The sequence below is a fragment of the Streptomyces sp. NPDC002935 genome (assembly GCF_040611295.1).
In the GTDB taxonomy this organism is placed as follows: domain Bacteria; phylum Actinomycetota; class Actinomycetes; order Streptomycetales; family Streptomycetaceae; genus Streptomyces.
Genome location: NZ_JBEXNW010000054.1, coordinates 1 through 53070 on the forward strand (window position 1 = coordinate 1; position 53070 = coordinate 53070).

General features: G+C 71.9%; 52 protein-coding genes. 22 read left to right on the forward strand and 30 right to left on the reverse strand.

The annotated features are described in order from the left end of the window. Positions 1-494: 494 nt before the first annotated feature. Complete coding sequence (serB, locus tag ABZX90_RS40875; RefSeq protein ID WP_351127942.1) at positions 495-1712, forward strand: phosphoserine phosphatase SerB; 1218 nt, start codon at positions 495-497, stop codon at positions 1710-1712. Between the two features lie 71 nt (positions 1713-1783). Here the strand turns inward: serB and ABZX90_RS40880 are convergent, their stop codons facing one another. The 4 genes from ABZX90_RS40880 to ABZX90_RS40895 form a co-directional block, all read right to left on the reverse strand. Beyond that, positions 1784-2302: a histidine phosphatase family protein gene (locus tag ABZX90_RS40880; protein WP_351127944.1), complete on the reverse strand. Its 519-nt coding sequence runs from the start codon at positions 2300-2302 to the stop codon at positions 1784-1786. Positions 2303-2627: 325 nt separating this feature from the next. Continuing rightward, a complete protein-coding gene (locus tag ABZX90_RS40885) occupies positions 2628-2843 on the reverse strand; it encodes a hypothetical protein (RefSeq protein WP_355213385.1) in 216 nt (71 codons plus the stop codon). A gap of 266 nt (positions 2844-3109) precedes the next feature. Further along, positions 3110-3229: an SGM_5486 family transporter-associated protein gene (locus ABZX90_RS40890; protein WP_351127948.1), complete on the reverse strand. Its 120-nt coding sequence runs from the start codon at positions 3227-3229 to the stop codon at positions 3110-3112. A 68-nt stretch (positions 3230-3297) separates the two neighbouring features. After that, positions 3298-4605, reverse strand: coding sequence for a CynX/NimT family MFS transporter (locus ABZX90_RS40895; RefSeq protein WP_355213386.1), 1308 nt, complete (start codon positions 4603-4605; stop codon positions 3298-3300). Positions 4606-4705: 100 nt separating this feature from the next. On the opposite strand from ABZX90_RS40895, the gene ABZX90_RS40900 reads away from it, so the two are divergent. Further along, on the forward strand, positions 4706-5422 hold the full coding sequence (locus tag ABZX90_RS40900; RefSeq protein WP_355213387.1) for a FadR/GntR family transcriptional regulator: 717 nt from the start codon (positions 4706-4708) through the stop codon (positions 5420-5422). A 242-nt stretch (positions 5423-5664) separates the two neighbouring features. Here the strand turns inward: ABZX90_RS40900 and ABZX90_RS40905 are convergent, their stop codons facing one another. From ABZX90_RS40905 to fabG, 3 genes are all read right to left on the reverse strand, one after another. Then, complete coding sequence (locus ABZX90_RS40905) at positions 5665-6030, reverse strand: hypothetical protein (protein WP_351127954.1); 366 nt, start codon at positions 6028-6030, stop codon at positions 5665-5667. 154 nt (positions 6031-6184) lie between these two features. After that, a complete protein-coding gene (gene fabI, locus ABZX90_RS40910) occupies positions 6185-6952 on the reverse strand; it encodes an enoyl-ACP reductase FabI (RefSeq protein WP_351127956.1) in 768 nt (255 codons plus the stop codon). Between the two features lie 5 nt (positions 6953-6957). Further along, entirely contained in the window at positions 6958-7662 is a 705-nt protein-coding gene (gene fabG / locus ABZX90_RS40915; protein ID WP_351127958.1) for a 3-oxoacyl-[acyl-carrier-protein] reductase, read from the reverse strand. Positions 7663-7932: 270 nt separating this feature from the next. Here fabG and ABZX90_RS40920 point away from each other — a divergent pair, with 270 nt between their 5' ends. From ABZX90_RS40920 to tyrS, 3 genes are read left to right on the forward strand one after another with little or no spacing between them, the layout of a single operon-like run. After that, the gene (locus ABZX90_RS40920; protein ID WP_355213388.1) at positions 7933-9456 is read left to right on the forward strand and encodes a TldD/PmbA family protein; all 1524 of its coding nucleotides are present in this window, start codon (positions 7933-7935) and stop codon (positions 9454-9456) included. Beyond that, positions 9453-10856, forward strand: a complete 1404-nt coding sequence (locus ABZX90_RS40925; RefSeq protein ID WP_355213389.1) for a metallopeptidase TldD-related protein — start codon at positions 9453-9455, stop codon at positions 10854-10856. Before ABZX90_RS40920 ends, ABZX90_RS40925 begins: the two co-directional genes overlap by 4 nt. Positions 10857-10900: 44 nt before the next feature. Next, positions 10901-12169: a tyrosine--tRNA ligase gene (gene tyrS / locus ABZX90_RS40930; protein WP_351127964.1), complete on the forward strand. Its 1269-nt coding sequence runs from the start codon at positions 10901-10903 to the stop codon at positions 12167-12169. Between the two features lie 100 nt (positions 12170-12269). Here the strand turns inward: tyrS and ABZX90_RS40935 are convergent, their stop codons facing one another. Next, positions 12270-12545: a GlsB/YeaQ/YmgE family stress response membrane protein gene (locus ABZX90_RS40935; RefSeq protein WP_351127966.1), complete on the reverse strand. Its 276-nt coding sequence runs from the start codon at positions 12543-12545 to the stop codon at positions 12270-12272. Positions 12546-12786: 241 nt separating this feature from the next. Here ABZX90_RS40935 and ABZX90_RS40940 point away from each other — a divergent pair, with 241 nt between their 5' ends. Together ABZX90_RS40940 and ABZX90_RS40945 are read left to right on the forward strand one after the other, a co-directional pair. Continuing rightward, a complete protein-coding gene (locus tag ABZX90_RS40940; protein WP_351127968.1) occupies positions 12787-13176 on the forward strand; it encodes a DUF3099 domain-containing protein in 390 nt (129 codons plus the stop codon). Between the two features lie 345 nt (positions 13177-13521). Beyond that, on the forward strand, positions 13522-13794 hold the full coding sequence (locus ABZX90_RS40945) for a hypothetical protein (RefSeq protein WP_351127969.1): 273 nt from the start codon (positions 13522-13524) through the stop codon (positions 13792-13794). Positions 13795-13807: 13 nt separating this feature from the next. Here ABZX90_RS40945 and moaA read toward each other — a convergent pair whose 3' ends face one another. The 3 genes from moaA to ABZX90_RS40960 all read right to left on the reverse strand — a co-directional run bounded on the left by moaA (position 13808) and on the right by ABZX90_RS40960 (position 16959). Beyond that, on the reverse strand, positions 13808-14797 hold the full coding sequence (moaA, locus tag ABZX90_RS40950; RefSeq protein ID WP_355213390.1) for a GTP 3',8-cyclase MoaA: 990 nt from the start codon (positions 14795-14797) through the stop codon (positions 13808-13810). Between the two features lie 171 nt (positions 14798-14968). Then, on the reverse strand, positions 14969-16606 hold the full coding sequence (locus tag ABZX90_RS40955; protein ID WP_351127973.1) for a cation acetate symporter: 1638 nt from the start codon (positions 16604-16606) through the stop codon (positions 14969-14971). After that, entirely contained in the window at positions 16603-16959 is a 357-nt protein-coding gene (locus ABZX90_RS40960) for a DUF485 domain-containing protein (protein ID WP_355213391.1), read from the reverse strand. Before ABZX90_RS40960 ends, ABZX90_RS40955 begins: the two co-directional genes overlap by 4 nt. 375 nt (positions 16960-17334) lie before the next feature. Here ABZX90_RS40960 and ABZX90_RS40965 point away from each other — a divergent pair, with 375 nt between their 5' ends. The 3 genes from ABZX90_RS40965 (at position 17335) to ABZX90_RS40975 (ending at position 21709) form a co-directional block, all read left to right on the forward strand. After that, on the forward strand, positions 17335-18861 hold the full coding sequence (locus tag ABZX90_RS40965) for a S8 family serine peptidase (protein WP_351127977.1): 1527 nt from the start codon (positions 17335-17337) through the stop codon (positions 18859-18861). A 105-nt stretch (positions 18862-18966) separates the two neighbouring features. Then, a complete protein-coding gene (locus ABZX90_RS40970; RefSeq protein WP_355213392.1) occupies positions 18967-20367 on the forward strand; it encodes a CoA transferase in 1401 nt (466 codons plus the stop codon). A gap of 133 nt (positions 20368-20500) precedes the next feature. Beyond that, positions 20501-21709 (forward strand): CopD family protein, encoded by a 1209-nt coding sequence (locus ABZX90_RS40975; protein ID WP_355213409.1) that lies wholly within the window; start codon positions 20501-20503, stop codon positions 21707-21709. A 96-nt stretch (positions 21710-21805) separates the two neighbouring features. On the opposite strand, the gene ABZX90_RS40980 is transcribed toward ABZX90_RS40975, so the two are convergent. The 8 genes from ABZX90_RS40980 to ABZX90_RS41015 all read right to left on the reverse strand — a co-directional run bounded on the left by ABZX90_RS40980 (position 21806) and on the right by ABZX90_RS41015 (position 29587). Continuing rightward, a complete protein-coding gene (locus ABZX90_RS40980) occupies positions 21806-22849 on the reverse strand; it encodes a zinc-dependent alcohol dehydrogenase family protein (protein ID WP_355213393.1) in 1044 nt (347 codons plus the stop codon). A gap of 40 nt (positions 22850-22889) precedes the next feature. Continuing rightward, on the reverse strand, positions 22890-23570 hold the full coding sequence (locus ABZX90_RS40985; RefSeq protein ID WP_351127984.1) for a lysoplasmalogenase: 681 nt from the start codon (positions 23568-23570) through the stop codon (positions 22890-22892). Then, on the reverse strand, positions 23567-24445 hold the full coding sequence (locus tag ABZX90_RS40990) for a sterol desaturase family protein (RefSeq protein ID WP_351127986.1): 879 nt from the start codon (positions 24443-24445) through the stop codon (positions 23567-23569). The genes ABZX90_RS40985 and ABZX90_RS40990 overlap by 4 nt, the downstream gene beginning before the upstream one ends. Positions 24446-24567: 122 nt before the next feature. Beyond that, positions 24568-25278 (reverse strand): VIT family protein, encoded by a 711-nt coding sequence (locus tag ABZX90_RS40995; RefSeq protein ID WP_355213394.1) that lies wholly within the window; start codon positions 25276-25278, stop codon positions 24568-24570. Between the two features lie 102 nt (positions 25279-25380). Beyond that, positions 25381-26616 carry an amidohydrolase family protein gene (locus tag ABZX90_RS41000; protein WP_355213395.1) on the reverse strand — a complete coding sequence of 412 codons (1236 nt, stop codon included), beginning with the start codon at positions 26614-26616 and terminating at the stop codon, positions 25381-25383. Then, a complete protein-coding gene (locus ABZX90_RS41005) occupies positions 26613-27896 on the reverse strand; it encodes an amidohydrolase family protein (protein WP_355213396.1) in 1284 nt (427 codons plus the stop codon). The genes ABZX90_RS41000 and ABZX90_RS41005 overlap by 4 nt, the downstream gene beginning before the upstream one ends. A gap of 9 nt (positions 27897-27905) precedes the next feature. Continuing rightward, the gene (locus ABZX90_RS41010; protein WP_355213397.1) at positions 27906-28790 is read right to left on the reverse strand and encodes an SDR family NAD(P)-dependent oxidoreductase; all 885 of its coding nucleotides are present in this window, start codon (positions 28788-28790) and stop codon (positions 27906-27908) included. Beyond that, positions 28790-29587: an acetoacetate decarboxylase family protein gene (locus tag ABZX90_RS41015; protein WP_355213398.1), complete on the reverse strand. Its 798-nt coding sequence runs from the start codon at positions 29585-29587 to the stop codon at positions 28790-28792. Before ABZX90_RS41015 ends, ABZX90_RS41010 begins: the two co-directional genes overlap by 1 nt. A 300-nt stretch (positions 29588-29887) precedes the next feature. Here ABZX90_RS41015 and ABZX90_RS41020 point away from each other — a divergent pair, with 300 nt between their 5' ends. The 6 genes from ABZX90_RS41020 (at position 29888) to ABZX90_RS41045 (ending at position 37495) form a co-directional block, all read left to right on the forward strand. Next, complete coding sequence (locus ABZX90_RS41020; protein ID WP_355213399.1) at positions 29888-32467, forward strand: MXAN_6230/SCO0854 family RING domain-containing protein; 2580 nt, start codon at positions 29888-29890, stop codon at positions 32465-32467. Positions 32468-32600: 133 nt separating this feature from the next. Further along, on the forward strand, positions 32601-33599 hold the full coding sequence (locus ABZX90_RS41025) for a DEDDh family exonuclease (RefSeq protein WP_351128000.1): 999 nt from the start codon (positions 32601-32603) through the stop codon (positions 33597-33599). Positions 33600-33677: 78 nt separating this feature from the next. Further along, positions 33678-33911 (forward strand): hypothetical protein, encoded by a 234-nt coding sequence (locus ABZX90_RS41030; RefSeq protein ID WP_351128002.1) that lies wholly within the window; start codon positions 33678-33680, stop codon positions 33909-33911. A gap of 85 nt (positions 33912-33996) precedes the next feature. Next, positions 33997-34788, forward strand: coding sequence for an SURF1 family protein (locus ABZX90_RS41035; RefSeq protein ID WP_355213400.1), 792 nt, complete (start codon positions 33997-33999; stop codon positions 34786-34788). 121 nt (positions 34789-34909) lie between these two features. Beyond that, positions 34910-36724, forward strand: a complete 1815-nt coding sequence (locus ABZX90_RS41040; protein WP_351128006.1) for a glycoside hydrolase family 15 protein — start codon at positions 34910-34912, stop codon at positions 36722-36724. A 15-nt stretch (positions 36725-36739) separates the two neighbouring features. Beyond that, positions 36740-37495: an SDR family oxidoreductase gene (locus ABZX90_RS41045; protein ID WP_351128010.1), complete on the forward strand. Its 756-nt coding sequence runs from the start codon at positions 36740-36742 to the stop codon at positions 37493-37495. 93 nt (positions 37496-37588) lie between these two features. Here the strand turns inward: ABZX90_RS41045 and amaP are convergent, their stop codons facing one another. From amaP to ABZX90_RS41070, 5 genes are all read right to left on the reverse strand, one after another. Continuing rightward, positions 37589-38167, reverse strand: coding sequence for an alkaline shock response membrane anchor protein AmaP (gene amaP / locus ABZX90_RS41050; RefSeq protein ID WP_351128012.1), 579 nt, complete (start codon positions 38165-38167; stop codon positions 37589-37591). Positions 38168-38172: 5 nt separating this feature from the next. Beyond that, on the reverse strand, positions 38173-38868 hold the full coding sequence (locus ABZX90_RS41055) for a DUF6286 domain-containing protein (protein ID WP_355213401.1): 696 nt from the start codon (positions 38866-38868) through the stop codon (positions 38173-38175). Next, the gene (locus tag ABZX90_RS41060; protein WP_351128016.1) at positions 38865-39284 is read right to left on the reverse strand and encodes an Asp23/Gls24 family envelope stress response protein; all 420 of its coding nucleotides are present in this window, start codon (positions 39282-39284) and stop codon (positions 38865-38867) included. The genes ABZX90_RS41055 and ABZX90_RS41060 overlap by 4 nt, the downstream gene beginning before the upstream one ends. 3 nt (positions 39285-39287) lie before the next feature. Beyond that, entirely contained in the window at positions 39288-39473 is a 186-nt protein-coding gene (locus ABZX90_RS41065; protein ID WP_266757222.1) for a hypothetical protein, read from the reverse strand. Positions 39474-39548: 75 nt separating this feature from the next. Next, positions 39549-40031, reverse strand: a complete 483-nt coding sequence (locus ABZX90_RS41070; protein WP_351128019.1) for an Asp23/Gls24 family envelope stress response protein — start codon at positions 40029-40031, stop codon at positions 39549-39551. An 87-nt stretch (positions 40032-40118) separates the two neighbouring features. On the opposite strand from ABZX90_RS41070, the gene ABZX90_RS41075 reads away from it, so the two are divergent. Continuing rightward, complete coding sequence (locus ABZX90_RS41075; protein WP_355213402.1) at positions 40119-40901, forward strand: nucleopolyhedrovirus P10 family protein; 783 nt, start codon at positions 40119-40121, stop codon at positions 40899-40901. Positions 40902-41048: 147 nt separating this feature from the next. Here ABZX90_RS41075 and ABZX90_RS41080 read toward each other — a convergent pair whose 3' ends face one another. From ABZX90_RS41080 to ABZX90_RS41090, 3 genes are all read right to left on the reverse strand, one after another. Further along, positions 41049-41852 carry an enoyl-CoA hydratase/isomerase family protein gene (locus tag ABZX90_RS41080; protein ID WP_351128023.1) on the reverse strand — a complete coding sequence of 268 codons (804 nt, stop codon included), beginning with the start codon at positions 41850-41852 and terminating at the stop codon, positions 41049-41051. A 145-nt stretch (positions 41853-41997) separates the two neighbouring features. Then, positions 41998-42219, reverse strand: coding sequence for a helix-turn-helix domain-containing protein (locus tag ABZX90_RS41085; RefSeq protein WP_006123601.1), 222 nt, complete (start codon positions 42217-42219; stop codon positions 41998-42000). Positions 42220-42592: 373 nt separating this feature from the next. Next, positions 42593-44191, reverse strand: coding sequence for an ABC-F family ATP-binding cassette domain-containing protein (locus ABZX90_RS41090; protein ID WP_351128026.1), 1599 nt, complete (start codon positions 44189-44191; stop codon positions 42593-42595). A 440-nt stretch (positions 44192-44631) separates the two neighbouring features. On the opposite strand from ABZX90_RS41090, the gene ABZX90_RS41095 reads away from it, so the two are divergent. Together ABZX90_RS41095 and ABZX90_RS41100 are read left to right on the forward strand one after the other, a co-directional pair. Continuing rightward, positions 44632-45522 (forward strand): neutral zinc metallopeptidase, encoded by an 891-nt coding sequence (locus ABZX90_RS41095; RefSeq protein WP_355213403.1) that lies wholly within the window; start codon positions 44632-44634, stop codon positions 45520-45522. A gap of 161 nt (positions 45523-45683) precedes the next feature. After that, positions 45684-46097, forward strand: coding sequence for a VOC family protein (locus tag ABZX90_RS41100; RefSeq protein WP_351128030.1), 414 nt, complete (start codon positions 45684-45686; stop codon positions 46095-46097). 128 nt (positions 46098-46225) lie between these two features. On the opposite strand, the gene ABZX90_RS41105 is transcribed toward ABZX90_RS41100, so the two are convergent. The 3 genes from ABZX90_RS41105 to ABZX90_RS41115 form a co-directional block, all read right to left on the reverse strand. After that, positions 46226-47629 carry a hypothetical protein gene (locus tag ABZX90_RS41105; RefSeq protein ID WP_355213404.1) on the reverse strand — a complete coding sequence of 468 codons (1404 nt, stop codon included), beginning with the start codon at positions 47627-47629 and terminating at the stop codon, positions 46226-46228. A 551-nt stretch (positions 47630-48180) separates the two neighbouring features. Beyond that, complete coding sequence (locus ABZX90_RS41110) at positions 48181-49308, reverse strand: alpha/beta fold hydrolase (RefSeq protein WP_355213405.1); 1128 nt, start codon at positions 49306-49308, stop codon at positions 48181-48183. 239 nt (positions 49309-49547) lie between these two features. Then, a complete protein-coding gene (locus ABZX90_RS41115) occupies positions 49548-50300 on the reverse strand; it encodes a class II aldolase/adducin family protein (RefSeq protein ID WP_355213406.1) in 753 nt (250 codons plus the stop codon). Between the two features lie 197 nt (positions 50301-50497). On the opposite strand from ABZX90_RS41115, the gene ABZX90_RS41120 reads away from it, so the two are divergent. The 3 genes from ABZX90_RS41120 (at position 50498) to ABZX90_RS41130 (ending at position 52902) form a co-directional block, all read left to right on the forward strand. Beyond that, on the forward strand, positions 50498-51244 hold the full coding sequence (locus tag ABZX90_RS41120) for a lysozyme (protein ID WP_355213407.1): 747 nt from the start codon (positions 50498-50500) through the stop codon (positions 51242-51244). A gap of 177 nt (positions 51245-51421) precedes the next feature. Next, on the forward strand, positions 51422-52663 hold the full coding sequence (locus ABZX90_RS41125) for an inorganic phosphate transporter (protein ID WP_351128040.1): 1242 nt from the start codon (positions 51422-51424) through the stop codon (positions 52661-52663). 20 nt (positions 52664-52683) lie between these two features. Further along, on the forward strand, positions 52684-52902 hold the full coding sequence (locus ABZX90_RS41130) for a hypothetical protein (protein ID WP_355213408.1): 219 nt from the start codon (positions 52684-52686) through the stop codon (positions 52900-52902). The last annotated feature ends 168 nt before the right edge of the window (positions 52903-53070 follow it).

Here is a 53070-nt window from a genome sequence, read left to right on the forward strand (position 1 = left end):
GGGGCCGGCGTCCGGGTGCGTTGTGGGTCGGGGCCGTGCCGGTACATCCGCCCGTCGCCGTTGGATCAGACGTGGGTTTCCGAGGGAGCCGCTGCTCGATCCGGACGTGAGCGACGGGCAGGTGATGTACCGGCACGGCCCCTTCCGCCGGATGACGGCCGCGGGTGCGTCGTGGTGGGGGCTCCGTCCCTCCCCGCGCGATTTCGGCTCCGGGGAAAGATTCAGCCCCTCCGGCGTTTGAGGAGCGGGGTCTGGGGCGGAGCCCCAGGTACGGGAAGGGTAGGGGCGGAGGGGGCGAAAGAAGGAGGTTGTGGGGTCGGTAGGACCCGGGGTGGGGCAGCCAGCTGGGCGGTTGTGGGGTTGATGCCACGCCCCCGCGAGGGGGAGCGGCAAGTTGTCACCGGTGTGCCGTTTGGGTGTTACCCAGTGTTCTGTGTCCGCTAGGCGGACCGGGCGGGCGGGAGGCACTGGGTGCCGGATACGGTGGGAGCACCATGAGCGCTTCGCAGACCTTTGATGTGCCCACTCTTCTTGTCAAGATCTTCGGCAAGGACCGGCCGGGCATCACCGCCGGACTCTTCGACACCCTCGCCGCCTACTCCGTCGACGTGGTCGACATCGAGCAGGTCGTCACCCGCGGCCGGATCGTGCTGTGCGCGCTCGTGACCGAGCCGCCCGCCGGCCTCGAAGGTGATCTGCGGGCCACCGTCCACAGCTGGGCGGAGTCGATGAAGATGCAGGCGGAGATCATCTCCGGCCTCGGTGACAACCGTCCGCGTGGTTCCGGACGTTCGCTGGTCACGGTGCTGGGGCATCCCCTCACCGCGGAGTCGACGGCCGCCATCGCCGCGCGGATCACGAAGACCGGCGGCAACATCGACCGCATCTTCCGGCTGGCCAAGTACCCGGTGACGGCGGTCGAGTTCGCCGTGTCCGGTACGGAGACCGAGGCGCTGCGCACCGCGCTGGTGACCGAGGCCTCGGCGCTCGGTGTGGACATCGCGGTCATGGCCGCGGGCCTGCACCGCCGGGCCCAGCGTCTTGTCGTGATGGATGTGGACTCCACGCTCATCCAGGACGAGGTGATCGAGCTCTTCGCCGCGCACGCCGGGTGCGAGGACGAGGTCGCCGAGGTCACCGCGGCCGCGATGCGTGGTGAGCTGGACTTCGAGCAGTCCCTGCACGCGCGCGTGGCTCTCCTCGAAGGGCTGGACGAGTCGGTGGTGCAGAAGGTGCGCGAGGAAGTGCGGCTGACGCCGGGCGCGCGCACGCTGATTCGTACGTTGAAGCGACTCGGCTTCCAAGTCGGCGTCGTCTCCGGCGGGTTCACGCAGGTGACCGATGATCTGAAGGAGCGGCTCGGGCTCGACTTCGCCCAGGCCAACACGCTGGAGATCATCGACGGGAAGCTGACCGGCCGGGTCACCGGGGAGATCGTGGACCGGGCGGGCAAGGCGCGGCTGCTGCGCCGGTTCGCCGCCGAGGCCGGGGTGCCGCTGGCCCAGACCGTGGCGGTCGGCGACGGCGCCAACGATCTCGACATGCTCAACGCCGCCGGGCTCGGGGTCGCGTTCAACGCGAAGCCGGTGGTGCGGCAGGCCGCGCACACCGCGGTGAACTTCCCGTTCCTCGACACGGTCCTGTATCTGCTGGGCGTCACCCGTGAAGAGGTCGAGGCCGCCGACATGCATGAGGACGACATCGCTCACTGAGTGACGTCCTACGACGGACGGGGGCCCGGCACCGTGGCGGTGCCGGGCCCCCGTCCGTCGTAGGGGTGGGCTCACTCCGTCGGGGCCCAGTAGTCGGTCAGGGCGGCCGATCCGGGTTCCAGGGATTTCCAGGGGCCGTCGAAGGAGAGCACCGCGAAAGCGGCGGTGTGGAAGCCCTGGGCGTTCATCCGGGTGCGGGTGTCACCCTCGGCCCGGCCCGCCAGGATCTCGGCGAGGCCGTGTACGCCGGGGTTGTGACCGATCAGGATCACGTTCTCCGCGTCGTCCGGAGTCTCGTTGAGCACGGCGATCAGCTCGCCGGGCGAGGCTTCGTAGAGCCGCTCCTCATAGACCGTTTTCGGCCGATGCGGGAGCTCCTGGACAGCGTGCTTCCACGTCTCGCGGGTCCGGATCGCGGTGGAGCAGAGGGCCAGGTCGAAGGGGATGCCGGTGTCGGCCAGCCTGCGTCCGGCGATGGCCGCGTCCATGCGGCCCCGGTCGGAGAGCGGCCGCTCATGGTCGGACATCTGCGGCCAGTCGGCTTTCGCATGCCGGAAGAGGACAATCCTGCGGGGTTCTGCGACGCTCATGCGTCCCAGCTTCGCACGAAACATTTCATGGGGCGCAGGGAGTTGATGCGGTCCCTCGGCGGGGGTGACGCCCTGCCCCGTCAGGGGTGATGGCGTACCCCTCGGGGGGTGAAGCGGTGTCTCGGGAGGCGCGGTGGCGTCCGTCCTTGCGCGATGGCGCGGTGGCATCGGCGCGGTCTGCCCTGGTGGCACGGGTTGCCGTGGTGAGGCCTGTGCGGGTGAGCGGTGGGGCAAAGGAGTGCCTGGGTGCGTGACCGGGGCGGGACAGGCCCGGTGGCTCAGGGGTACCTGGGGGTGCGGCTGAGGGCCGGACCCGCGCGGAGGCTCACGAGGTGGTGTGCTGCAGCGTTTGCTGGACGCGCTCGAACAGGTGGGTGATCGCCGGGTCACTGCCCGCGGCGTGCGCGTCCGCCGGGTTGAGGATCATGAGCAGCAGGGTGATGAAGGCGAGCGTGGGCAGGGCGAGGGCCCACCAGGGCAGTCGGATGTCCACGCGGCCCGTGGTCACCGGGTGGGGCCGGGTGTGCGTATGGGCCGACATGCCGCCTCCGTGAGTCTTCGAGTGGTCCCTGGACCGCGTCTCGCGGTCACAACTCGAAGCTACGGACTCCGCGGCCCTCAACCCATCCGGTGATCCACCCACTTGACCCTGACACTCACCCCCTAGGGGACGGGGGGTTAGCCCTACCCTCGGGCCCGGAGGCGGGTCGCCGTCGGGGGCGGCGCGTCCTGGAGGGGTGAGCGGGGCTCCGCGGCACGGGTGCGGCGGCGATCGGCAGCACGCCCACGGCCGCGGTGATCAGCCGTTCACCCTGGTGACGCGATGGACGCGATGATGCCGATGATCACCGTGATGGCCAGCATCGCGCCGAGCACGAGCAGCAGCTTCTTCTGGCCGTTCTGGGGGTTCGGGTCGAGCACAGGCATGCGGCCAGTGTCGCACCCGTCGTCCGCCGCGCCGCCGCCGGGGCAGGTCTCCCCGCCCGGCGGCGGGGTCAGCCGGCCGCCTCGTCCTCCACCGTGCGGTTGCGGCCCGCCAGGATGCCGACGCCGATCTGCGGGACCATCAGCCCGGCCATCATCGCGAGCGGCAGGCCCCAGCCGCCGCTGTGCTGGTAGAGCACACCCACCAGCAGCGGGCCCGGGATGGAGAGCAGATAGCCGGTGCTCTGGGCGAACGCCGACAGCTTGGCGACACCGGCGCCCGTGCGGGCCCGCATGCCGACCATGGTGAGGGCCAGCGGAAAGGCGCAGTTGGAGACGCCGAGCAGCAGGGCCCAGGCCCACGCACCCGCCGCCGGGGCCAAGTAGAGGCCCGCGTATCCGGCGAGTCCGCAGAGGCCGAGGGCGACCACGATGGGCCCCTGGTGGGGCAGGCGGGTGGCGAGGCGCGGGATGACGAAGGCCAGCGGCACGCCCATCACCATGGTGACGGCGAGGAGCAGTCCGGAGGTGCCGGCTGCGACACCCGCGTCGCGGAAGATCTGCGCCATCCAGCCCATCGTGATGTAGGCGGCGGTGGCCTGGAGGCCGAAGAAGACGGCGAGCGCCCAGGCCGTACGGCTGCGGGTGATGCGCAGTCCGTCGGGCTCGTGCCGGGCCGTGTCGGCCGGGGTGGGTTCACGGTCACCGGTGGAGGAGGCGGCGCCCCGCGCGCGTACCAGCAGAATCCACGGGAGGACGGCCGCCGCGGCGAGTCCCGCCCACACCACGAGCCCGGACCGCCAGTTGCCGCCCAGGGCGCCGGTCATGGGGACGGTCACCGCGGCCGCGGCCGAGGTGCCGAGCGCGAGGGCCATCGAGTACAGCCCCGTCATGGAGCCGACCTTGTCGGGGAACCAGCGCTTGACGATCACGGGCATCAGGACGTTGCTCACGGCGATGCCCATGAGCGCGAGCGCGCTGGCGGCCAGGAAGCCGGCAGTGCCCCCGATGTACGGGCGCAGGGCCAGGCCCGTGGTGATGGCGACCATGCCCGCGCAGACGACGACGGCGGGCCCGAAGCGGCGGGCCAGCCGGGGGGCCATCACACCGAAGACGGCGAAGCAGAGGGGCGGTACGGAGGTGAGCAGCCCGGCGACGCTGCCGCTCATGCCGAGCCCGTCGCGCACCTCTTCGAGGAGGGCGCCGAGGCTGGTGATGGCCGGGCGCAGGTTGAGCGCGGTGAGGACGATGCCGACGACCACGAGGCGCGTCGTCCACGCGTGCGTGGCGGGCGTTCGGGGTGCCGCGCTCTGGGTGGAGCGGTGTATCGCTGGGGACGTCGTCGTCCGGGATTCCTCGGGGGCCATGCTGCCCATCATAGAATCATGGGATGATTGGGTGTCCAATCCCGCTGCGTTAATCTCCGGAGCCTCCGGCCCCGCGCGAACGATCACACCCGGGCCCGTACGAAGGACCGTCATGCCGCTGAGCCATCCCCGCCGTTCGGCCCTGTCCGAGCAGGTCATCGCCGAGCTGCGGAACCAGATCACCTCGGGCGAGTGGCCGGTGGGCTCGCGTATCCCCACCGAGCCGGAGCTCGTCGACCAGCTCGGCGTCGCCCGCAACACGGTGCGCGAGGCCGTCCGGGCGCTCGCCCACAACGGGCTGCTGGACATCCGGCAGGGCTCCGGCACGTATGTCGTGGCGACCAGCGAGCTGGCCGGCGTGATGCACCGCAGGTTCGCGGACGCCGACCCCCGGCACATCGCCGAACTGCGTTCCACGCTGGAGTCGAGCGCCGCCAGGCTGGCCGCCGAGCGGCGCACCGAGCGCGATCTCAAGCAGTTGGACGCCCTCCTCGTACGCCGGGAGGAGGCCTGGGAGTCGGGCGACGCGGAGGCCTTCGTGGCCGCCGACGCGACCTTCCACATGGCGGTGGTGGCCGCGTCCCGCAACGACGTCATGACGGCGATGTACGCGGATCTGGGCGAGGTGCTGCGCGACTGGCTGCGCGAGGACGTCGGCAAGGAGCTGACGCCGGAGACGTACATGGACCACGCCCGGCTCGTCGACGCGATCCGGACGGGTGACGCGGAGGCCGCGGCCACGGAGGCCGCGAGCTATCCGTTCCAGTGCCGGCCCGGACGGCCGGGCGGTCAGGGACAGGGAGAGGGACAGGGGCAGGGGCAGGCGTAGGGGGTCGGGGCGGGGTGCGGCGTCGGGGGATCGGCGCCGGCTGCCGATCCGCGGCCGCAGGGGGCCGCGTCGGGGGATCGGCTCCGGCTGCAGACCGCGGCAGCCGGGTGACCGCCGCCGTCGGTCGCCGACCGGACCCCGGGGCCGCCGCGTGCCTTCTCCGGACCCCGCGGCGGCCGGGCGCCTTGTCCGGCCGCCGGTCCGCGCGGGTGGCACCGGCTGCCGCCCGCGGCCGTACGCCATCACTCCCCGTGGGTGATCCAGACCGCGCGGATCTCCTTCCAGCAGCGGCCGGTCAGCCGGACCGTCGTCGCGGGCCCGACGTCGACCGGGGCGCTGTCCGTGTCGATGTCCCACCAGCGGGCGCACTCGATGTGCAGACGGACGCGGTCGGTGGCCACATAGGGGTTGTGGCAGTACGCGACGACATGCGAACCGGTGACGACGGTGCGGCACGCGGCGCCGAACGGCTGGGGTGCGGCGGGTCTCCGTGTCCCCGCGTTCACGTTCGCGCCCCCCACGCGCGGATGGGGCATCGCGTCGTACGGCACGGCCATCACCAGGGCGACAGCGGCGAACACCGGGGCAAAGCGGCGGGACAGGCGCACAAGGGGACCTCCTCGGCCGTACGGCTGCGGGGCGGTGCGTTCTCCCAGCCTGCGGGCCACGGGGTCCGGGCCGCCCGGCCGACTGGGCCGAACGGGCGACGCCCCGCTCCCCGCGCACTGCGGGAAACGGGGCGTCGGAACCGGGCGTAAGCGTTTACGCGCCGATGGCGTGCAGACCGCCGTCCACGTGGATGATCTCGCCCGTGGTCTTCGGGAACCAGTCGCTCAGCAGAGCGACGACGCCCTTGCCGGCCGGCTCCGGGTCCTTGAGGTCCCACTCCAGGGGCGCGCGGGTGTCCCACACCGAGGCGAGCTCGCCGAAGCCCGGGATGGACTTGGCGGCCATGGAGCCGATCGGGCCCGCCGAGATGAGGTTGCAGCGGATGTTCTGCTTGCCCAGGTCGCGCGCCATGTAGCGGCTGGTGGCCTCCAGGGCGGCCTTGGCCGGGCCCATCCAGTCGTACTGCGGCCACGCGTACTGCGCGTCGAAGGTGAGGCCGACGACGGAGCCGCCGCTCTGCATCAGCGGCAGGCAGGCCATGGTCAGCGACTTCAGGGAGAAGGCGGAGACGTGCATGGCCGTGGCGACCGACTCGAACGGCGTGTTGAGGAAGTTGCCGCCGAGGGCGTCCTGCGGCGCGAAGCCGATGGAGTGCACGACGCCGTCGAGGCCGCCCAGCTCCTCGCCGACGATGTCGGCGAGGCGGCCGAGGTGCTCGTCGTTGGTGACGTCGAGCTCGATGACCTTGGTGGGCTTCGGGAGCTTCCTGGCGATGCGCTCGGTCAGCGTGGGCCGCGGGAACGCGGTCAGGATGATCTCGGCGCCCTGCTCCTGGGCCAGCTTGGCGGTGTGGAAGGCGATGGAGGACTCCATCAGCACACCGGTGATCAGGACGCGCTTGCCCTCGAGAATTCCGCTCATGGTGATCAGTGACCCATTCCCAGTCCGCCGTCAACCGGGATGACGGCTCCAGTGATGTACGAGGCGTCGTCCGAGGCGAGGAACCGCACCGTCGCGGCGATCTCCTCGGGCTGCGCGTAACGGCCCAGCGGCACCTGCGACACGATGTTCGCGCGCTGCTCGTCGGTGAGCGCCTGCGTCATGTCGGTGTCGACGAAGCCGGGCGCGACGACGTTGAAGGTGAGGTTGCGCGAGCCGAGCTCCCGGGCGAGCGAGCGCGCGAAGCCGACCAGGGCGGCCTTGGACGCGGCGTAGTTCGCCTGGCCCGCCGAGCCGAGCAGCCCGACGACCGACGAGATCAGGACTACGCGGCCCTTCTTGGCCCGCAGCATGCCACGGTTGGCGCGCTTGACGACGCGGAAGGCGCCGGTGAGGTTCGTGTCGATGACCGAGGTGAAGTCCTCCTCGGACATACGCATCAGGAGCTGGTCCTTGGTGACGCCGGCGTTGGCGACCAGGACCTCGACCGGGCCGTGCTCGGCCTCGATCTCCTTGTAGGCCTGCTCCACCTGCTCGGTGTCGGTGATGTCGCACTTGACCGCCAGGAAGCCGGCCGGCGGCTCACCGGACCGGTACGTGATCGCGACCTTGTCGCCTGCGTCGGCGAATGCGCGGGCGATGGCGAGGCCGATGCCCCGGTTGCCTCCGGTGACGAGAACCGAGCGGCTCAACGGATCACCCTTTCGTTAGCGGACTGAAACCCCTGCAATACAGGCGCCTTCCTCGAAAACCTATCGGTCCGCTCGGCCTCTCAGAGAATCGGGCACCGACAGTGGGTTCGGGTGCCTGCTGTCGGATCCCTACAGAAAGCCGAGGCTGTACGGCCGGAAAGCCGAGGCGGCACGGCCGAAAGACGCGCCGGCTACGGCAAAGGCGTGGCCGCCGGGCCCGCCCGCGCGACATGATCGGACCCGACGGGCCACAACAGCAGGGAGACCTCGGTGCCTCATTCCATCGACGAAGCGTTCACGGCGCTACCGCTGCGCGCACTCGCCGACGCCGCGCTCGCGCGGGCGCGGGCGCTGGGCGCCGATCACGCGGACTTCCGGTTCGAACGGGTGCGCAGCGCGTCCTGGCGGCTGCGCGACGCCAAACCGGCCGGGTCGTCGGACACCACGGACCTGGGGTACGCGGTGCGGGTGGTGCACGGCGGGACCTGGGGGTTCGCGTCGGGTGTGGATCTGACGATGGACGCGGCCGCGAAGGTCGCCTCGCAGGCCGTGGCGATGGCGAAGCTGTCGGCCCAGGTGATCAAGGCGGCGGGTTCCGACGAGCGGGTGGAGCTGGCTCAGGAGCCGGTGCACGCCGAGAAGACGTGGATCTCCTCGTACGAGATCGATCCCTTCTCCGTGCCGGCCGAGGAGAAGGCGGAGCTGCTGGCGGACTGGAGCGCCCGGCTGCTGGCGGCCGACGGCGTCAACCATGTCGACGCCTCGCTGCTGACCGTGCACGAGAACAAGTTCTACGCCGACACCGCCGGGACCGTGACCACGCAGCAGCGGGTGCGGCTGCACCCGCAGCTCACCGCGGTCGCCGTCGACGAGTCCAGCGGCGAGTTCGACTCGATGCGGACGATCGCGCCGCCGGTCGGGCGCGGCTGGGAGTACCTGCGGGGCACCGGCTGGGACTGGGACTCCGAGCTGGAGCAGATTCCGGTGCTGCTCGCGGAGAAGATGCGGGCGCCGAGCGTCGAGGCGGGGCTGTACGACCTCGTCGTCGACCCGTCCAACCTGTGGCTGACCATCCACGAGTCCATCGGGCACGCCACCGAACTGGACCGCGCTCTGGGCTACGAGGCCGCGTACGCCGGGACGTCCTTCGCCACCTTCGACCAGCTCGGCAAGCTCCGGTACGGCTCCGAGCTGATGAACGTGACCGGTGACCGCACCGCCGAGCACGGCCTCGCCACCATCGGGTACGACGACGAGGGTGTCGCGGGCCAGTCCTGGGACCTCGTGAAGGACGGCACGCTCGTCGGCTACCAGCTGGACCGGCGGATCGCGAGGCTGACCGGCTTCGACCGTTCCAACGGATGCGCCTACGCCGACTCCCCCGGTCATGTGCCCGTGCAGCGCATGGCCAACGTGTCCCTCCAGCCGGACCCCGGCGGGCTGGCCACCGAGGATCTGATCGGGGGCGTCGACCGCGGCATCTACGTCGTCGGCGACCGGTCCTGGTCCATCGACATGCAGCGCTACAACTTCCAGTTCACCGGTCAGCGCTTCTTCAAGATCGAGAACGGCCGGATCACGGGTCAGCTGCGCGATGTCGCGTACCAGGCCACGACCACCGACTTCTGGGGTTCGATGGCCGCGGTGGGCGGCCCGCAGACGTATGTCCTCGGCGGTGCCTTCAACTGCGGCAAGGCTCAGCCGGGCCAGGTCGCCGCGGTGTCGCACGGCTGCCCGTCCGCCCTCTTCAAGGGTGTCAACATCCTCAACACCACGCAGGAGGCCGGTCGATGAGCGCTCGCTCCAGCCAGCAGAACAAGCCCCACGAGGTCGTCGAGCGCGCCCTCGAACTGTCCCGCGCCGACGGCTGTGTGGTGATCGCCGACGAGGAGTCCACCGCCAACCTGCGCTGGGCGGGCAACGCGCTCACGACGAACGGGGTCACGCGCGGGCGCACGCTCACCGTGATCGCCACCGTCGACGGCCGGGAGGGCACGGCGTCCGGTGTGGTCTCGCGCTCGGCCGTGACCGCCGACGAGCTGGAGCCCCTGGTGCGGGCGGCCGAGGCCGCGGCGCGGGGTGCCGGTCCGGCCGAGGACGGCCGGCCGCTGGTCACGGGCGTGCCGGAGTCCCCCGACTTCACGGACGCGCCCGCCGAGACCTCGTCCTCCGTCTTCGCCGACTTCGCTCCGGCGCTCGGCGAGTCGTTCGCACGCGCGCGTGCCGGTGGCCGCGAGCTGTACGGCTTCGCCAATCACGAGCTCGTCTCCAGCTATCTCGGTACGTCGACGGGGCTGCGGCTGCGGCACGACCAGCCGAACGGCACGCTGGAGCTCAACGCCAAGTCCCCGGACCGTACGCGTTCGGCGTGGGCGGGACGCTCGACGCGGGACTTCAAGGACGTCGACCCGGCGGCGCTGGACGCGGAACTGGCCGTACGGCTGGGCTGGGCGGAGCGGCGCATCGCCCTGCCCGCCGGGCGCTACGAGACGCTGCTGCCGCCGACCGCCGTCGCGGACCTGCTGATCTACCAGATGTGGTCGGCCGCCGCCCGGGACGCGGCCGAGGGCCGGACCGTCTTCAGCAAGCCCGGGGGCGGCACCCGGATCGGCGAGCGGCTCACCGAGCTGCCGCTGACACTCCGCAGCGATCCGAACGAGCCGGGCCTGGAGTCCGCTCCCTTCGTCCTCACGCACTCCTCGGGCGACGACGCCTCCGTGTTCGACAACGGGTTGCCGCTGAAGGCCACCGACTGGATCCACGAGGGCGAGCTGCGGCATCTGTCCACCACCCGGCACAGCGCCGAGCTGACCGGGCTGCCGGTCACGCCGACGATCGGGAACCTCGTCCTCGACGGCGGCGAGGACCGCTCGCTGGAGGAGATGGTCGCCGCCACCGAGCGCGGTCTGCTGCTGACCTGCCTCTGGTACATCCGCGAGGTCGACCCGGCGACGCTGCTGCTGACCGGGCTCACCCGGGACGGCGTGTACCTCGTCGAGAACGGCCAGGTCGTGGGCGAGGTGAACAACTTCCGGTTCAACGAGTCGCCGGTGGGCCTGCTGGGACGGGCCGTGGAGGCGGGGCGGACGGAGAAGACGCTGCCCAGGGAGTGGAGCGACTGGTTCACCAGGGCCGCGATGCCCGCGCTGCGGGTGCCGGACTTCAATATGAGCTCTGTCAGCCAGGGCGTATAACCTCATACCTGATTCACGAGACCACTCAAGGAGATACGAGAACCGTGACGGACATCGTCGACGAGCTGAAGTGGCGGGGACTGTTCTCCCTGTCCACTGACGAAGATGCTTTGCGCAAGGCGCTCGCGGACGGTCCCGTTACGTTCTATTGCGGCTTCGACCCGACCGCGGCCAGCCTCCACGTCGGTCACCTGGTGCAGGTGCTCACCATGCGTCGCCTCCAGCAGGCGGGGCTGCGGCCGCTGGCCCTGGTCGGCGGGGCGACGGGCCAGATCGGTGACCCGCGCCCGACGGCCGAGCGCACGCTGAACGACCCGGAGACGGTCGCGAACTGGGTGACGCGGCTGCGCTCGCAGATCGAGCCGTTCCTGTCCTTCGAGGGCGAGAACGCCGCGGTCATGGTGAACAACCTCGACTGGACGGCCGGTCTTTCGGCCATCGAGTTCCTGCGGGACATCGGCAAGCACTTCCGCGTCAACAAGATGCTGACGAAGGACTCGGTGGCCCGGCGTCTGGAGTCCGAGGAGGGCATCAGCTACACGGAGTTCAGCTACCAGCTGCTGCAGGGCATGGACTTCCTGGAGCTGTACCGACGCTACGGCTGTTCGTTGCAGCAGGGCGGCAGCGACCAGTGGGGCAACCTCACGGCGGGCCTGGATCTGATCCACCGTCTGGAGCCCGGGGCTCATGTGCACGCGCTGGCGACGCCGCTGATGGTCAAGGCGGACGGCACCAAGTTCGGCAAGACCGAGGGCGGCGCCATCTGGCTCGACCCCGAGATGACGACGCCGTACGCCTTCTACCAGTTCTGGCTGAACGTGGACGACCGTGACGTCTCGACGTACATGCGGATCCTGTCCTTCAGGTCTCCCGGGGAGCTGGAGGAGCTGGAGAGGCAGACCGAGGAGCGCCCCCAGGCCCGCGCCGCCCAGCGCGCGCTGGCCGAGGAGCTGACGACGCTGGTGCACGGCGCCGACCAGACGGCCGCCGTGATCGACGCGTCCAAGGCCCTCTTCGGGCAGGGCGAGCTGACCGGGCTCGACGAGCGGACGCTGAGCGCGGCCCTGTCCGAGGTGCCGCACATCCAGGTCGCCGAGGCGGGTCTCGTCGTGGACCTCTTCGCGGAGGTCGGCCTGGTGGCCAGCAAGTCCGCCGCGCGCCGCACGGTCAAGGAGGGCGGGGCGTACGTGAACAACGTGAAGGTGTCCGCCGAGGACGCGGTCCCCGCCGAGGAGGACCTGTTGCACGGCCGCTGGCTGGTGCTGCGCCGGGGCAAGAAGAGCCTGGCCGCGGTCGAGGTCACGGGCGCCTGAGGCTTCCGCGCATACGGAGGGGGCGGCTCCCTGACGGGGCCGCCCCCTTCGTCGTACCGCCGTGCGTCCTGTCGGCTCCCAGGGCGGCCGGGCGGTGGTCTCAGGCCTTCGCCTTGTCGCCCCGTATGGCCATGTAGAGCATGTCGCCGAGGAAGACGAGGACGATCGCGGCGGCCAGCTGCAGCGCGTGCCGGCCCCAGTCGATGCCTTTGGTCTCGGCGATTCCTATGCCCCGGGCGATCGCGTTGCCCACGATCGCTCCGAGGATGCCGAAGATGGTGGTCAGCCAGAGTGGGCTGTGCTGCTTGCCAGGAATGATCGCCTTGGCGATCAGGCCCAGCACGAACCCGACGATGATCGCCCACAACCAGCCCATGTCTGCCTCCTAGTACCCGCTCCCCGTGAGCAGTACCGTCAGTTTCTTGCTGTCCGCCATACGGCGCATGTCGGGCGGAGCCATACGCGCTACGACGCACCATGTCCACCCCGTCAGGACATGCCCCGGTCTCGAATGCGACGCAGGCGCGGCGTACCGTGGAGGAGTCCGGGCCCGCTTCCTCGACGGGTTCGTACCGGGTACGGACCGGGGAGCGTCCGGCGCAGGCGGGTGGTGGAGCGTGATCAGGAAGCACAGCGACGTCCAGGTCTTCCGGATCACCGGAGCCAGGCAGAGTCTGGACGACGACGTCCGCGGCCGGCAGCGCCGCTATGTCATCTCCATGTCCGTCCGTACGGTGTCCGTGATCCTGGCGGCCACTCTGTGGAACGTCGAACGCCATGTTGCGATCGTCGCTCTGGTCCTCGGGCTTGTCCTGCCGTACATCGCCGTGGTCATCGCCAACGCGGGCCGCGAGAACACGCCTTCGCTCCCCTCGACGTTCGTCAACGCGCCATCGCGTCCGATGATCACGCCGCCTCGGACGGACGACTCCGGGGAGTCGGTTCCCCAGGACGCCACGGCCGATCCCGGGGCTCCGCCGCGGTCCGAGCCGCACGACCAGAGCTGAGCCGGACCGGGGTCGGGCGGCCCCCGAACGCGCTCCGGGCGATGGCCGAATCAGTCCCGAACCGATGTCGGAGGATTCTCCGAAAACGGAATATCGCCGTGCACCAAGCTCAAGAAAAGCTCAGATCAATCATGTTGTTCCGGTGCCGGGCGGCGGGTTACCCGTGACATACTTCGTACGCGCTCCGCATCCCCCGTCGGAGCGACGGACCGACGCCGGGCAGCTCCCCCCGTGGCTGCTCGGCGTCGCCTTTATGTGCTGTCGGGGTGCGCTTGGAGCCTCGTCCACGACCACCGGCCGACCGCGTCGAACGCGTGATGTGAGGCCTCGGCTAGGGTCGGCAGAGTGAACCTGAACGCCCCCGGCTCCGATCCCGCCTCCCCCGTCTGCTCGGCCAAGGCCTGCCGTGCGGATGCCGTGTGGGTGCTCGCCTGGAACAACCCGAAGCTGCACACGCCCGAGCGCCGGAAGACCTGGCTCGCGTGCGAGGAGCATCGCGAGCACCTGTCGAACTTCCTCGGCATGCGCGGGTTCCTCAAGGACGTCGTGAGGCTCGACGAGTGGGAGGCCGCCGGGCCGGTGGACCCTTCCCGGCCTGTGGAGCGCGGAGAGGGATAGCCGGCGGACCTCGTCAGCCGCCGATCGCCGACATCGGGCGGTCGGGCTGGACGAACGACGGGTCGTCCAGGCCCGCCCCCGCCTTCTTGCCCCACATCGCGACGCGCCATATGCGGGCGATCTCCTCGTCCGGCGCGCCCGAGCGCAGTGCGGCCCGCAGATCGGTCTCCTCGGTCGCGAAGAGGCAGGTGCGCACCTGGCCGTCGGCGGTGAGGCGGGTGCGGTCGCAGGCCGAGCAGAACGGGCGGGTTACCGAGGCGATCACGCCGACGCGCTGCGGGCCGCCGTCGACGATCCAGCGCTCGGCGGGTGCGGAACCCCGCTCGTCGGCGCCTTCCTCGGTGAGCTCGAAGCGGGTGCGCAGCGAGGCCAGGATGTCTCCGGCGGTGACCATGCCGTCGCGCTTCCAGCCGTGCTGGGCGTCCAGGGGCATCTGCTCGATGAAGCGGAGTTCGTAGTCGTGCCGCACGGCCCAGGCCAGCAGGTCCGGGGCTTCGTCGGCGTTCAGGCCCGGCATCAGGACCGAGTTGACCTTGACGGGGGTCAGGCCGGCGTCACGGGCGGCTTCGAGACCTTCGATGACGTCCTTGTGGCGGTCACGGCGGGTGAGGGTCTTGAAGACGTCGGGGCGCAGGGTGTCCAGCGAGACGTTCACCCGGTCCAGGCCCGCGGCCTTCAGGGCGGCCGCGGTGCGCTTGAGGCCGATGCCGTTGGTCGTGAGGGACATCTGGGGGCGGGGGGCGAGAGCCGCGACGCGCTCGACGATGCCGACGAGGCCGGGGCGCAGCAGGGGCTCACCGCCGGTGAAGCGGACCTCCTCGACGCCGAGGCGGGTGACCGCGATCTCTATCAGGCGGACGATCTCGTCGTCCGTGAGCAGGTCGGGCTTGGCCAGCCACTGCAGGCCCTCCTCGGGCATGCAGTACGTGCAGCGGAGGTTGCACCGATCCGTCAGCGAGACGCGCAGGTCGGTGGCGATTCGACCGTAGGTGTCGATGAGCACGTGGGCCCCCTCCCTCGTTGCCGATCATATTTTCCGGACACCTGTGAGCCTACGTGACGGGACTGACGACGACAGCTGCCTGATCCCACGAGACGCGGCGCGGGCCCGTCGTAGGGACCTACCAGTGGTGATCCACCGGTGCCTGCGACGGGCCCGCGCTGTGCCGGTGCCTCAGTGTGCTCCGGTGCCCGTGAGGGAGCGGACCTCCAGCTCGGCGTACTTGCCGGCGTCCGGCTCCTCCTTGGACAGGAAGGTGCCCAGCCAGCCCAGCAGGAAGCCGACCGGGATGGAGATGAGGCCCGGGTTCTCCAGCGGGAACCAGTGGAAGTCGACGTCGGGGAACATCGAGGTGGGCTTGCCCGAGACCACCGGGGAGAACAGGACCAGGCCGACCGCGGTGACGAGACCGCCGTAGATCGACCAGAGCGCGCCCTGGGTGGTGAATTTCTTCCAGAACAGGCTGTAGAGGATCGTCGGCAGGTTGGCGGAGGCGGCGACCGCGAAGGCGAGCGCGACGAGACCGGCGACGTTGAGGTCACGGGCGAGGGCACCGAGCAGGATCGACACGGCGCCGATGCCGACCGTCGCGTACCGGGCGGCCCTCATCTCCTGTTTCTCCGACGCCTGTCCCTTCTTGATGACGTTCGCGTAGATGTCGTGCGCGAACGACGAGGACGAGGCGAGCGTCAGTCCCGCGACGACCGCGAGGATCGTGGCGAAGGCGACGGCGGAGATGGTGGCGAGCAGGATCGCGCCCCAGCTGGAGTCGACGCCGCCGAGGTGCAGGGCGAGCAGGGGTGCCGCCGTGTTGCCCGCCTTGTTGGAGGCGATGATCTCGTCCGGCTTGATCAGCGCGGCGGCGCCGAAGCCGAGGGCGAGGGTCATCAGGTAGAAGGCGCCGATGAGGCCGATCGCCCAGTTGACGGACTTCCGCGCGGTCTTGGCCGTGGGCACGGTGTAGAAGCGGATCAGGATGTGCGGCAGGCCCGCGGTTCCGAGGACCAGCGCCATGCCGAGGGAGATGAAGTCCAGCTTGGTGGTGGAGGTGGCGCCGTACTTGAGGCCGGGTTCCAGGAAGGGGGAGCCCTTGCCGCTGTTCTCGGCCGCCTTGCCGAGCAGGTCGGAGATGTTGAAGTTGAACTTCAGCAGCACCAGGAAGGTGAGGAGCAGGGCGCCGACGATCAGCAGGACCGCCTTGACCATCTGCACCCAGGTGGTGCCCTTCATGCCGCCGATGGTGACGTACACGATCATCAGGACGCCGACGAGCGCGACGATGCCGATCTTGCCGCCGTCGCTGGTGATGCCGAGAAGCAGCGAGACGAGGACGCCCGCGCCCGCCATCTGGGCCAGCAGGTAGAAGATCGACACGACGATGGTGGAGGTGCCGGCGGCCGTCCGGACCGGGCGCTGGCGCATGCGGTAGGCGAGGACGTCGCCCATCGTGTAGCGGCCGGAGTTGCGCAGCGGCTCGGCGACCAGGAGCAGGGCCACCAGCCAGGCGACCAGGAAGCCGATGGAGTAGAGGAAGCCGTCGTAGCCGAAGAGGGCGATGGCGCCGGCGATGCCGAGGAAGGACGCGGCGGACATGTAGTCGCCGGAGACCGCGAGGCCGTTCTGGAAGCCGGTGAACTGGCGGCCGCCCGCGTAGAAGTCGGCGGCGTCCTTGGTCTGGCGGCCGGCCCAGACGGTGATGACGAGGGTCGCGGCGACGAACACCGCGAACAGGGTGATGATCAGCGGCCGGTGCTCGCTCGCCTCGCCCGCGGCCAGCAGCGTCGTGTGCGCGGTCGTCTGTACGGAGCTCATGCGCCGCCCTCCATCCGGGACTTGATGGCCGCGGCCTTGGGGTCGAGCTGGGATGCGGCGTGCCGCGAGTACCACCAGGCGATGAGGAACGTGGTGAGGAACTGGGCGAGACCGAGCACCAGGGCGACGTTGATGTTGCCGAACAGCTTGGTGCCCATGAAGTCGCCCGCGTAGTTCGAGAGCAGCACGTACAGCAGGTACCAGAGGATGAATCCGACGGTCAGCGGAAAGGCGAAGGAGCGGTGGGAGCTGCGGAGTTCACCGAATTCGGCGCTCTCCTGCATCTCGATGAACGCCTCGGTGGTGGGGAGCGGTGCTCCGGTTTTCGCGGGTGGCGGTGCGTCGGTGGCCACGGTGTCTCCTCGCGTTGCGGGTGCGGTTACGACGGTGGGCGGGGGCGAGTCGGGGCTCGCGGACGGGGGCGGTTCGGCTACGGACATGCGGTTTCGACCTCACAGTGACGTAGATCACGCAACGGAGTGCGACGGGGGAAATCCGTTGCGTGATCAGAGCAGGGGGCTCGATCGTCCACGGGCTCCCTGCTCAAGGTCACGGCGCCACGCGTGGGCCGGTTCAACTCCCCGGACTTCTTTCGGAAGTCGTCGCCACAAGCCATTGCTGGCCCGGTCGGCGGGAGGATAGCTTCGGCCTGCACGAATCCGTCATGTACCTGCCCGAGCACCATCCGTGTTCGGGCAGCTCCGTTTTCCGGATGATGTGGAGATCCCATGGCTCATCTGCGTTCCAGACGCCGTCTCGCCCTCGCCGTGCCGGTCGTTCTGTCGCTCACCGCCTCGCTCGGCTTCCTGCCGGGTGTCGCGTCGGCCGCACCTCTCACCGCGCCCGCCGCGACGACCGCGGACGGACCGAACCTCTCGTACGTGGTCAACACGACGACGGACCACCGCACGATCGAGTCGGTGAAGAAGGCGATCGGCGCGGCCGGCGGCAGCGTCGTCATCGCGTACGAGCAGATCGGCGTGATCGTCGTCCACTCCGCGAACCCGGACTTCGGCCGGCAGATGCGGACGGTACGCGGGGTGCAGTCGGCCGGCGCCACGCGGACATCGCCGCTGGCCCCCGCGGGGACGACGGACGAGGGCGCGGCGCAGGTGCTGTCGGCCGCCGAGGCCGCCAAGGTCGCGAAGACCGCCGGCGCGGGCGAGGAGCCTCTCGAGGCCGACCAGTGGGATCTGCGCGCGATAGGCGCCGACAAGGCGGCCGCGATCAACCCGGGCAGCAAGAAGGTGACCGTCGCCGTGATCGACGTCGGCGTCGACGACACGCACCCGGACATCGCGCCGAACTTCTCCGCCTCGCAGTCCGCGAACTGTGTGGGCGGCAAGCCGGACACGACGTACGGCGCCTGGCGCCCGGTGGACGCCGACCACTACCACGGCACGCATGTCGCGGGGGAGATCGCGGCGGCCCGCAACGGCGTCGGCGTCGCGGGGGTCGCGCCCGGTGTGAAGGTGTCGGGCATCACCGTGGCCGAGCCCGACTCCACGCAGCTCTTCTTCCCGGAGAGCGTCGTGTGCGCCTTCGTGTTCGCCGCCGACCACGGCGTCGAGATCACCAACAACAGCTACTACGTGGACCCGTGGCTCTACAACTGCCTCGACGACCCCGACCAGAAGGCCATCGTCGACGCCGTCAACCGGGCCCAGCTGTACGCCCAGAAGAAGGGCACCCTCAACGTCGCCGCGGCGGGCAACTCCAACGACGACCTCGACGCGGACGCGCTGACCGACGCCTCCAGCCCCGACGACTCGACCGCCACGACGCGGACGGTCGACCCGCACAAGTGCTTCGACATTCCCACCCAGTTGCCCGGTGTCGTCACGGTCGCCTCGACCGGCGTCAAGGGAGCCAAGTCGTACTTCTCCAGCTACGGCGACGGCGTCATCGACGTCGCGGCGCCCGGCGGTGACCGGTACCAGATCCCGGACACTCCGTCGCAGAACGGCCGCATCCTCTCCACGCTGCCGAACAACCAGTACGGCTACCTCCAGGGCACCTCGATGGCGACGCCGCACGTCGCCGGCGTGGCCGCGCTGCTGAAGTCCAAGTACCCCTGGGCGACGCCGGCTCAGCTCCACGTCCTCCTCAAGGCCCAGGCGGACAACCCGGGTTGCCCGACCGCCCCGTACGACGGGAACGGCGACGGCGTCGTCGACGCGACCTGCGTGGGCGGCAAGCACGTGAACGGCTTCTACGGATTCGGCATCGTCAACGCCCTGCGGGCGGTCAAGTAACCCCGGCCGAACTCTCGTGGCCCCGGCCGTCGCTCGCGGCGGCCGGGGCCACGCCGTCGCCGGCCGCCTCGTATGTTGATCGCGTCCACGCTGCATAGTGCCGGTATGACGCATTCACCGATGGCCGCTGTGTGGGAGGAGCTGGGCGGAGACCCCGCGCTGCTCTCCGGGGTTTCGACCGTGGTGCGCGCGGGTGCGCTGGAAGCCCGGCTGCCCGTACGCGAGTTGGCGCGCGCCTGTGTGGGCGCCTGCGCGCTGGCGGCCGCGGAGTTGGCGGCCCGGCGGGCTGGGCTCGCGCGGCTGCCGCGGGTGATCGTGGACGACGGCGCCGTCGCCACGGCGTTCGTCAGCGAGCGGCATCTGCGGATCGACGGACGCGCACCTGTCTCCTTCGCACCGCTGTCCCGGTTCTGGCGGACCGCGGACGGCTGGGTGCGGACGCACGCGAACTATCCGCATCACCGGGCGCGGCTGCTGGCGGCGCTGGGGGCGGCGGACGACGCGACCGTGGAGGACGTGGCCGGTGTGCTCGCCGGGCGGTCCGCGCGGGAGGTCGAGGAGACGGTGTACGCCGCCGGTGGACTCGCCGTCGCGCTGCGCACCGCGAAGGAGTGGGCCGCGCACGAGCAGGGTCTCGCCGTGGCAGGGCGGCCGTTGATCGAGCGTGGCCGGCCGGCCACCGCGGGCGCGCGTGCCCTCGCCCCGCTCGACGGCGGCCCGCTGCTGCCCGCCGCCGGGGTGCGCGTCCTGGACCTGACCCGGGTCATCGCGGGCCCGGTCGCCACCCGCACGCTCGCCCTGCTTGGCGCCGACGTGCTGCGCGTGGACGCGCCGCGACTGCCCGAGGACCCGGACGCGCACGCGGACACGGGCTTCGGGAAGCGCTCGACGGTGCTGGACCTGGCGGCCGACCGGCACACATTCGACGAACTGCTGGCGGCCGCGGACGTCGTGGTCACCGGGTACCGGCCCGGCGCCCTGGACCGCTTCGGGCTCGCCCCCGAGGCGCTCGCCGAACGCAGCCCCGGGCTGATCGTGGCGCAGTTGTCGGCGTGGGGCGCGTACGGGCCCTGGGGCGAGCGGCGGGGCTTCGACAGCCTGGTGCAGGTGGCCACCGGGATCTCCGTGACGGAGGGATCGACGGAGCTGCCGGGTGCGCTGCCCGCGCAGGCCCTCGACCACGGCACCGGGTATCTGCTGGCGGCGGCCGTCCTGCGCGCGCTGACCGAGCGGGCGGAGCGGGGCCGCGGGAGCCTCGTACGGCTGGCGCTGGCGCGGACGGCGACATGGCTGACGGACGGGATCGAGCGGGAGGAGACGCCGGGGGCGGCGCCGGGCTCCGCGGCGGGGACCCCGTACGACCGCCCTGACGCGTGGCTGTCCGAGCGGGACAGCCGGATGGGCCGCCTCGGCCACGCCCTGCCCCCGGTCTCCTTCACGGACGGCCCCACCGACTGGTCACGCCCGCCGGGGCCTTGGGGGACGGACGCGGCGCGCTGGGTGTGATCCGAGCGCGCGGGGCGCTCTCGCACGCCGCCGTGAGGCCCCGTTTCCTCGCACGCTCGTTCTCGAACGCCGGACGGGCTACGGTGACTTGCCCGGATCTGTGACGGCTGGCGAGGATCGTGGGGTGACGTTGATACGACCGACGGCCGAGGCGGCGCACGCGAGCGCGGCGGCGCGGCGGCAGGCCACCCGCCGGGCCGTCGCCGTGCTCGCCCTGGTGACCGTCGCGGCCCTGATCCCGCTGCTCGGCCCGCGCACCGCGCTCACGGACACGGGAGAGGCCGCGGCGCCCGGCACGGGTGGCATCGCCCTGCTGCGGACGGTGCTGTTCGCGGCGCTCTGCGTCCCCGCGGGAGAACTCTTCGCCGCCCGGCTCGCGCGCCGGGTGCCCGGCGCGCCGCCGGTGGACCCGCCGCGCGGCTGGGCGACGTACGCGGCCGCCGCCGGGTTCATCGTCGCGCTGGGGCTGGCCTCCGTCGTGGCGACGGGCAATCTGCTGCCGCGTCATCTCTCCGACATGGACGTGGGCGGCCTGTACCAGAGCCGGGACGGCAGACTGGCGCTCCTGGAGGTCAACGCGTTCGCTGCGGCCTGGATCTGCGCCCGCTCGCGCCGGCCGGCCGCCCAGGTGTGGCCGCTGGCCGCGGTGGTGCTGGCGGAGGCGCTGCGCGCGCATCCCGCGACGGAGCCCGGTGCGCCGGTCGGCTCGGCTCTGACGCTCGTTCATGTGACGTGCGCGGCGCTGTGGGCGGGCGGTCTGCTGTACGTCCTGCGGCTGCTGCGCGGGTGGCGGGCCGCGGAGGGCGAACCCACCAGGGCGTGGACGGCTGTGACCACTGGGCCGGGAACCGCCGTGACCACGGGGCCGGGAACCGCCATGACCACGGGGCCGGGGGCCACCGATCCCACCGGGCCGGGGACCGCCATGACTACCGGGCCCGAGCCCGGTGAGCCCACCGGTCCAGGCACCGCCGATCCCACCGGGCCGGGAGCAGCCGGGGGTTCAGCCGCCGGTGCCGCGCTGCTCGGCCTCTACGCGCGCGTGGCGGCCGTCCTGTTCGCGGCGATCACCGCGACGGGCGTCTGGAGCGCGCTGCGCCGGATGCCGCCCGGCACGATGGTGGACCAGCTGACGTCGACGGCGTACGGGCGCACCCTGCTCGCGAAGGTCCTCCTCGTGGCCGCCGTCGCCGTCCTCGCGCTCTGGGCGCGGCTGCGGCTGCGCCGCGCGAGGGACCCGCTCAGCGCCTGCTCCCCCGCGCGCGCGGAGATCGTGGCACTGGGCGTGGTCGTCGCGATGTCGGGCCTGCTGACGGCGCTGCCGCTGCCCATCCGGTGGTGAGGCCGCCGGCCATCGGCCGGTGGGCCCGCTGGCCCTCCGGTGGCGAGCCGCCGGAGGGCCACGGCAGACGGTGAACCCGTGGGTCCCGCCCCGGCGTCAGTTGGTGACGAGGACCTTCAGCGCGGTCCGCTCGTCCATCGCCTTGTAGCCCTCCGGCACGCTCTCCAGGCCGATGGTCATGTCGAAGACCGGCGACGGGTCGATGGTCCCGTCGAGGACGTCGGGCAGCAGCTCCGGGATGTACGCGCGCACGGGGGCGACTCCGCCGCGCAGGGCGATGTTCCGGTCGAACATGACGCCCAGGTCGAGGCCCGTACCGCTGCCGTGGGGCACTCCGACGAAGCCGATGGCGCCGCCGTCGCGGGTGATGTTCACGGCCGTACGCATGGACTGCTCCGTGCCGACCGCCTCGACGACGCAGTGCGCGCCCTGGCCACCGGTCAGCTCGCGCACGGCCTCGACGGCCGCTTCGCCGCGCTCGGCGACGACGTCCGTGGCGCCGAAGCGGCGCGCGATGTCCGTGCGCACCTGGTGGCGGCCGAGCGCGATGATCCGGTCGGCGCCGAGCCGCTTGGCGGCGAGCACGGCGCACAGTCCGACGGCCCCGTCCCCGACGACGGCGACGGTCGAGCCCTTGCGGACGCCGGCGCCGAGGGCCGCGTGGTGGCCGGTGCCGAGGACGTCGGAGAGCGTCAGCAGCGCGGACAGCAGGTGGTCGTCGGACGCCGCCTCCTTGGGCAGCTGGACGAGGGTGCCGTCGGCGAAGGGAACGCGGACGGCCTCGCCCTGGCCGCCGTCGTAGCCGACGGAGCCCCAGAAGCCGCCGTGCCGGCACGACGTGGTGAGTCCGTCGCGGCAGTAGTCGCACACGCCGTCGGACCACATGAAGGGCGCGACGACCAGGTCGCCGCGCCGGAAGCCGGACACCGCGGAGCCCGTCTCCTCGACGATGCCGAGGAACTCGTGCCCGATGCGCTGCCCCGGCTGCCGGGCCGCCTCGCCACGGTAGGCCCACAGGTCGCTGCCGCAGATGCAGGAACGCAGTACCCGCACGATCGCGTCGGTCGGCAGCTGCACCATGGGCTCGGGAACGTCCTCCACGCGCATCTCGTACGGGGCGTGGATGGTGGTGGCGCGCATGGCGAGGGTCCCTCTCGTGCGGTGCGTCGGTGAGATGCGCTCAGGGGGTGGTTGAGCGCATCTCACCGTACGCCGCCACCGGCGCGCGTCGCGCGCCGAGGGGGCCCAGCACGCCTCGGACCAGCAGGAACTGGGCCGCGGCGTAGGTGAGCATGATCCAGAAGTCCGGCTTCGGCAGCTGCGGCCAGTCGGCGACGCCGGTGGCGATGAGGGTGTCCGAGAGCATGAAGAGGGCGCCGCCGAGCGCCGCGACGGGCCCGAGCCGGGTGGCCCCGTACGCCATCGCGGTCAGCAGCAGGCTGTAGCCCGCGACGGGGACGCGGAGGCCGGCCGGCAGGTCGGGCCACAGGAGGACGACGAGGGCGACGAGGGCCGTGGCGTACGCGCCGACGAGCCGTGCGCTTCGCACGCGTGCCGTTCCGCGGAAGAGCACGAGGTAGCACACGTGCCCCGCCGCGAAGGAGGCCATGCCGACGAGGAAGGCGGGGTCGGCGTCGGACATGAGCGCCAGGTCGCCGCACCAGCCGAGGAGCAGGGCCGCCACGAGCAGCCGGGGTCCGCCGCGTACACCCGTGTACGCGGCGAGCAGTGGCATCAGGAGCGGCTTGGCAATCCGGTGGCCGGTGTCGTACCCGGCGGCCAGGGAGAGGACGTCCACGGCTGTCGCGAGTACGAATGCGAAGAGCAGAACCCGCAGGACGCGTGCGAGGCGTGGGGTCACGCGACGGACTCCGTGACCGTGACCGGGGTCTGCGCGGCGGCCGGCGGCGCGGGCTGCCAGCCGGGCCCGCCGAGGACCCGTCCGGCGCGTTCGCGCCAGCTCGCCGCCGCCCGCACGTCCCTGGCGATGGCGGCGTACTCGTGGGTGGCCACGCGCAGGGGGTTGTACGTGGTGATGTTCTTGGTGAGCCCGTAGACGGGCCGGTCGGTCTCGGCGACCCACGATCCGAAGAGCCGGTCCCAGAGGATGAGGATGCCGCCGAAGTTGCGGTCCAGGTAGCCGCCCTGGGAGGCGTGGTGGACGCGGTGGTGGGAGGGCGTGTTGAGGACGAACTCGAACCAGCGGGGCATCTTGTCGATGCGCTCGGTGTGGATCCAGAACTGGTAGACGAGGTTCACCGACGAGCAGAACGCGAGCGCCGCCGGGTGCACGCCGAGGGCGATCATCGGGACGTAGAAGGGCCACGACGTCCAGCCCGTCCAGGGCTGGCGCAGCGCGGTGGTGAGGTTGAACTTCCTGCTGGAGTGGTGCACGACGTGACAGGCCCACAGGACGCGGATCACGTGGTGGCCGCGGTGGGACCAGTAGTAGAGGAAGTCCTGCGCGAGCAGCATCAGCGGGATCGTCCACCACAGGACGGGCACCCGCAGCGGTGTCAGTGCGTAGACCGCCGTGTAGACGGCGACGATCGGGCCTTTCCACAGGAAGTCGAAGAACAGGCTGCCGAGGCCCATGCCGACGCTCGTCGCGGCGTCCTTCGTCTCGTATCCCGCGGCATCGTCGTCCGGATGGATCCGGACGCTCACCATCTCGATCACGGCGAGCAGTACGAAGGCGGGTATCGACACCAGGACGACATCGGGCAGGTTCGGCATGGGTGAACCGTAGATGCGCTGGTCGGCTGCGTACAGAGGCTGTTACCGATAAGTATTACCGCCGGTACGCGCTTGCTTCTTGGTGATCTCCGCCAAGTGCCGCCCAGCGCCCGGCCCCGCACTCACACGCCCGCCGCTCCGAGCAGGGCTCCGGCCGCGTACGTCACCGCCATGGCAAGCGCTCCCCCGGCCGTGTTCCGCAGCACCGCGCGCCGCGGGTCCGCCGAGCCCAGCCGTGCGCTGCTCCAGCCGGTGAGGGCGAGCGCGGCCAGTACCGAGACCACGGTGACGCCGAGCCGCCAGTCCGCCGGCGGCAGCACGATCGCCAGCAGGGGCAGCAGCGCTCCGGCGGTGAACGCGAGGAAGCTCGCCCATGCCGCGTGCCACGGGTTGGTCAGGTCGTCGGGGTCGATCCCGAGCTCCACCGAGGCGTGGGCCCTCAGGGCGTCCCGCTCGGTGAGCTGTTCGGCCGCCTCGCGCGCCACCTCCCGCGAGAGGCCGCGCCGCTCCAGAAGCTCGGTCAGCTCCTCCAGTTCGGCCTGCGGCTGCTCCTTGAGCTCCCGCTTCTCCATGGCCAGGGCCGCCAGTTCCGAGTCCCGCTGGGTGGAGACGGACACATACTCGCCCGCCGCCATGGACATCGACCCGGCGAGCAGTCCGGCGAGGCCCGCGGTGAACAGCGCCGCGCGGTCGCTGGTGGCGCCCGCCACGCCGACGACGAGGCCCGCGGTGGAGACGATGCCGTCGTTGGCGCCCAGGACGGCGGCCCGCAGCCAGTTCAGCCGCGAGCCGAGGGTGCCGCCGTGGGCCTCGTCGTGCGTCGGTTCCGTCACACGGGGAGGATCGCACCTGGGGCACGGCCGACGACAGAGCGACCCGGCTGTCTCCCGGCCACGGGCCGCCGGGAAGCCGTGGGGTCGGCGGCCGCCCGGTGCTCACCACACGCGCACCGAGCCTCCTCTCGCGAACACCGGGCTCGTCGCGTCGGCGGGCGGGGTGTCCAGCGGTTCGGCGATCTCGGCCACCGTCGGGCCGACCTTCGCGGCGATCTCGTCGAGGTGGGCCAGGTCGAAGCCGTAGACGCGGGCCGCGTTGCCGCCGACCATGGCCGCGATCTCGGCTCGGGGCAGGCCGGCGTACGAGATGCGCAGGCCCTCGCGGGTGTAGGGGTGGGTTCCTTCGTCGTGCGGGTAGTCGCTGCCCCACATGATCTTGTCCAGGCCGATGCGGTCGCGCAGCGGTACTTCGTGGGGGCGCATGAAGCTGGCGCCGACGAAGCAGTGGTCGCGCCAGACCCGGGAGGGGCGCTCGCCCGTCGTGGCGGCCAGCCCCGCGCCGAACTTCGACTCGGCCGTCGACGTCTTCCTGCCGGCCGCCGCGACCAGGCGCCCGTGGTAGTAGTCGAGCATGTCGAGCACTCCGGGGATCCAGCCGGAGCCCTGCTCGGTCAGCACCAGTCTCAGACCGGGGTGGCGGCGGAACGCGCCGCCGAACACCAGGTGCCACAGCGCCCGGTGGGAGAACCAGGTCGTCTCCACCATGAAGACCGCGCGCGCCGCCGCTTCGTCGCCGAGCGGTGGCGAGGCCGAGCCCGCATGGTGGTTCACCGGGACACCCAGTTCGGCGCAGGCCGCCCAGATCGGGTCGTACGCCGACGAGTACAGCTCGGGCAGGCCCGAGCCGGGGGGCGTGCCGGGCAGCAGCAGGCCGCCTCGCAGGCCGGCGGCCGCCGACCGGCGGATCTCCTCGACGGCTTCGTCGACGTCGTTCAGGAGGATCTGGAAGACACCCGCGCGCCGGCCCGGCGCCGCCGCGCAGAAGTCGGCGAGCCAGCGGTTGTGGGCGCGCAGGCCCGCCCAGCGCTGCTCGAACTCCCCCGCCGTCGGGGCCGGTGCCATCAGGGAGGCCGACGGGAAGAACGGCGGGATGGTGTTCGGGAAGACCACCTCCGCGACGATGCCGTCCTCCTCCAGCTCCGCGAGGCGCCGCCCGGAGTTCCAGTTCCGGTCGGCGGTGTCGGCGAGCAGGTCCTCGTACGGGTTGACGTAGCCGGCCGCCCAGGCGTCGAAGTCCTCGTGGTGCCGGCGCTCCAAGTACGGCTTGTAGTCGAGGAGATCGGCGCCAGCGTGGCAGTCGGCGGAGATGACGGTGTAGCGGTCCTCGGCGGTCACGGGTTCACCCCCAGGACGGGGAAGTCGTGGTCCGTGAGCCAGTGGCGGCCCACCTCGCGCGAGCGGGCCCAGGACGCCTCGACCGCCGACTGGTCCTCCGGCTGGCCCAGTTCGGCCGGTGTGGGGCCGATCCGCCTGGCGAGCGGGGCCAGTTCACCGAGATCGAAGCCGAAGACCTCGGCCGCCGCGAGGCCGAGCATGCGGCGCGTCTCCGCCACCGGGATGTCGTGGAAGGTCTTCGAAAGCCATGTGCGGGTGTCGGGCCAGGTGCCCTCGGGGTGCGGGAAGTCGCTGCCCCAGAGGATGTTGTCGACGCCGATCTCGTAGCGCTGGGCGAGTTCGCGGCGCTTGGTGTTGGTCGCGCAGATGAAGAGCTGCCGGTCCAGGTACTCGTGCGGGGGCCTTTTCAGCTCGGCGAAGGGCGACAGCTTCTTGCCGCCGTGCGCGCCGAGGTAGAGCCGGTCCATGAACCACAGGAGGTTGGGCAGCCACCAGCAGCCCGACTCGGCGACGCCGAACCGGAGTCCGGGGTGCCGCTCGAAGACCCCCGACCAGAGCAGGAACCAGAGGGGGCGCGCGGGCCACCAGGTGACTTCGGAGACGTAGATGCCCAGGTGGTCGCCGTACTCGTGGCGCGGTGCCGCGCCGGAGTGTGTGACCACGGGCATCCCGCACTCGGCGGCCGCCGCCCACACGGGGTCGTAACGGCGGTCGTGGTACGGCTCCTTGTCGACCCACATGGAGGGGATCATCAGGGCGCCGAGGCCCGACTCCTTGGCGCGGTACACCTCGGCGACGACCCGCCCGGTCTCGCCGGTGACCGGCAACAGGGCGACCCCGCAGTGCCGTTCGGGGTTCTCGGAGACGAAGTCGGCGAGCCAGCGGTTGTGGGCCCGCGCGCCCGCCATGCCGAGTTCCGGGTCCTGGTCGCCGGAGAGGCCGAGGCCCACGCCGAAGGGTGCGGCGGTCCGGCTGTCCACGGCGTCCGCGTCGGGGAAGACGACCTCGGCGGCCACACCGTCGCCGTCGAGCTCCTTGAGGCGCTGTGCGGTGTCCCAACCGCCGCGCAGGCCTTCCTCGTTGTCGTGGAACCACTTGTCCGCGAACGCCTCGTTGCGGATGCCGAGGCGGGTCATCTCCTCGCGGCGCCGGGTCTGGCCCGCGAGGAATTCGTCGAAGTCCCGGTGGAAACGGGGGTCCAGATAGGGCCGGTACTCCTCGGTGGGGAGTCCGGCGTGGCAGTCGGAGGAGATGATCAGATACGGGTCCTGCTCGGTCACCGCGCCCCCTCAGTCGAGGATGAAACTCTCCAGGTACGACGGATCGGCCCGGTCGAGCATCGACTGCGACCTGGCCCGGATCTGCCGGTCGCTGTGCTCGCTCTCGGGCAGCAGCCAGAAGCGGTCGGCGCGGATGCCCTCGGCGACCAGGTCGGCGACCTGCTCGACGGGGGTGAACCGCACGTCGTGGCCCGCCTCCTTCATCGCGGCCTCCCACTGGGCGAGGCTGCGGTACGGGGTCCTGCGGGGCCGCGCCTTCGCGTACCGCGAGGGCCGGTTGCGGTGCGACTCCCACAGGCCCGTGCGGAGCATGTGCGGTCCCGGGAAGAGCACGGAGGCGCCCACGCGCGCGTGCTCCGCCTTCAGATGCGCGTACAGCGACTCGGTCATCGTCACCACGGCCGCCTTGGTGACGGCATACACGGAGGCGGTGGGCAGCGGGGCGATCCCGCCGTCGCCGGACGAGGTGTTGACGACGTGGCCGGGTTCGCCCCCGGCGATCATCCGGGGCACGAACGCCTGGATGCCGTGGAAGACGCCCCACACGTTGACGGCGAAGGCCCACTTCCAGTCGTTCGGGTCGTGCTCCCACATCCGGCCCTCGGCACCCGAGCCGACACCGGCGTTGTTGCACAGCACATGCACCGCGCCGTACGTGCTGTACACGTCCGCGGCGAGCGCGACGACCTGCGAGCGCTCCCCGACGTCCACCACGCGCGCGTGGACGTCGGCGCCGTCCTCACGCAGTTCCCCGGCGGCCTTCTCCAGGGCGCCCTCCTCGACGTCGGCGAGGACCACCTTCAGACCGTCCGCCGCGAAGCGCCGTGCCATGGCGAGCCCGATACCGCTCGCCGCGCCGGTGACGACGGCGACCTGCCCTGCGCGGAGCTCCATCAGTGGCTCCCCTCCGGCGGCCCGTCGAGGATCTGGGTCGGATCGTCGTAGCGCTGGTGGATGTACGGCAACAGGGCCCGGCCGCTGACACGTTCGGCGACCCTGCCCTTCTGGTCGGTGGTCTTCTCACCGAGGGTGATCTCCACCAGCCGGCGAACGGGCAGATCGGCGACCGGGTCGTACATCGACTCCCGCAGGACGACGTCCCCGGTGACGCGCTCCAGTTTGCGGACCTTCTCGTTGCGCACGCAGTGCACGAGGACCGGGTCGGCGTCGAAGCCCGAACCGTCCACCGCGGGAAGGAACTTGAAGTAGAAGTCGGTCTTCTGGGCGGGTTCGGGAAGCGGCAGGGGCCCGCTCACCGCGCCGCGCACCTCGACGAACGCGATGCCGTGCCGGGCGAGCACGGCCCGCACGACGAGACCGTCGCGTTCGACCGTCACCTCGCCGAGTTTCTTGGGCTCCCCGAAGACCTCACGGCCGCCGATCAGGGCACGCTCATGGGTCATCGGCATGACCAGCGGATACCAGCCCTCGACGTCGTCGTGCGCCGCGGCGACGGCGAACGAGCCCGCGCCCAGCGGGTATCCGGGCAGATCGACCTTGCTGATGTTGACCCGTACCAGAGGCGTCGCGGTGGGCTTCAGCGGCGGTGGCAGGACCGCCGCGACCGCGTCCGGGTCGCTCTCCCAGACGGCCACCACACCGGTGGACCAGATGTCGGGGAGCTTGGAGCTCGCGGTGCGCGCGGCGGCGATCTCCGCCTCGGTCCGCGCGCCGTACCTGACTCGTGCCATGTCCGTACCGCCCTTCGTAGGCGCTACCTGCTGGGGCGCGCAGCACGCTTGCACCGCGCGGGCGAAAGGTCCATAGCCATGCGTCGGCCGGACGCCCGGGAGCCGGTACCGGGCCGGACCGACCGGCGTCCCGGGCCCCAGAAATATTCGGTGGCCCCACAGTCCGGCGCCTCCCTAGACTCGGCGATCGCGGGGGCGGCTCCGCAAGCGTGCTTCCTTCTCTCTCTTTCTATGAAATCCGTAGCGCGCTCACTCTCCGCCCCCGCCTCACACACTTTCCGGATCCCGGGGGATTTCCGCTTGTCCGTACTGTCGTCCGTGCTGCTCCGCCGCCTGCGTACCGTCTACGTCGACCAGGCCGGGCCACGGCCGGGAGACCCGGCGACGACCGAGGGCCTCGTCGCTCTGGAAGCCGAGTTGCTGGACCGGGGATTCGCCCCGTCAGCACCCCTGCGCGCCGCGCTCGCCTGGCTCGGCCCCACGGGGCTCGGGGACGCCGGCAGCACTCTGATCCGGCAGATCGACGCGGAACTGGGCGCCGACCGCACCCATATGCCGCTGTTCCGCAGCTTTCCGGCCTCGGTGCCCGACGACACCTTCCAGCTCTACGTCGACCGCGTCTTCACCCTGCTGCTGCAGTGGCCCGCCCAGCCGTGCGTGCTGTGCGCCGCGGTCGGCAGCGTGCATCCCGTGTCGCCGTGCGCCCACCTGGTGTGCCGCGCCTGCTGGGACGGCGCCGACTACGCCGGTTGCCCCCTGTGTCACCGCCGGATCGACCGCGCCGACCCGTTCCTGAAGCCCGGCACTCCCCGGCTTCGGCGCGAACTGCCCATCGGACCGCTGAAGTTGCTGGCGCTCGGCACCGACCGGCGGGCGGACTGCGTGAGGGCGCTGCTCCAGTTGCTGGCCCGGCGAACGCCGCTGCCGCCGCAGGACCGGGACGACGTGAAGCTGCTGCTGGCGCACGCGCCCACCACATTGGAATGGCTGCCCGCGGACATCCCCGTCCGCGAGACGAAGGCCCTGATGCTCGGGAGCCTCCTGCTGGACCGGCGCACGCGCGACGCCGTGCGCCCGCTGCTCGCCGCGCACCTCACCACGGCGACCGACGTGCTGCGGCTGCTGCAGGTCTGGTCGGGCGGCGAGGCGGATCTCCTCGAACCGCGCCGCCTCCGTTCGCTGCCCCGCCCGCTGCGCCGCGAACTCCTCGCCGTGCTCGACGGGTTCGAGGCGTCGTCGCTGGTCGAGGATGTGCTGCGGCATCCGGTCGGGTGGAAGCGCGCCGCCGAGATCCTGCACCCGTACGAGCGGCACGACCGGCATCCGAAGGCCGCCCTCGCCTTCGCCGTGCTGCGCGCCACCGACACCTCCGCCACACCCCTCGGAGAGGCCCTGCTGCGCACCGCGGTCGCCCACCCGGAGGCGGTACGGATCGACGGCGCGCGCATCAAGCCCGACTCCTGGGGCGCGCACACCGAACAGGCCCTGCGCGAGAAGGACCTGGACCGCGCTCTCGACCTGCTCGCCCGACGGCCGGGCGAACTGCTGCGCAGGCTGGACCACTTGCTGCGCCTGCACGAGCTGGAGGCGCTGCCCGACGGATTCGCCGACACCCTGCGACGGGTCCTGCCCAAGGCCGGTCCCGGTCCGCTGCTCGCGGCGCTCGGACGGCTGCGCATCCGCCATCTCCCCGGTGAGCGGCGGGTGTTCTTCCCGCGCGGCCAGGTCACCCACTCCTTCACCCTCGACGACACCCGGGCGCCGCTGGCCGAAGCGGTCACCGACGGCGTCTGCGCGCTCCTGGAGGCCGAGGCCGTGCGCCGGCTGTCGTCCGCCCCGCGTTTCGACCTCGCCGTCCTCGACGCGGGCCTCGCGGGCCTGGCCGTCCCCTCCGTCGAGCGCACCTCCGCGAAGGCGCTGGTCTCGGTGCCGCGCGGCAGCAGCCAGCCACTCCCCGAGGGGGAGGTCCTGCGCCTCTTCCTGCACTGGACGCAGCCCGCGAAGATCCGCGTGGACCTCGACCTGTCGGTCGCGCTGTACGACGAGGACTGGACGTTCGTCGGCGTGTGCGACTACACGAACCTCGTCCACGGAGAGCGGGCCGCCGTCCACTCCGGGGACCTGACCTCGGCCCCGGCGCCCGACGGCGCCACCGAGTATGTGGACCTGGACCTCGCGGCGCTCGCCGACGGCCCGGTGCGATTCGCCGTGCCCATCGTCTTCAGCTACAACAACATCGCCTTCGAGCATCTCCTCGACGCGTTCGCCGGCTTCATGGCACTGCCCTCGAATGGCGGACGCGACGCCTCGTACGATCCCCGCACGGTGCGGCAGCGCTACGACCTGGAGGGCGATTCGCGCATCCACGTCCCCATGCTGGTCGACCTGGAGCGCCGCTCGTTCCTGTGGACCGACCTGCATCTGCCGGCGTCCGAGGGCTACCACAGCGTGCACCGGCACAGCGCCGACCTCGGCCGCGTCGGGCAGGACCTGTTCCGGTACTTCACCACCGGCCGTACGACCCTGTGGGACCTGGCGGTGTGGCACGCGGCGGCCCGTACGGACGAGGTCGCGGTGGTCCGGCGGGCACCGTCGGGCGACGAGCTGTGGCACTACACACGCGGGGAGGGCGAGACGGACCCGGCCTTCGCCGCCCGCGTACGCGCTCTGGAGGCCCCTGAGCGGCGGCGCCCGTCCAAGGACCCGGAGGGGCTCGCCGCCGAGACGGCCGCGAAGAGGCATGTGCTGCTCGCCCTGGTGCACGGTGGCGTCGCCCCACAGGGCGCGAGCGGATCCGTGTACCGGCTGCTGCCCGGCCCCGTCGACGGCTGCGGTCTGGCCGCCCTGGCGGCGGGGGACCTGGTGGCGGCGCTGGGCTGAGCGCGTCAACTCCGGGCCCGCCTTTCCCGGTTACGGGGTCCACGCGCGCGTGCCCCGGTGGCGGCCCCCGGAGCGCCGGTTCCGGGAAGGCGGGGGCCCGGACTGTCAGTCAGGGCCCGTATCCTCATTGACCATGCTCGAAGACCTCACGACCGCAGCGTCCCCAGCCTCCTGGCCGGCCGCGTATCCGCAGGGATACGCGGTCGTTGACGTGGAGACCACAGGACTGGCCCGCGACGACCGGATAATCTCCGCCGCCGTCTACCGGCTGGACGCGCGCGGCGAGGTCGAGGACCACTGGTACACGATGGTCAATCCGGAGCGGGATCCCGGTCCGGTCTGGATCCACGGTCTGACGAGCGACATGCTGGAGGGGGCGCCGCTCTTCCAGGACGTCGCCGAGGACTTCGCGGCGCGGCTCGACGGCCGCGTGCTGGTCGCGCACAACGCGGTCTTCGACTGGTCGATGATCGCGCGGGAGTACGCGCGCGCGGACCGCGAGGCGCCGGTGCGCCAGCGCCTGTGCACCATCGCGCTCTCCAAGGAACTGGGCCTGCCCCTGCCCAACCACAAGCTGGAGTCGCTGGCCGCGCACTTCGGTGTCGTACAGCAGCGGGCGCACCACGCGCTGGACGACGCGCGCGTGCTGGCCGAGGCGTTCCGGCCGAGCCTGCGGGCCGCCGCGCGCGACGGGGTGCGCCTGCCGCTCCTCGAGTGCCTGCCGCTCAAGGAGTGGTCCGACAGCGCCGCAGCGCCGCGGATCGGACGGCAGTCGGGGGGCTACGCGTCCGGCGGTTACCCGTCCGGGAGTTGGCGCCCTTCCCGCAAACGCCCCGCATGCCCCCATCCCAACCCAGGTCGATACGAGCCGGACAAACCGCTCAAGCAGGGGATGCGGGTCGCGTTCTCCGGGGACACGTCCGTCGACCGCGAACTGCTGGAGGACCGGGCCGTCGAGGCCGGGCTGCATGTCGCGACGAGCCTGTCCCGGCTCACCAGCCTGCTGGTGACGAACGACCCGGACTCCAGCACGTCGAAAGTGGTCAAGGCCAAGCAGTTCGGGACACCCGTGATCGACGAGGCGGCGTTCGGACAACTGCTGCGGGACGTCGAACCCGCGTCGGAGGGGTGACGGACGTACGGGTGATTGACGGGCGACTCGCCCGGCATCCGCTCGCCCGGGCCGCCCCCGCACCCCACCCTGTGGCGCATGGCGAGATGCGAAGTATGCGGCAATGACTACGGAATGACCTTCGAAGTGCACGCACAAGGTGCCGTGCACGTCTTCGACTGCTTCTCCTGCGCGATCCACCGGATGGCCCCGATCTGCGAGCACTGTCGCGTGCAGGTCATCGGCCAGGGTGTCGAGGTCGAGGGCCACTGGTACTGCGGCGCGCACTGCGCCCGCGCGGAGGGGAATGCGGGGATCGTCGACAAGGTCTGAGTCCCGGCCCGGGACAGGGCGTCGATCCGGCCCTCGGCGGGACCCTCCCGTCGAGGGCCGAATCGTGCCTAGTACCGTCAATGGGGTGTACCGCTTCCTGTTGTCCCGGCAGTGGGTGATCCTCACCCTCGTGGCTCTCGTGCTCATCCCGACGATGATCAAGCTGGGCTTCTGGCAGCTGCACCGGCATGAGCACAAGGTCGCCCTGAACACGGTGATCTCCGACTCGCTCGCCGCGAAGCCGGTGCCCGCGGAGACGCTCACGGCGCCGGGACAGCACATCCGGCACGACGACCTGTACCGCCGGGTGACCGCGAAGGGGCACTTCGACACCGCGCACGAAGAGGTCGTCCGCCGCCGCACCAACTCCGACGGCGAGGTCGGCTACCACGTCCTGACCCCCTTCATCCTGACCGACGGCCGCGTGCTCGTGGTCAACCGGGGCTGGGTCCCGGCGGACGGCGCGCAGACCGCCTTCCCGAAGATCCCGGCCCCCGCCCGGGGCGAGATCACCGTCACCGGCCGGCTGATGGCCGACCAGACGACCGCCGCCAGCGGCATCAGGAACGTCCGGGGCCTGCCCGACCGTCAGATCATGCTGATCAGCAGCGCGCAGGAGGCGCAGCGGCTCGGCAAGCAGGTCCTCGGCGGCTACATCGAGCAGACCGCGCCGGAGCCCGGGGGCGACTCCCCCGAACTGATCCCCGACCCCGAGCACGGCGACATCGGTCCGCACATGGCGTACGCGATCCAGTGGTGGCTGTTCTCCGCGGGCGTCCCCGTCGGCTTCGTGATCCTGGTCCGCCGCGAGCGCCGCGACCGGGCGGAGGCCGCGGCCGCGCAGACCGTGGCGGAGGCGGAACCGGCGACCGTCTGACGCCGGGGACGGACCCGGGCCGTGACGCGGAGGCGTCCGGAGTCGCCCTGAAGCACCCGGAAGCGCTCGCGCCACTCCGGCGGCCCGATTGGGCGTCGCTCCGGTCGGGAACCCGTCCACCGTGCACCGACGCATCGAGGACTACGCGCTCATCGGGGACGAACAGACCGCCGCTCTGGTGGGCCGCGACGGCTCCGTCGACTGGCTGTGTCTGCCCCGCTTCGACTCGGCGGCCTGCTTCGCCGCCCTGCTGGGCGACGAGGACAACGGTCACTGGCGGATCGCGCCCGAGGGCGCGGGCCCGTGCACCCGGCGCGCGTACCGCCCGGACACGCTGGCGCTCGACACCGAGTGGGACACCGCCGAGGGCTCGGTCCGGGTGACCGACCTGATGCCGCAGCGCGAGCACGCCCCCGATCTCGTACGCATCGTCGAAGGTCTCAGCGGCCGGGTCCGGATGCGCGGTCTGCTCCAGCTGCGGTTCGACTACGGCTCGGTCGTGCCCTGGATGCGCCGCGCGGACGGCCACCGGGTGGCGGTCGCGGGGCCGGACTCGGTGTGGCTGCGCAGCGAGCCGCCCGTGCACACCTGGGGCAAGGAGTTCCGCACCCACTCGGAATTCACCGTCGCGGCGGGCGAGAAGGTCGCCTTCGTCCTGACCTGGCACCCCTCGCACCGGCCGCGGCCACCGCTCAGCGACCCCTTCGAAGCGCTGGAGACCAGCGTCCAGGACTGGCGGGCGTGGGCGGCGCGCTGCCGTTACGACGGGCCGCACCGGGATGCCGTCGTGCGCTCCCTGATCACCCTCAAGGCCCTCACCTACGCGCCGACCGGCGGCATCGTGGCCGCCCCCACCACCTCGCTGCCCGAAGAACTCGGCGGCGTCCGCAACTGGGACTACCGCTACTGCTGGCTGCGCGACTCCACGCTCACCCTCGGCGCCCTCCTCGCGGCCGGCTACCACGAGGAGGCCGAGGCGTGGCGCGACTGGCTGCTGCGCGCGGTCGCGGGCGACCCGGCCGACCTGCAGATCATGTACGGCCTCTCGGGAGAGCGCCGGCTCCCGGAGTACGAGATCCCGTGGCTGTCCGGCTACGCCGGCTCCTCGCCCGTCCGGGTCGGCAACAGCGCCGTGGAGCAGTTGCAGCTCGACGTGTACGGCGAGGTCATCGACTCACTGTCGCTCGCCCGGCGTTCGGGCCTGCCGTCCAGGCCGCACATGTGGCGGGTGCAGTGCGCCATGATGGAGTTCCTGCGGGTCGCCTGGCGGCAACCGGACGAGGGGATCTGGGAGGTGCGCGGCCCCCGCCGGCACTTCGTGTACTCGAAGGTGATGGCCTGGGTGGCCGCCGACCGCGCGGTGCGCACCCTTGAGGACGACCCGACGCTAGAGGGCGATCTGGACGCCTGGCGGGCGATGCGCGACGAGGTGCACCGGGAGGTGTGCGAGCGCGGCTTCGACCCCGGCCGGAACACCTTCACGCAGTCCTACGGTTCGCCCGAGCTGGACGCCTCCCTGCTCCTCATCCCGCGGGTCGGTTTCCTGCCCCCCGACGATCCCCGGGTGGTCGGCACGATCGACGCGGTCCGCGCGGAACTCGCCCCCGACGGCTTCCTGGTACGCCGCTACAGCGCCGCGTCGACCGGCCTGGACGGGCTCCCGGGCGGCGAGGGCTCCTTCATCGTCTGCTCGTTCTGGCTAGCGGACGCGCTCCATATGACGGGCCGTACGAGGGAGGCGCGCGAGCTGTTCGAGCGGCTGGTCGGCCTCACCAACGACGTGGGACTGCTGTCCGAGGAGTACGACGCCGTCGCGGGCCGCCAGCTCGGCAACTTCCCGCAGGCCTTCAGCCACATCGGCCTGGTGGTGTCCGCCCTCAGTCTGTTCGGCGTAGAGCCGGCGGGGGAAGCGGAAGGAAGCACACCACCGGGATGAGGAAGGATGGGGGCCATGGATCTTGGACTGAAGGATCGTGTGTACGTCGTCACGGGAGCCACCCGGGGCCTGGGCAACGCCGCCGCGCGTGAACTCGTCGCCGACGGCGCGAAGGTGGTCGTCACGGGACGCGACGAGAAGAGCGCGGCCGACGTCGCCTCCGCGCTCGGCGCGAACGCGGCCGGGATCGCGGCCGACAACGCCGCCGCCGAGACACCGGCCCGGCTGATCGCGGCCGCCCGTGACGGTTTCGGCGGCTTCGACGGCATCCTGATCAGCGTCGGCGGGCCGCCGCCCGGGTTCGTCGCGGACAACACCGACGACCAGTGGACGGCGGCGTTCGAGTCGGTCTTCCTCGGTGCGGTGCGGCTGGCCCGCGCGGCCGCCGCGGAGCTCGGCGAGGGCGGTGTCATCGGATTCGTGCTCTCCGGCTCGGTGTACGAGCCGATCGCCGGGCTGACCATCTCCAACGGTCTGCGTCCGGGCCTCGCGGGCTTCGCCAAGTCCCTCGCGGACGAGCTGGGCCCGCGCGGCATCCGCGTCGTCGGGCTGCTGCCGTCCCGCATCGACACGGACCGCGTCCGCGAGCTGGACGGTCTGTCCGCCGACCCCGAGGCCACCCGCGCGGCCAACGAGTCCCGCATCCCGCTGCGCCGCTACGGGACCCCGGAGGAGTTCGGCCGCACGGCCGCGTTCCTGCTCTCCCCCGCGGCGTCGTACCTCACCGGCGTCATGGTGCCGGTGGACGGCGGGATGCGCAGCGGGTTCTAGGCCGATCCGGCGAGATCCTTCCCGGTCTCGCCGGGAACCCGCCCGGGTCCCGTCGGGTCGGCCCGTCGAGGTCGGCCGCTCGACCGGTGTCGCTCAATTCACGCGCTCGGCACGGTGCTTGACCCCGCGCAGCCGCACCTCCGCGGGGAGCGCGGCGAGGCCCGCCGAGTCCCGTGCGTGCGCGAGCGCCTCCACCGTCAGCAGACGCAGCGCGTGTCCGGGGTCCACGTGCGGTTCCAGCAGGAGCCGTACGCGCGCCTCGGGCAGACTGCGCCGGCCGGTCAGATGGACGTGCGCCTGGTCGACACCGCCCAAGCGGGCCGATTCGGCGGCCAGTACGCCCTCCAGGGCCCGCCCGCGCAGCAGCGCGCCCTCGCCGTCGCCGGTGTCGACGAGCACGTCGGCGAGCCGTCGGCGCCGCACCGCCGCGACCAGCCACCACAGGGCGAGCAGCAGGAGCACCGCGAGCGCGGCGATGACGGCGGGCCACCACCAGCCCTGGTCCCGCCACTTGGTGCGTTCGGCGGTGCTGAGCAGCACGTCGTGCCGCCCGTCGTGGATCCACCACGAGGGCGGCCGTACGCCGAGTCCGACGGCGAGCACGGAGCCGCCGAGGACGAGCAGCACGAGCCCGATGAAGCCGAGCAGTACGCGGTTGACGATCCGGAGCACGGACCTCACCCCTTCCGTCCGGGGCGCGCGACATGCACCGACAGGGCGGGCGAGCGGGCCAGCCCCAGCCCCTTGATGCCGTCGGCGAGCGTGGTGTCGAGGTCGGCGCGCACGTCGTCCAGTTCCCGGAAGTGCGACACCGCGCGGACGTCGACCTTCCGGCGCTTCACACGCACGCGGACTGACTGCACACCGGCGACCTCCATGGCCCGGTCGCGGAGCGCCATCGCGGCGGCGCCCCGGTGCAGCCCGGCCCGGACGTCGGCGTGGGTGCGCCGCATCGGCAGCACGTCCCGCAGTCCGGGCGTGGCCGCGAGGACGATGAGCCAGAGTCCCGCGACGGCGGCGATTCCGGCACCGACGAGGACCGCGGTGTCGTCGAGCGGTCGTTCGGCGAGCTGCTGGGCCAGCCAGGTGCGCCAGCGCAGGGCGGACCGGCCGGCGCGCACCGCCACGACGTCGTACAGGAAGGCGCCCGCGGCGACGAGGAGCAGGAGCGCGACGATGCCCGCCGGGATACGGCGCGCGGACCAGAACCGGCCCTGGCGGCCGTCCTCGTCGTCGACGGTGTTCAGCGGTTCGTAGGCGGCGGAGGAGGCGGACTGGCCGAGCGCCCCCGCGTCGTCCCCCTGCTCCGGCTTCTCGGGCTTCTCCAGTACGGGCAACTTCCGGGTGCTCTCGGAGCCCTGGGGCTCGCTCATTGCGTCCTCCCCTGTCCCGCGCCGGGTCCGTGGGCCAGGTGCAGCCGCTCCACCTGGACGGCCACCTCCGGCACGTCCATTCCCGCCAACGCCCTTACCCGCTCGGTGACATGACGACGCACCGCGCGGCACCGGGCGCCGATGTCGGAGGGGTAGCCGAGCTCGATGCTGACCCGGATCTGGGCACTGTGCGTCGGTGTGCCGTCCGCTCCGCCACCGGCCGACTGCCGTCGCACGACGACCGTCGCGTGCGGGCGTACGGCGTCGGCGGGCAGCGGGGGCAGTGCCTCGCGCGCCGCCTGCGACGCGATCTTCGCGACGACGCGGTCGGCGATCCGGGTGGCACCCCGCTCGGGGGCGGCGACGGTCGTCGGGCCCGGCCGTGTCTCACCGAGCCGGTCGACATGGCCTGGCACGCGTCACCGCCGCCGGTCGTCACGGGCGCGGAAGAAGTCGCCGATGTCCAGGTCCCCCTCCAGGAGCCGTCCGACGACGAACCCGACGGCCCCGAGGGCGGCCACCAGGAGGAAGGCGCCGAAACCGCCGAAGTACCCGGCGAAGCCCAGCGCCATTCCGGCGATCATGCCGATCACGGCCAAGCTCATGATGCGCTCCTCAGCAGTCGGTGGCCGCGTGATCACTCGTGGTGCTCGGGCCGGAGCGTTCCGGTGGCCCGAGGGTCACTGGAGCCGCGTCTCCGGCTCCTCGTCTTCTTCCTCGGGAAGCTTCACATCACTCACCGCGATGTTGACTTCCACCACTTCGAGGCCTGTCATGCGCTCGACGGCGGCGACGACGTTCTCGCGCACGTCCCGGGCCACGTCGGCGATCGACACGCCGTAGTCGACGACGATCTCCAGGTCGAGCGCCGTCTGCAGCTCGCCGACCTCGGCCTTCACACCCCGTGTCACGGATTTGGAACCACCCGGGACCCGGTCGCGCACCGCTCCGAAGGTCCGGCTCAGCCCGCTGCCCATCGTGTGGACACCGAGTACGTCGCGGGCGGCGAGCCCGGCGATCTTCTCCACGACTCCGTCGGCGATCGTGGTTCGTCCCCGCGTGGCGGGATCTCCACCGCCGCGCTTGGTGGGCTTACGAGTCTGCTGGTGCTCCTTGTCGGTGTCGGGGCTGTCCGTCCGGTTCCGCTCGGTCATGTCGGTCATCGCCGTACGTCCCTTTCGGTCGTCCTCCTCTGCTCACAGTAGGTCGGGTCGCGCGGTCGCGCGCCGTGGATGGGGCACGCTGGAGCAATGACGGCGGACCGATGGACGCAAGGGGTACGGCATCAGCTCGGGCTCGGCAGACTCCTGCCGCTGGGCCTCCCGCGCGACGGCGCGTGGATCACGGAGGAGGCCGCCGAGTCCGCGCTGCGCCGTGCGGCGGCCGCTGTGGACGGCGTGCGCCTCGGCGCGCTCCGGGTCGCGCTCGCCGATCCGGACCTGACCGGGACGCCCGCCGTGCCGCCTCCGCCCAGTGCCCTGCCGCCCGGCCCGCTGCGCGTCACCGCGGAGTTCCGGGCCTCGGCCGATCCCACGTCCCCGGGCGTCGAACCCCTCCCGGCCACCGCGGCCCGACTGCGGCTGACGCTGGCCGAAGCCGCGACACAGCGGCTGGGTCTCGACGTCGCCGAGGTGGACCTGCGGGTGACGGACCTGATGGAGGATGACGAGCAGTCCGCCGCGCTCCCCGCGGACGACGTACGGGAGGCGCCCGCCGCCGGACCGGCGGACGACGTACGGAGGGCGCCCGCGCCGAAGGACCCCGAGGAGGCGCGGATCGCGGCGACCGCCCTGGCCGTCCCGGGTGTCACCCGTCTGACCGACGCCCTGGGCCAACCGGTCCACATCGGGACCGAGCCAGCCACGGAACCGGCCCTGCCGCGCCGCCACATCCGCGTCGAACTGGCGGTCTCCGCGGACGAGCGGGCGGTGGACGTGGCACGGGCGGTCAGGACGGCGATCACCGAGACCGCGGGCGACGCACCGTCCGTGGCGGTACTGGTGACCGCCGTGAGCCAGGACGCCGGTCCGTAGGGCGGCAGGCACGCAGGGGGTGTCAGGCAGGCACGTAGAGGGTGTCAGGCCTCAGGAGGTGTCCGGCCTCAAGCGTCGTCCGGCCTCAGGAGGCGTCCGGCCTCAAGCGTCGTCCCGCCTCAGGAGTCGTCCGGCCTCGGGAGGTGTCTAGTCCCCCGTGCCCGCGAGGTCCCGGAGCCTGCGTGCCTGGGAGGCCCGCTCGGCGGTGCGCTGCTCCTCGTACGGCCGCTCCTGCGCCCCGCGCAACAGGGCCTTCGTCTCGATCACGGCATCCCGCGGCGCGGCCAGCAGCGCCGCGGTCAGGTCGCGGACCGCGTCGTCGAGCTGCCCGCCGGGCACCGCGAGGTTGGCGAGCCCGGTGCGCTCGGCCTCCTCGGCCAGCACGAAGCGGCCCGTGGCGCAGATCTCCAGCGCGCGGGCGTATCCCACGAGGCTCACCAGCGGGTGCGTCCCCGTGAGGTCGGGCACGAGACCGAGGCTGGTCTCGCGCATGGCGAACTGCACGTCGTCCGCGACGACGCGCAGGTCACAGGCGAGCGCGAGCTGGAAGCCCGCACCGATGGCATGCCCCTGCACGGCGGCGATAGACACGATGTCGCTGCGCCGCCACCAGGTGAACGCCTCCTGGTACTCGGCGATGGTCGCGTCGAGCTCGGCGTCGGAGCCCCGCGCGAGGTCGATGAACGACGGTTCCCCGTCGAAGCCCTCGGGCGTGAACGCCTGCCGGTCGAGCCCAGCGGAGAAGGACTGGCCCTCGGCGCGCAGGACGACCACCCGGACGGAGCCCGGCAGTGACCGGCCGGCCTGCGTCAAGGCCCGCCAGAGAGCAGGACTCTGGGCGTTGCGCTTGGCCGGATTGGTCAGCGTCACCGTGGCGATCGCGTCGTCGACGGTGAGCCGTACGCCGTCCTTGTCGAGTACCGGGTCGAGATCCTTGTCGAGCGAAGCCATGGGGTGCCTCCGATGGGTGCGGTCGGATCAGCTGCGCACCCCGCGAAGACACGAGGAACGCACCTAAGTGACTGCACAGTAACCACCCGGTCGGTCACCCGACCGACCGGGTGGTCACCACCGAAGCCGATGGGGACGCCCGGCCTCAGGCCGAGGCGGCCTTCTTGCCCCGCGTCGCTCCGCCACGCCCTCGGAGCGTGACACCCGACTCGCTGAGCATCCGGTGCACAAAGCCATACGAACGGCCGGTCTCTTCGGCCAGCGCTCGGATGCTCGCACCGGAGTCGTACTTCTTCTTCAGGTCTGCCGCGAGCTTGTCGCGCGCGGCGCCGGTAACCCGGCTGCCCTTCTTCAGAGTCTCGGCCACCCGGTCCTCCTCATGGGAAGTGCGCTCTGGACTCTCATGATCACCCCTTACGGGCGTCATGGCCACCCATTCGGCAAGGTCCGTAAGACAAGGTTTTGACGGCAGGAGCCCGTCCCCACGAGTGGAATCTGTGGTTCCGGCAGGTGCCGTCCGTACAGCCGAACGGGTTCTTGGGCGAAGTGCCTGGTCAGCGACGCAAGACGGCCGAGCCCTTGGGAACAAAGGACTCGGCCGAGAAATCGATGTAGGACACACCTCGGTACGAGGAGATCTCACACAGATGATGGATCACGGATCGGCCGAATGATCCATACGCAGTGGATCAGTCATTCGATCAAGTGGCGTCGGCCCCCTCCCGGAGGCCGCGCACGGGTCAGGCCAGGGACACCAGGTCGGCGTAGTCGGCGCCCCACAGGTCCTCGACGCCGTCCGGCAGCAGAATGATCCGCTCCGGCTGGAGCGCCTCGACGGCGCCCTCGTCGTGGGTGACGAGGACGACGGCGCCCTTGTAGGTGCGCAGCGCGCCGAGGATCTCCTCGCGGCTGGCCGGGTCGAGGTTGTTCGTCGGCTCGTCGAGCAGCAGGACGTTCGCGGACGAGACGACGAGGGTCGCGAGCGCGAGCCGGGTCTTCTCGCCGCCGGAGAGCACGCCGGCCGGCTTGTCGACGTCGTCGCCGGAGAACAGGAACGAGCCGAGCGTCTTGCGCACCTCGACAAGGTCCAGGTCGGGGGCGGCGGAGCGCATGTTCTCCAGGACCGTGCGCTCGGGGTCGAGGGTCTCGTGCTCCTGCGCGTAGTAGCCGAGCTTGAGGCCGTGGCCCTCGATGACGTCTCCCGTGTCGGGCTTCTCGGCGCCGCCGAGGAGGCGCAGGAGGGTCGTCTTGCCGGCGCCGTTCAGGCCGAGGATGACGACGCGGGAGCCCTTGTCGATGGCCAGGTCGACGTCGGTGAAGATCTCCAGGGAGCCGTACGACTTCGACAGGCCCTCGGCCATGAGCGGGGTCTTGCCGCAGGGCGCGGGCTCCGGGAAGCGCAGCTTGGCGACCTTGTCGGAGACGCGGACGGCGTCCAGACCGGCGAGCAGCCGGTCGGCGCGCTTGGCCATGTTCTGCGCGGCGACCGTCTTGGTGGCCTTGGCGCGCATCTTGTCGGCCTGCGCGTTGAGCGCCGCGGCCTTCTTCTCGGCGTTCTGGCGCTCGCGCTTGCGGCGCTTCTCGTCGGCCTCGCGCTGCTGCTGGTAGAGCTTCCAGCCCATGTTGTAGACGTCGATCTGGGCGCGGTTGGCGTCCAGGTAGAAGACCTTGTTGACGACCGTCTCGACGAGGTCGACGTCGTGGGAGATCACGATGAAGCCGCCGCGGTACGTCTTCAGGTAGTCGCGCAGCCAGACGATCGAGTCGGCGTCGAGGTGGTTCGTCGGCTCGTCGAGCAGCAGGGTGTCGGCGTCCGAGAAGAGGATGCGGGCCAGCTCGATACGGCGGCGCTGACCACCGGAGAGCGTGTGCAGGGGCTGGCCGAGCACCCGGTCGGGCAGGTTCAGCGCGGCGGCGATGGTGGCGGCCTCGGCCTCGGCGGAGTAGCCGCCCTTGGTGAGGAACTCCGTCTCCTGGCGCTCGTACTGCCGCATGGCCTTGTCGCGGGTGGCGCCCGAGCCGTTGGCGATGCGCTGTTCGTTCTCGCGCATCTTGCGGATCAGGACGTCCAGGCCGCGGGCCGACAGGACGCGGTCGCGGGCGAGGACGTCGAGGTCGCCGGTGCGCGGGTCCTGCGGCAGGTAGCCGACCTCGCCGGAGCGGGCGACGTTGCCCGCGGCGGGCTGGCCTTCGCCCGCGAGGACCTTGGTGAGGGTCGTCTTGCCCGCGCCGTTCCGGCCGACCAGGCCGATGCGGTCGCCCTTCGTGATGCGGAAGGTGGCGGACTCGATGAGGATGCGGGCGCCGGCGCGCAGCTCGATACCGGAGGCGGAAATCACGGACAGACTCCAGGGCAGGGTCGTTGGCGGGGTGGACGGCTGAGGACGTTCCCGCCGTCTAATGCGCGAGGAGAAAGGCCATAGGACAAGTCTAACGGGGCCGTGCAAGCAAGTTTCCGGTGTGCGGGCGTCCGGCACTGTGATGCTCGCCCCGTCGACGCTTGCCGACGGGATGGGGTCCGGGGTGATCCGGCTCCGGTCGATCACGGCGATGATCACGGCGATGATCTCGCGGGTCCGGCTGCCGGAGGCGGCGCGGGGCCGCGCGGTCAGCGGGCGGATCCGGCCGGCCCGGGCGCTCGCCTCGGAGGTGTCCAGGTCGGCGGGGCACGACGGCCGGGCCGGGGCATCGCCCGTTCGGACCTCGGGCCGGGGCCGGGGTGCCGGGAGCGTATGAGGATGGCGCCACGGAGCGACGTACGGCAGAGAGCGGTGTGCCCATGCAGTTCGACGACGACGCCGACCTGGACACCTCCGAGGTGCAGGATGTGCGCGGCAGTCGAATCCCCGGCGGCAGGGCGACCATCGGCGGCGGCCTCGCTGGCCTGATCGCCCTGATCCTCGGACTGTCCTTCGGAGTCGGTCCTGACCAGCTCGGCCTCTCCTCCGGCGGCGACCAGCCCGCGGCGGCCTCCTCCTCCCTCGCGCAGATGCAGCAGACCTGCAGGACGGGGCGGGACGCGAACGCCCAGGAGGACTGCCGCATCGTGGCGGTGGTCAACAGTGTCCAGGCCTACTGGACCCGGGAATTCGCGCGCAGGGGCGGCAGGTACACCCGCTCCCCGACGGTGTTGTTCAGCGGCCGGGTCACCACCGCGTGCGGCACGGCGACGTCCGCCGTCGGGCCCTTCTACTGTCCGGGCGACCGCAAGGTCAATCTGGACCGGGGCTTCTTCGAGCAGCTGCGCACCGCGTTCGGCGCGAGCGGGGGAGCGTTCGCGCAGGCGTACGTGGTGGCGCACGAGTACGGGCATCACGTGCAGGACCTGATGGGCACGCCGGCCAGGTCGCAGGACGGGGTGACCGGCGCGAAGGGCAACGCGGTGCGGGTGGAGCTCCAGGCCGACTGCTACGCCGGGGTGTGGGCGCGCCACGCGACCACCACGGTGGCCGGCTCGACGGGCCGGCCGTTGCTGAAGTCGTTGACGGACGCCGACATCCGCGACGGCCTGGACGCGGCGGCGGCCGTCGGCGACGACCGGATCCAGGCGAGGTACCAGGGCCGGGTGACCCCGGAGACCTGGACGCACGGGTCGGCCCAACAACGGCAGCAGTGGTTCTACCAGGGCTTCAGCAGCGGTGACATGGCGCAGTGCAACACGTTCCGGTGAGCGGGCGCCGTGCCGCTGGACCGGGCGGCGGCGGCCCGATTCCATGGTGGGCGGACTCCGGTGCGGCGGCCGGGTTCCGGTGCGCGGGGCGTTGTCAGTGGCCGGTGCCAGACTGGGCAGCGGATCGGAATCCGGCAGTGTGACGAGACGGAGTGATCGGCATGGCTGGTACGAACAGCGCGCGCCCGAGCATCTACCCCTCCCTGTTGTACACGGATGCGAAGGCGGCGATCAGGCAGCTCACGGAGGCCTTCGGCTTCACCGAGCTGTCCGTCTACGAGGGTGAGGACGGCTCGGTGATGCACGCCGAGCTGGTGCAGGGCAACGGCGCCGTGATGCTCGGTTCCAAGGGCCGCGGCGGCCGCTTCGACGAGGCGATGAAGAGCGCGGGCCCGTGCGGGGTGTACATCGTCGTGGACGACGTCGACGCACACCACCAGCGGGCCGTGGACCACGGCGCGGAGATCCTGATGGCCCCGACCGACCAGGACTACGGCTCTCGGGACTACATGGCCCGCGACATCGAGGGCAACATCTGGAGCTTCGGCACCTACGCCCCGGAGATAGGCGCGTAGGACCCGCCGGGCGACGGGGCGCGCGGCGCCGGTCGGCACCCCGCGCAGGCACAGGCTCTCCGGGTCGGCACCGGCACCCCACCGGCTCACCCGGTCAGGGTCCCGGCCGGCCCTCGCCGGCTACCCGGTCAGCTCCCCCCGGTGTGCACCTGGAAGGCGGCCCGGCGTACGGCCTTGGCGAGGGCCGGGTCCGGGTGGGCGGCGGCGAGCGCGACCAGCACCTGCACCGTGCGCGGGTGCCCGACCGCGCGCACCTCGTCGAGGAGCGCGGGGACGGTGGGCTGCACCGCGGACTCCAGATGGCGGACGAGGAGCGGGGCCTCACCGTGGTCGGCGACGGCGGCCGCCGTGTCGACCCACAGCCAGGTGGATTCGGTGCGGGTGAGGACCTCGTGGGCGTCCTCGGGGTCGTAGCCGTCGTGCTCGGCGAGCCACAACAGGGCGTAGGGGCGCAGCGGGGTCTCCTCGACCACGGCGCGCACATCGGGCTCGGCGGGGGCGCCGACCACGCGCAGCGCCTCGAAGGCGAGGCCGCGGGTGAGGGCGTCCTCACCGCGGGCGGCGTCGATGAGTTCGGTGACGGCGCTGCCGACGGGGCGGGCGGCGAGCCAGGCGCGGTACTCGGCGCGGGCGGCGTTGGGGCGGAGCTGGGCGCAGCCGCGGAGCATGTCCTCGGCAGACTGCTCGATGTTCCCGGCGGGGCTCTGCGCGGCGACGCAGATCTGCTCCAGCTTGACCCAGACCGCCCAGTTGCCGAGCGGCGTGAGGGTGGCCTGTCCTTCGCCGTAGGTCAGCGCGCCGACCGAGGCGAGGGCGTGCAGGGCCCATTCGAGGAGGGGGGCGAGGGGGGCGTCCGGGACCTCGGCGGGCTCCGGGTCGGGCTCCGGCGCGGGGCCGTAGGGGATTTCGCAGCGCTCGGTGCGCAGTTCCGTGACGCGCTGCCCGAGAAGGTCGAGGAGCTGTTCCACCGGGACGGGCCCGGCGGAGAGCTGGAGGAAGGAGAGCACCTGGGGCATCGCGGAGACGACCTCGGCGACCCCCGCGGGCTCGCGGTCGACGGGCTCGGGGTACGCGAGGGACCAGGCGTCGAAGAGGGCGACCCAGCCGCGCAGGACGGCGCTGTCGTCGCGGCTCCAGGCGCGCAGTCGCCAGCCCGGGCGGGCGCTGTCGCCGTGCACCTCGATGAGGCCGGCCAGCCGCGCGGTGTCCCAGTCGGCGCGGACCTGAACCGGGCTCAGTCCGAGGTCCGCTGCGGCCCGTTCGGCGGTGGCGTCGGAGAGGGCGCCCTTGCCGCCGGGGTTCGCGCCGTCGCGCCCCGGGCGCAGGGCGGCATCGGCCCAGCGCGCGACCCGGGCCGCGTCGGACAGGCCGGTGCGTGCCATACGGGCGAGTTCCGCGGGCGGCGGTGTGCCCTCCGGCGGTCGCGGTGCGGGGCGGCGCGTGCGGCGTTGGGTCACCGCTCGGGGAGCGGCCGCGAGGGACCGCGGGCTGACGAGTCGGAGCCTGGAGTCGCGCGGGTTACGGGACGTCACGGGTGCAGTCTTCCGGTTGACAGTCCGAAAACCCAAACGGAATGCCGTCGCGGGTCACGGGGGCGCCACGAGCGGTGCCTTCTCGGGGTGCTCGAACCACGGGAAGGAGTGCCGCGCGGAGTTGTTCAGAACCGAACCGGAAGCGCCCCTTCGCGTCGGCCGGGACGCCTCTCGCAGAGCCCCGGCCCATCCGCCGCCACGCGCGCGCCGGGGGTACGGGGCGGCTTCACTCCGGGGGCGTGCGCCGGGCAGGGGCGCCGCCGAAGCGGCTGCGCGGCCGGGTGGGTTGGCCGGGCGGGCGGCGATACGGGGGTACCTCACCGGGGGTTCGTCAGCGGGCGGGCACAGGGTGCGGGCACGGAGTGCGTCACCTGGCGAGGGCCCGGTTCGGGGTTGCGTGCCGGTCTGCCCGGACGGAGTGCGGTGGCCCCCTCCGCGAGGTGCGGTGGCCGCCTCGGCGGGGTGAGGGCGCCATCTCGGCGCGTCAGGAGCCGTCTCGCCGGGGTGAGGTGGCTCACATCGGGGGGGGCGGCCCGCGTCGGCGGGGTGGCTTACATCAGCGGGGTGAGGAAGCGGCGCAGGGCTTCTTCGTAGCTCGCCGGGTCGGCGTTCCACATGGCGCCGTGCGGGGCGTTCGGGACGGTGTGCAGGGTGACCAGGTCGGGGCGGCTCGCGGCGAGGCGGCGGGAGGGGCCCCAGGGGGCGATGCTGTCGTCCGGGCCGTGCACCAGCAGGGTCGGCACTTTGAGCTGGTCGGGATGTGCGGCGTGCGCGATGCGGTCTCCGCGTACCCCGGTGCGGCCCTGGGCGGCGCGCACCGCGAGCGGCAGCAGGATGCTCGGTGTGTGGCGGGCGCCGGCGAGGGCGCGCAGCGTGGTCTCCCAGTCGAGGACGGGCGAGTCCAGGACGAGCCCGGAGATCCGCTCGCGCAGCGCGGAGTGGGCGGCGGCGCGCAGCGCCATGGTGGCGCCGGTGGACCAGCCGTACAGGACGACCCGCTCGGCGCCGTACCGGACGGCGTAGCGGATGGCCGCGTCGAGGTCGCGCCACTCGGTCTCGCCGAGGTGGTTCAGGCCGTCCGGGGGGCGGGGTGCCCCGAGGTCACCCCGGTAGGCGAGGTCGAGTACCGGAATGTGCCGGCCGTTCAGGAACTCCATCACGTTCATGGGGTGTTCCCGGGTGGTGCCCAGCCCGTGCACGGTGATGACCCAGGTGTCGCGGACGGCGGGCACGAACCAGGCGGGCAGGGCACCGAGTTCGCCGGGCACGTCGATGTCGGCGTGTTCGAGTCCGAGGGCGGACCCGGGGTCTCCGACGTACAGGTTCGGGGTGAGCCACACCTTGTCGCCGGGTTCCAGGGAGCCGTGGGTGACGCGTTCCAGTCGGCGTACGACGGTGTCGGCGGTGTGGGGGACGGAGTTCATCAGGGGGCCGACGACCGCGTGGGAGCCGTCGCCCGCGAGGCCGTAGGTCCCCGGGCGCCGGGAGGCCAGGGCCCGGGTGAGGGTGATGCCGCCCGCCGTCGTGGCGTGGACGGTGAGCCGGGGCTCGCTGGGCAGGGGCTTGCCGGGCCGCGTCTTCAGCGCGGCGTCGCTGGCGAACCGGCCCGCCGCCACGGAGGCCACGCCTGCGGCTATGGCTACGGTGACGGCCGCTGCCGTGGCTCTTAGGGTGCGCACGCGACCAGTTTCCCGGGGTATCCCGCCATCGGCCAGCGGGAGGGCCTCCAGGGGTGACGGCCGGCGCTCACCACGCCGCGCGTCCGCGGGCCGATCCGGCGACCGGAGCACGGCGGACAACGGCGGACGGCGGACGGCGGACGGGCGACGGACGGCAGGCGGCAGGCGGCAGGCGGCAGGCGGCAGGCGGGCCTTACCCCTTCCTCCTCGCCCCTCCCCCTCGTCCCTTCCCTCTCGCCCTAGTTCTGGCCTTGCCGCTTCTGGCCGTACCCCCGCAGCCGCTCGCCCGCTTCCCCGAGCTGGTCCGGTGAGAGCAGGGCGGGCGTGAGGCCCGGGACCGAGGAGGACAGGAGCCAGACGCGGCACATCCACTCCAGCTGGGCCGTGCGGTCGTACGCCTGGTCCAGCGAGCCTCCGTAGGCGAGGGTGCCGTGGTTCTGGAGGAGGCAGGCGGAGCGGCCGGCCAGGGCCCGGAGCATGTTCTCGGCCAACTCCGGCGTGCCGTACGTCGCATAGGGGGCGACGCGGACCGGGCCGCCGAGGGCCGCGGCCATGTAGTGGATCAGCGGGAGCTCGGGGACGAGGACCGAGACGGCCGTCGCGTGTGCGGCGTGGGTGTGGACGACGGCCCGTGCACCGGTCGCGCGGTACACGGCGAGGTGCATCGGCAGTTCGCTGGTCGGACGAAGCGAGCCGAGGACCTGCCGGCCGTCGAGGCCGACGCCGACGATGTCGTCCTGGGTCAGCCGGTCGTAGGGCACGCCCGTGGGCGTGACCAGGACGGTGTCGCCGACGCGGACCGAGACGTTGCCCGACGTGCCGACGACCAGCCCGTCGGCCACCGTGCGGCGGGCCGTCGTGACGAGCTCGTCCCAGGCCCGCCGCACGGAGTCCCGCGTGTCCCCGTCGGCCGACTCGTCCCGCCCGTCGCGCTCGTCCGCCATCGCTGGGTTCTCCCGCCCGTCCCGTGCGTCCCGGTGCCGTTCAACCATGCCGTGATCCTGTCAGGCACCGGCGTCGACGCACCCCGGGCGGGCGCACACTAGGCCGGAGGCCGGGCCTCCGGAAGGGCGCAAATGCGCATGCATCCCCCTGCGGCGGTGAATGGCCGGGGATCGACGGACGGTGCCGGATCTTCCCGTAGCCTCTGGGGGATTTGTCGCACACGTCGCCATTTCCGGGGGGAAATGTGGCCCGTGATCACAAACCGTTCCGTCGTCGTGCCCGCGTCGCGGCGACCGCCGTCGCGGCGGCGCTCACCGTGGGGGGCACCGCCCTCACCACGCTCCCGGCCGAGGCCGCGGGCAACACCAAGGGGCACGACGTCTCCTCGCACCAGAAGAACGTGGACTGGCGCAGCGCGAGAACGAAGGGCGCGCGGTTCGTCTACGTGAAGGCGACCGAGTCCACCACCTACCGCAACCCCTACTTCGGCCGGCAGTACAACGGCGCGCGCGAGGCGGGCATCCTCCACGGCGCCTATCACTTCGCGGTGCCGGACAAGTCGTCCGGCGCCGCCCAGGCCGCTCACTTCGTACGCAACGGCGGAGCCTGGCGCGCGGACGGCTGGACGCTGCCGCCCGCGCTCGACATCGAGTACAACCCGTACGGCAAGCGCAAGTGCTACGGCCTGAGCAAGACCGCGATGGTGGACTGGATCAAGGCTTTCAGCGACGAGGTCCGCCGGGAGACCGGTCGGCGCCCCGTGATCTACACCACAACGCATTGGTGGAACACCTGCACCGGCTCCAGCAGGGCTTTTGGCGCGAATCACGCCCTGTGGCTGGCCCGTTACGGCTCGGCCGACACCGGCGCGCTGCCCGCCGGATGGTCCGTGTGGACCTTCTGGCAGTACGACAACGGCGGCGACCTGCCGGGTGACCAGAATCTCTTCAACGGATCCCCGGCTCGGCTCAAGCGGCTCGCCCTGGGGTAGCCATCCGTGCGGAGCCCCAGATTCCACCTCCGTTCGAAACGCAAGGTCGCCCCTTCGAGGCAAACGGAGGGGCGATTCGCCATTTGAGACACCAGGACGCCTGACCTAGTTCACCTTCCGTTCATCCAGGTTGCCTACGGTCCACCTGCCACTGACGTCCAACAGAAGCCTGGGTAAATGGAACACATCACGCTCCTCCTCGGAATCGTGATCGTCACCGCTCTCGTGTTCGATTTCACGAACGGTTTCCACGACACCGCCAACGCGATGGCCACCACCATCTCGACCGGCGCGCTCAAGCCCAAGGTCGCGGTGGCCATGTCCGCCGCGCTCAACCTTGTCGGCGCCTTCCTCTCGGTGGAGGTCGCCAACACGATCTCCAAAGGCCTCGTCGATGAATCCGGCATCCAGCCAGAAGTGATCTTCGCCGCGCTCGTCGGCGCGATCCTCTGGAACCTGGTGACGTGGCTCGTCGGACTCCCGTCCAGTTCCTCGCACGCCCTCATGGGCGGCCTGGTCGGCGCCACCATCGCCTCCGCCGGTACCGGCGCGGTGCACGGTGACGTCCTGGTCGGCAAGGTGCTTCTCCCGGCCGTCGCGGCCCCGATCGTCGCCGGTCTGGCCGCGATGTTCGCCACCCGGCTGTCGTACAAGCTCAGCGGCAACGCCGAGACCAAGGCCACCAAGAAGGGGTACCGCGCCGGCCAGATAGCCTCCGCGGGCCTGGTCTCGCTGGCCCACGGCACCAACGACGCGCAGAAGACGATGGGCATCATCACCCTGGCCCTGGTCGCCGGTGGCGCCGTCGCTCCCGACTCCGACCCGCCGGTCTGGGTCATCCTGTCCGCCGGTCTCGCCATCGCGCTCGGCACCTACCTGGGCGGCTGGCGCATCATCCGCACCATGGGCAAGGGCCTGACCGACCTTCAGCCGCAGCAGGGCTTCGCCGCCCAGACCAGCGCGGCCACGGTCATCCTGGCCTCCTCGCACATCGGCTTCTCCCTCTCCACCACGCACTCGGTCTCCGGTTCCGTGATGGGTGCGGGCCTCGGCCGCAAGGGCGGTGTGGTCCGCTGGTCCACCGCCACCCGGATGTTCGTGGCCTGGGCCCTCACGCTGCCCGCCGCCGCGCTGGTGGGCGCGCTCGCCGAATGGGTGACCGGTTTCGGTGCCTGGGGCACCACGCTCGTCGCCGTCTTCCTGGTCGGGTCCAGCTTCGCGATCTGGCGCCGCTCGCGCCGCGAGGTGATCGACCACACCAACGTGAACGACGCCGAAGAGCCCGCCGGTGTGGTGACCACGGCCATCGCCGCCGTCACCCCGCCCCCGGCCGGCACCGTGGCCGAAGAGCTCACGGCCACCATCCCGGCTCCCGCCGAGCCCACGGCGACCCCGTCGGCGCCGTCCCCCGTGGCCTGAGAACCGAAGGAAGAAACAGCATGCACATCGACTGGTCAGCCCTCGGGTCCGTCTTCGGGGTCAGCCTCGGAGTGACCGTGGCCCTCGTCGGCCTCTTCACCCTCGGCGTCGCCGGCCTCTCCAAGAAGGAGTCCGCGCAGGGCGGTTCCGCGGTCGCGGCGGCCACCGGCGCGTACGTCTGCTTCGCGGCCTGCGCCGCGGCGGTGGCGTACGGCATCTCTCTGATCATGAGCAAGTAGCAAGTAGCACGAACGAGCGGCCCGGAACAGGGTCGCGCAGAGCGGCACTTCGCGTGGGGTGGGGGGGGGGGGGCCGGGCCCCCCCCCCCCCCCCCCGGGGGCGGCGGCCCCCCCCCCACCCCCCGGAAAACCCCAGATAGTCCGACAAAAGCACGCGGGGGGGGTGGA

Coding starts and splice junctions, on each gene's coding strand:
- ABZX90_RS40925 (WP_355213389.1), top strand. CDS start 9,453: ATGAGCGCTCGCTCCAGCCAGCAGAACAAGCCCCACGAGGTCGTCGAG.
- ABZX90_RS40895 (WP_355213386.1), bottom strand. CDS start 4,605: ATGATGGGCAGCATGGCCCCCGAGGAATCCCGGACGACGACGTCCCCA.
- ABZX90_RS41115 (WP_355213406.1), bottom strand. CDS start 50,300: ATGGTTGAACGGCACCGGGACGCACGGGACGGGCGGGAGAACCCAGCG.
- serB (WP_351127942.1), top strand. CDS start 495: ATGAGCGCTTCGCAGACCTTTGATGTGCCCACTCTTCTTGTCAAGATC.
- ABZX90_RS40970 (WP_355213392.1), top strand. CDS start 18,967: ATGACGCATTCACCGATGGCCGCTGTGTGGGAGGAGCTGGGCGGAGAC.
- ABZX90_RS41015 (WP_355213398.1), bottom strand. CDS start 29,587: ATGGCACGAGTCAGGTACGGCGCGCGGACCGAGGCGGAGATCGCCGCC.
- fabI (WP_351127956.1), bottom strand. CDS start 6,952: ATGAGCGGAATTCTCGAGGGCAAGCGCGTCCTGATCACCGGTGTGCTG.
- ABZX90_RS41080 (WP_351128023.1), bottom strand. CDS start 41,852: ATGGCTTCGCTCGACAAGGATCTCGACCCGGTACTCGACAAGGACGGC.
- ABZX90_RS41030 (WP_351128002.1), top strand. CDS start 33,678: ATGGCGAGATGCGAAGTATGCGGCAATGACTACGGAATGACCTTCGAA.
- ABZX90_RS40890 (WP_351127948.1), bottom strand. CDS start 3,229: ATGCCTGTGCTCGACCCGAACCCCCAGAACGGCCAGAAGAAGCTGCTG.
- ABZX90_RS41025 (WP_351128000.1), top strand. CDS start 32,601: ATGCTCGAAGACCTCACGACCGCAGCGTCCCCAGCCTCCTGGCCGGCC.
- ABZX90_RS40990 (WP_351127986.1), bottom strand. CDS start 24,445: ATGCCGAACCTGCCCGATGTCGTCCTGGTGTCGATACCCGCCTTCGTA.
- ABZX90_RS41125 (WP_351128040.1), top strand. CDS start 51,422: ATGGAACACATCACGCTCCTCCTCGGAATCGTGATCGTCACCGCTCTC.
- ABZX90_RS40955 (WP_351127973.1), bottom strand. CDS start 16,606: ATGAGCTCCGTACAGACGACCGCGCACACGACGCTGCTGGCCGCGGGC.
- ABZX90_RS41130 (WP_355213408.1), top strand. CDS start 52,684: ATGCACATCGACTGGTCAGCCCTCGGGTCCGTCTTCGGGGTCAGCCTC.
- ABZX90_RS40880 (WP_351127944.1), bottom strand. CDS start 2,302: ATGAGCGTCGCAGAACCCCGCAGGATTGTCCTCTTCCGGCATGCGAAA.
- ABZX90_RS40900 (WP_355213387.1), top strand. CDS start 4,706: ATGCCGCTGAGCCATCCCCGCCGTTCGGCCCTGTCCGAGCAGGTCATC.
- ABZX90_RS41065 (WP_266757222.1), bottom strand. CDS start 39,473: ATGAGCTTGGCCGTGATCGGCATGATCGCCGGAATGGCGCTGGGCTTC.
- ABZX90_RS40885 (WP_355213385.1), bottom strand. CDS start 2,843: ATGTCGGCCCATACGCACACCCGGCCCCACCCGGTGACCACGGGCCGC.
- ABZX90_RS41070 (WP_351128019.1), bottom strand. CDS start 40,031: ATGACCGACATGACCGAGCGGAACCGGACGGACAGCCCCGACACCGAC.
- ABZX90_RS40935 (WP_351127966.1), bottom strand. CDS start 12,545: ATGGGCTGGTTGTGGGCGATCATCGTCGGGTTCGTGCTGGGCCTGATC.
- ABZX90_RS41095 (WP_355213403.1), top strand. CDS start 44,632: ATGCAGTTCGACGACGACGCCGACCTGGACACCTCCGAGGTGCAGGAT.
- ABZX90_RS41010 (WP_355213397.1), bottom strand. CDS start 28,790: ATGGAGCTCCGCGCAGGGCAGGTCGCCGTCGTCACCGGCGCGGCGAGC.
- ABZX90_RS41045 (WP_351128010.1), top strand. CDS start 36,740: ATGGATCTTGGACTGAAGGATCGTGTGTACGTCGTCACGGGAGCCACC.
- ABZX90_RS41100 (WP_351128030.1), top strand. CDS start 45,684: ATGGCTGGTACGAACAGCGCGCGCCCGAGCATCTACCCCTCCCTGTTG.
- ABZX90_RS40965 (WP_351127977.1), top strand. CDS start 17,335: ATGGCTCATCTGCGTTCCAGACGCCGTCTCGCCCTCGCCGTGCCGGTC.
- ABZX90_RS41055 (WP_355213401.1), bottom strand. CDS start 38,868: ATGAGCGAGCCCCAGGGCTCCGAGAGCACCCGGAAGTTGCCCGTACTG.
- ABZX90_RS40980 (WP_355213393.1), bottom strand. CDS start 22,849: ATGCGCGCCACCACCATCCACGCCCCGTACGAGATGCGCGTGGAGGAC.
- ABZX90_RS41075 (WP_355213402.1), top strand. CDS start 40,119: ATGACGGCGGACCGATGGACGCAAGGGGTACGGCATCAGCTCGGGCTC.